The organism is Hyphomonas polymorpha PS728 (assembly GCF_000685315.1).
GTDB classification, from domain to species: Bacteria; Pseudomonadota; Alphaproteobacteria; order Caulobacterales; family Hyphomonadaceae; genus Hyphomonas; species Hyphomonas polymorpha.
Map to the genome: position 1 here is coordinate 1 of NZ_ARYM01000011.1, position 55,409 is coordinate 55,409.

The window sequence follows — 55,409 nt, forward strand, 5'->3', positions numbered from 1 at the left end:
TTAATTTCTGGGAGGATTACCGACGCAGATCGCGACCGTCTCGAACGGCCATGTTTTGCTTACAGCCTGATAGGCCGTCCGGAGTTTTCCGATTTCGTCCGTGAGAAGAGTGGACTTTCGGTTGGCGAGATTGACGGTGAAGAAATACGTTCCACCCGGCACGTAGAGACGGCGATAGTCCGGCATGGCTGCTCCCCCATGCCTGCTATTGTAGGGTGCATTAAGCGGAGCGCAATGCACCATTTTGGAGGGGGTGTTTGGTGCATTGCGCTCCGCTTAATGCACCCTACGGGGTTACCCCGCCAAAACCCGCGGCAGTTTGAACGTCACCGTTTCGTCTGCCGTCTTGATCGTCTCCACGGTCACGTCGAAGCGTTCGCGGCAGGCGTCGATGACGCCTTGCACCAGGTCTTCCGGGGCGCTGGCGCCGGCGGTTAAGCCGAGCACTGAAACGCCTTCGAACCAGGACCAGTCTATGTTTTCGGCTGAGGCGATGAGCTCTGCTCTTGCCGCGCCGGCGCGGAGGGCGACTTCGACGAGGCGGACGGAGTTTGAACTCGTCCGGGCACCGATCACCAGAACGAGGCCTGCGCCCGGCGCGAGGACTTTGACCGCGTCCTGACGGTTTGTGGTGGCGTAGCAGATGTCTTCCTTGTGGGGCACAGCGATGCCGGGGAAGCGGGCCTGCAGGGCGCCGACGATTTCGGCGGTGTCGTCCACGCTGAGCGTCGTCTGGGTGAGGAAGGCGAGGTTGGCGGGGTTTTTGGGCTGGTAGGCGCGTGCGTCTTCCACCGTTTCGATCAGGGTGACGGCGCCCTCGGGAAGCTGGCCCATCGTGCCGATGACTTCGGGGTGGCCGGCATGGCCGATGAGGAGGATCTCGCGGGCCTGGTCATGATGGCGGGCGGCCTCGACATGCACCTTGGAGACCAGCGGGCAGGTTGCGTCCACATAGATCATGTTGCGCTGGCGCGCCTCGGCGGGGACGGATTTGGGCACGCCATGGGCGGAGAAGATGACCGGGCGGTCATCCGGGCATTCTTCCAGCTCCTCCACGAAAATGGCGCCCAGGGCCTCCAGCCGCTCCACCACATGCCGGTTGTGCACGATTTCGTGGCGCACATAGACCGGGGCGCCCCACTTTTTCAGGGCTTCCTCGACGATCTGGATGGCACGGTCCACGCCGGCGCAGAAGCCGCGCGGGGCGGCCAGGCGCAGGGTGAGGGGCGGTTTCGTCGTCATCTGGGCACGTCTCCTGCGCCGAATGCGTTGCGTGGGCGCCGCAAGGCCTTTAACACGGGGCGGGTTATCACATGGACAGGCCTTTGCCCAAGGCCAAGATGGACACGCCGACGCATGCGCAGAACTGCCCTGATCCTCGCCGCTACGTTCCTGGCCGCCACGGCGGTGACCGGCTGCCGCAGCAGCCGCCTGGCGCAGAGCCTCGACAATACGCCCAACGCCGGCCCCTGCCCGGTTGTCGGCTCTGTCTATGACGCGGCCCGGTATGTGAAATTTGCCGATGGTTCGGGCGAGCTTTACTCCGACATCGCCTTTACCGGCGAGATCACCGATGTGCGCATCTATTGCCGCTATACCGACGACATTCCGCTGGCCGCCGAGATCGAGATCGACTTTGCCTATGGCAAGGGCCCGAAGGCAGGCGCCGACAGCCACACCTACCCGTATTTCGTGGCCGTGACACGCCGCAATGGCAAGGTTCTGGCCAAGGAGACCTTCGCCAGTGAGGCCGAGTTCCGCGGCAAACCGGTGACGGGCAAGTCTGAACTGGTGAACCGCATCTCCATCCCGCGCGCCGATGGCTCAATCTCGGGGGTGAACTTCGAGGTGGTGGTGGGCTTTGACCTGACGCCCGAGCAGCTGGAATTCAACCGCGCCGGCAAGCGTTTCCGCCTCGATGCGGGCGCGAAGCTGGCGGAGTAAGCCATGGCCAGCCTCGCAAAGGAATTATCGGCAGCCGCTGGCGCCGCCTTCGACGCCATGGGATTGGAGGCGCGTTTCGGCGAGGTGCGCCGCAGCGACAAGCCGGAGCTGGCAGACTTCCAGTGCAACGGCGCGATGGCGGCGGCGAAGGCGGCGGGCCGTAACCCGCGCGAGATTGCCGGGGAGATTGCCGCGAAGCTGAAAGAACATCCCAGCGTGCTGTCTGCCGAAGTGGCGGGGCCGGGGTTTATCAACCTGCGGGTATCGGATGCGGCGCTGTCTGCGCGGGCAGAAGGCGTGCGCGGGGACGCGATGGCGGGGGCGGAGAAAGCTGCTGACGCCCAAGTGACCGTGATCGACTTTGGCGGGGCGAATGTGGCCAAGCCGATGCATGTGGGCCATCTGCGCTCTGCCGTGATCGGCGATACGCTGCAGCGGCTGCTCCGCTTCCTGGGCGATGAGGTGACCTCTGACGTGCACCTTGGCGATTGGGGCCTGCAGATGGGGCATCTCGTCACCGAGCTGCAGGATGAGCAGCCGGATCTGATTTATTTCGATGCGAGCTATACCGGCCCCTACCCGGCCGAGCCGCCGGTGACGATTGACGATCTCGGCCGGCTTTATCCGCAGGCGAGCAACAAGGCGAAGGCGGATGAGGCGCGCAATGAGCGCAGCCAGAAGGCCGTTGCCGAGATGCAAGCGGGCCGCGCTGGCTATCGCGCGCTGCTGCGCCATTTCATCGATGTGTCGGTGGAAGCGCTGAAGAAGGACTATGGCTTCCTGAACGTGTCGTTCGACCTCTGGAAGGGCGAGAGCGATGTGGATGGCCTCATCCCAGGCCTGGTCGAGCGCTTCAAGGCAGCCGGCCTTGCCGAGCTGAGCGATGGGGCGTGGATTGTGCCCGTGGCGCGCGAGAGCGACAAGAAAGAGATGCCCCCCGTAATGCTGGTCAACAGCCGCGGCGGCACGGGCTATCACACGACCGACCTTGCCACGATCCTTGACCGGATGGACACGCTGAAGCCCACGCCCGAGCGGATGCTCTATGTGGTGGACCAGCGCCAGGCGCTGCACTTCGAGCAGGTGTTCCGCGCGGCAGACAAGCTGGGCCTCATCGCCGAGGACAGGCTGGAGCATATCGGCTTCGGCACCGTGAACGGGCCGGACGGCAAGCCCTTCAAGACGCGCGAAGGCGGTGTGCTGCGGCTTGCTGACCTGCAGGCGATGGCGATGGAGGAAGCGGAGAAGAAACTCTCTGCCGCCAACCTGCCCGCCGATATGGGCGCCGAAGAACGCTTCGGCGTGGCGAAGAAGGTGGCCGTGGCGGCCCTGCGCTTCTCGGACCTGATGAACACGCGGACCACGAACTATGTGTTCGACCTCGACCGCTTCACCAGCTTCGAAGGCAAGACCGGGCCTTACCTGATGTATGCCGCCGTGCGGGTGAAATCGGTGCTGCGCAAGGCCGCCGAAAACGGCCATTCGGCGGGCGAGGTGATGGTTTCCGAGGACGCAGAACGCGCCCTGGTCCTGCAGCTCGACGGCTTCGGCGCCGCGCTGCTCGGCGCGCGTGAAAAGCGTATGCCGCATATTCTGTGTGAGCACCTTTACAGCCTCGCTCAGGCGTTCAGCAGCTTTTATGCGGCGCTGCCGATTGCCTCGGAAACAGACAGCGAGAAACGCGCTAGCCGGCTCGCGCTAGCGGATGCGGTGCGGCACCAGCTTGAGACTGGGCTGGGGCTGCTTGGGATTGATGTGCCGGAGCGGATGTAGGGGTCATGCCGAGGCCGCGATACTGGCACGCGAGGCCTGCAGTTCTTGACCATTACGGCGTATTTCACGTTCCAGCCTTACAACCTGAAGCCTACGTCTCGATTGCCAGCAGAGGCCAACAATACCCGTTTCGATTTAAGCGTGTGCGGGGCGAAGGAAAGGTAAGGAGCATACTGCCTGATCTTCCCTGCGGAACGAATGGCTTGCTTATGAACTTTCCGGCCGCCGAAGCGCTGCTTCCGCTCATCAAACCATGGGTCAACATTCAGAGTGACGTTCTGGTGGAAGGAGAGCCCACCCATCTCCTCGCCATCGTGACCGAAGTCTATGATGCGATGAGCCAGCAATCCACGATTGGTCGGTATCATGAGTCAGGAATCTGGCTTGAAGTGAATGAGATGCATCTGGTCGGAGACCGGATTGGGGCCTCACCGATCTTCCGGCTCGCCACTGCCGGGGTGCAGTGGGACTTCATCCTTTCGGAAGAGGTCGTAGAGGCCATTCGCGCCAACGGCCTCACGCTTGATGAAGTGGTGGTTGAGTAGAGGCGAATAGCAGGCGTCTGCGCCGCTCCCCCTCCGTCCGCTTCGCGTCCACCTCCCCCGTTAACGGGGGAGGAAAAAGCGTTGCGGCTGAGATGGCGCGGTAAAATCCTCCCCTGCTTGCGGGGGAGGTGCCCCGCAGGGGCGGAGGGGGGAGCTGCAGAGCGCTCGCTGAGCAGTGTGTATTGGCGCGATGCGACCTTGGGGCCTTAATGCCCCCTCGCATTCTGGAGGACACTGCTCATGGCCAACGCGCCCGTTCCGGCCCAGCCGCCCGTGGAAAAGCCCGCCCAGCAATGGGAGCTTGCCGCGCAATGGGCGCAGGGGTGGCGGGTTTTGAAGGTGGCTGCGTCCGTGGCCGTGGTGATCGCGTTTCTGATGGTGATTGGGCAGGCGTACCTCTTCTACAGGCTGTTTGATGATCTCCATCCGGTGGCGGGGTTTGTTTACATTGTGGCGCTGACCGCGGCGCTGGCCTGGCTGGTGGCGCGGCCCGTTGCGGCGTTTCTTTCCATGCCGGTGGCGGCCCGGCCGCCGGACATTTTGATTGATCCCAAGGCGCCGGACCCGAAGGCGATTGCGGCGCGCCTCGGCTATGACGTCCGCTATCTGAAGATGCTGGCGGCCAATCCCGAAGTGCAGGCCGAGCGCGCCGCCATCGAAGACGCCATCGCCAAGGGGAAAGCCCTCGCCGCGCGCGCTGGCCGCGCCAAGCCGGAAGAGGCTCTCGCCCTGTCTCTGGAACTCCAGACATTTGAGCGGGCGCATATCGAGGCGCTGCTCGTCCCGCTCGACCGCCGCGTGAACCAGATCATCCATGCCGAAGCGGTTGGCGTTGGCGTGGCCACCGCCATTTCCATGAATGGCACGGTCGATGCCTTCATCGTGCTGTGGCGCAATGCCAATCTGGTGGCGCGCGTTTCGCGCATCTATTTCGGCCGGCCGCACCTGATGGGCAGCCTGCGCATCCTGCGCGATGTGGCCGCCATCGTGGTGGCCGCCCGCGCGCTGGAGGATGTGACCGACCTTACCGGCGAGGTTGTCGGCAGCCTGCTCGGCCGGATGGGCGGGCTGATCGCCGGGCCGGTGATGGATGGCGGCATCAATGCGATGATGACGCTGAAGCTCGGCTATCTCGCCAAGCGCCGCTGCCGCAGTTTCAAGGGCTGGACGGCGGTGCAGGCTGCGGCGATTTCCGAAGGCGCGCTGCAGGAGGTGAAGGCCGAATCGGGCTCGGTGATTACCGATCTTCTGAAACGGGTTGGCGGCCTCACCACCCACGCTTCCCGCGCCACAGAGCGCGTGATGGCCGGCTCGCGCAGCACCTGGGAACTGATCCGCAGCTGGTTTGGCGGCGGCAGAATGGCCGGCGGCGCATAAAGTGAACGCTGCGTCAGCTGCGCGGCTGGACACAGGCGCCCTGCCCCGTTCTAGATAGGCGCGGGTGGATGATGGCTGACCGGGTGGGCACATGTGGCTGCGCAGGATACTCGTCTACGTTTCCCTGCTGGTGATGCTGGCGGCGCTCTATGCGGGCGCAGCGATCTTCGTGACGCTGACCGATGAGGGCATTCCGGAGCGGCGCGAGGCAGCGCCCTCTGCCCTGCCCGCTGCGCAGGCGCCAATGAAGCTGATGATCTGGAACATCGGCTATTCGGGGCTAGGCGAGGAATCCGATTTCCAGATGGATGGCGGAGAGATGCTGCGCCCGCCAGGCCGCAAGGCGGTGGAGAAAAACCTGGCCGGCATTCAGACTGTGCTGCAGGAAGAGGCGCCGGACATCCTCCTGATGCAGGAACTCGCCGCGCCGGGCTTTCTCAATCACACTGTCGATGTGCTGGGGGGCGTGAAGGCGGCCCTGCCCGGCTATGGCATGGTGTTTTCCTCAGACATCCGTACACGGCTTTTCCCCGGCCCGCTTTCGATGCGCCATGGCCTTGGCACATTCCTGAAGGTGGCGGCGGAGGAGACAGAGCTGGTGCGCCTTTCCGAGGAGCCTGAACCGATCATGGGCTTCATCCAGCGGCGCTATCATCTGCAGGTCACCGAACTGGAGGTCAGCGGGCAGCCCTGGGTGATCATCAATGTGCATCTGTCCGCCTTTGATGAGGGCGCCAATACACGGATGCGGCAGCTGCGCGAGGTGCTGGATCTGGCGCAATCCTATTACCAGCGGGGCGCGGCGGTGGTGATTGGCGGGGACTGGAACATGCGCCTGGCGCAGACAGACTTTGCCTATCAGAGCGCGGAGGAAGCCCTTTTCTGGGTGCATGATTTTCCGCAGGAGACCCTGCGCCGGGGCTGGCAGATCCTGATCGATCCGGCCGTGCCCACCACGCGCACCAATGAGCAGCCCTACACGGCGGGCGTGAACTATACGACGATCATTGACGGCTTTGTCGCCTCCCCCAATGTGGCGGTGGATGAGGTGCGCGGCATTGATCTTGGTTTCCGGTTTACCGATCACCAGCCCGTGGTGGCCCTGCTGCGGCGAACCGATGGGCCCGTGCCTGAAGACAGCAGCCCTCCGATGGATTGAACCTTTCGGCGGCCCCGCGCGACTACCCCTATGAAAGACAAGGGCGCGGCATGGCACTGAGCGACACAGACCGGATCTATGACGAATTGCTCGTTACGCTGGTGCGCGCGGGCGACGTGCGGGCGGGCGAACGCCTGGCGGCGCGCTGGCATCCCCGGCTGCTGCGCGCGGCTAGGCGGATGCTGGGCGACAGGGAAGAAGCGCGCGAGGCGGCGCAGGAAGCGTGGGGCGGTATCTGCCGGGGCTGGCTGCGCCTGTCTGATCCGGCAATGTTTCCGGGCTGGGCATACAGCATTCTCACCCGCAAATGCGCGGACCGTATCCGGCGGCGAAGCGGCGAGCGGCAGTATTTCGCCCCGGCCCTGGAGGCGGAGGCTGCCGAGCCTGCCATCGCTGCGGCCGCGCCGCTGCGCCATGCGATCCTGGAGGCGCTGGGCCAGCTCAGCCCCGAGCATCGCATCGCCGCCATTCTCTATTTCAGCGAGGGTCTCACCCTTGCCGAAACAGCCGCCGCCACCGGCGTTCCGGTCGGCACGGCCAAATCGCGCATCTTTCATGCGCGCCAACACCTGAAAGTGCTTCTTGAAGGAGACCTGACATGACGAGCTTTGAAACACGCCTGAAAGAAAGCCTCAGCGCCGAGGACGAGGCGTTCCTGAAAAACCTGGAGGAAGGCGAAAGCCTGTTCGGCCAGTTGGGCGCAACCTTTACCGGCCCGATGAAATTCTGGACCGGCTTTGCCTTCATGCTGGGCTTTGTATTCTTCCTGGGCATGATCTGGTGCGCGGTGGAAATCAGCCGGGCAGCCAGCGTTCAGCAGGTTGGCCTGTGGCTGGCGGGCTTTGTCTTCGCCATGGTGGCGACCGGCATGATCAAGACCTGGTTCTGGCTGCGGATGAACCATCTGGCCACCTTGCGTGAACTCAAACGCCTCGAGCTGCGCCTGATGCACCGCGCGGCCTGAGCAAATCTCAATTGCCGGGTCGCCGCCTTCTGCTGACACTCAAACCCGCAAGAAACGGGTCGCTGCGGAACGCAGGCGCTGGCAAGCCGTTGCTTTGCCACGCGCCACATAAGGAGCCACCCCATGCCCACACAGACTGAAAAGCTTGCTCTGTTCCGCCAGCTGCATAGCGGGGACGCGCCGCTGGTGCTGGTGAACATCTGGGATGCCGGCTCTGCCCGCACGGTGGCCGCCGCCGGCGCCGCCGCGCTGGCTACGGGCAGTGCCTCGGTGGGCGGGGCGCTCGGCTTTGGCGATGGGGAGACGGTGCCGCTGGACGCCGTGCTGGAGAACGCCGCGCGGATTACCGGCGCGGTGGACCTGCCCGTCTCACTGGACTTTGAAGCTGGCTATGCGGCGGGCGAGGCAGGGCTCAGCGAGAATATTGGCCGCGTCATCGATGCCGGCGCGGTGGGCATCAATCTGGAGGATGGCTACCCGGCCGGGGATGGCGAAGGCGTGCGCCCGCTGGAGGAGGCCGCCGCCCGCCTCCGCGCCGCGCGCCAGGCGGCAGAGGCAAAGCTGCCCGGCTTCTGGATCAATGCGCGCACCGATATCTGCCTCAACGCCAAACCCGAAGCGCATGACGCGTTGATCGCCAGCGTGATCGCGCGTGGGAAGGCCTATGCGGAGGCGGGCGCCAGCAGCTTCTTCGTGCCGGGCCTGCGGGACATGTCGCTCATCCGCCAGGTGTGCGCGGGCTCTCCCCTGCCGGTGAATGTGATGGCCGGGCCGGAGGCAGTTTCCTTCCGGGCGCTGGCCGAGGCGGGCGTGCGCCGCATCAGCTATGGCCCGTTCCCGTGGCGGGCGGCGATGGCAACGCTCGCTTCCTATGCAAAGCGCGCAGGCGAGGCCGGCTGACACGCCCAGCCCTTGCCGCGCCCGAGAATCCGGGCTAGCTGACCCTCACATCATCCTCTTCCGGGAGAGAGCGGCATTCGGTAGCCGCCGCCGAAGGCGCAACCGCCCCGGAAACGCTCAGGCAAAAGGGCCGGAAGAGGGTCAACACGCTGGAAAGAGGCTGCAACACGCCTCGCCGAAGGAGCAAGCTGGCCTTCGACTTCGCTCAGGATGAGCAGGTCGGGAAAGCGGAATCTCTCAGGCGCCCGGACAGCGGGGGCGACGGATCAGGCAGCGCTGCCGCGCTGTGTCCGTCACTCTATGGAAGGGCGCCATGGCCGAGGCCTCAACAGAAAACCTGAAGCGCACGCCGCTTTACGCTTCCCACGTCAAGATGGGCGGCAAGCTGGTGCCGTTTGCCGGCTATGAAATGCCCGTCCAGTTTGAAGGGGTGATGGCCGAGCATCTGTGGACGCGCAGCGAGGCCGGCCTGTTCGATGTGTCGCATATGGGCCCCTGCTTCCTGACGCTGGAAGCGGGCATTGGCGGAGGTGACGCGGCCCATGCCGAGATTGCCGCGCTGATCGAAACACTGGTGCCGTCCGACATAGCGAGCCTCAAACCCGGCCAGGCACGCCTGACTGTTCTGCTGAATGAAGACGGCGGCATCCTGGACGACCTGATCATCACCCGCCCGATCGGCGACGAGGCCCAAGGCACGCTTTACATCGTCGTCAATGGCGCGATGAAGGAGCAGGACTGGGGCATCTTCGAGAAGGCGCTGGCCGGCAAGGCCGTGCTGACGCGCGCTGACGACCGCATCCTCTTCGCGCTGCAGGGCCCGAAGGCGGTGGATGTGATGGCCGATTTCTTCCCCGGCTGCGAAGAGCTGAAATTCATGCACCACATGCCGTTTGAAATGAACGGCCAGCGCTGCATCGTCTCGCGCTGCGGCTATACCGGTGAGGACGGCTTTGAAGTTCTGATCCCGGCAGAGGCCGGCCTGCCGCTGATTGAAGAGATGTATACGGACGAGCGGGTAAAACCTATCGGCCTGGGCGCGCGCGACTCACTGCGCCTGGAATCCGGGCTCTGCCTCTATGGCCACGACCTATCCCCGGACATTTCCCCCATCGAGGCAGACCTTGCCTGGGTGATCCAGAAGCGCCGCCGCGAGGCGGGGGATTTCCCCGGCGCCGCGCTCATTCTCCGTGAGCTGAAGGAAGGCCCCGCCCGCAAGCGCGTTGGCATCCGCCCGCTGGAGCGCGCCCCGGCGCGGGAAGGCACTGAAATTCAGGTGGGTGGCGAGACCGTTGGCACCATTACCTCCGGCGGCTTCGGCCCCAGCGTCGATGGCCCCGTCGCCATGGGCTATATCGCCGCCGCGCATGCCGCGCCCGGCACAAAGATCGATCTCATCGTTCGCGGAAAGGCACGCCCCGCCGAAGTGGCCGCCCTTCCATTCGTTCCGCAAAATTACAAACGCTAGACCAGAAGGGGCACGCACATGACCACCTATTACACCAAGGACCATGAATGGATCCGCGTCGAGGGCGACACCGGCACCGTGGGCATCACCGCCTATGCCGCCGGCCAGCTGGGCGATGTTGTCTATGTCGAGCTTCCTGAGAGCGGCGCCAAGATTGCCAAAGGCGACGGCTTTGCCGTAGTTGAGAGCGTCAAGGCCGCGTCCGATGTCTACGCGCCGATTTCCGGCTCCGTGGTTGAGGCCAATACCGGGCTTGCTGACGCGCCGGAAAAGGTCAACGAAGCCGCCGAGGGCGATGCATGGTTCGTCCGCATCAAGATTGCCGACGCCGGCGAGCTTGACGGGCTGATGGATGAAGCTGCCTACACCGCCTATTGCGAAGGTCTCTGATACATGCGCTACCTGCCGCTCACGCCTGAGGACCGCGCCAGCATGCTGGCCACCATCGGCGCAAAGTCTGTCGATGATTTTTACACGGATGTTCCCGAAGCCGCCCGCCTGAAGGGCAAGGTTGCCGGCTTGCCTGACCATCAGGGCGAACTCGCCGTCGAGCGGCACCTGACCAAGCTCGCCGCGAAGAACCGGTCGGCCTCTTCCGGACCATTCTTCGTCGGCGCGGGCGCCTACAAGCATCATGTGCCTGCTTCGGTGGACATGATCATCCAGCGTTCGGAATTCCTGACGACCTACACGCCCTACCAGCCGGAAATCGCGCAGGGCACGCTGCAAACCTTGTTCGAGTTCCAGACCCAGGTGGCCGCGCTGACCGCCATGGATGTGGCCAACGCCTCGATGTATGATGGCTCGACCGCCTGCGCCGAAGCCGCCGTGATGGCCGCCCGCGTCACCCGCCGCAAGAAGGTGATCCTGTCGGGCGGCCTGCACCCGCATTACGCTGCCGCCACCCGCCTTCTCTGCGAAGCGCAGGGACTGGAGGTGGTGCAGCTGCCCGTGGCCATTGATGGCGAAGGCGAGCTGGCAAAGGCCGTGGACGGAGAAACCGCCTGCGTCATCGGCCAGAGCCCGAACGTGTTCGGCACGGTGACGGATCTCTCTTCTGTGGCGGACGCCGCCCATGGCAAGGGCGCGCTGCTCGTCTCGGTGTTCACCGAAGCGGTCAGCCTCGGCCTCGTCACCCCGCCCGGCGAAATGGGGGCCGACATTGCGGCTGGCGAAGGCCAGTCGATCGGCAATGGCCTGAACTTTGGCGGGCCCTATGTCGGCCTCTTCTCGGTGCGCGACAAGCTGGTGCGCCAGATGCCGGGCCGCCTCTGCGGCGAAACGGTGGATGCGGACGGAAATCGCGGCTTCGTGCTGACCCTCTCCACGCGCGAGCAGCATATCCGCCGCGACAAGGCGACCTCGAACATCTGCACAAACTCCGGTCTCTGCGCGCTGGCCTTCACGTCTCACATGACGCTGCTTGGCGGCAAGGGCCTGAAGCAACTGGCAGAGCTGAACCATGAAGCAGCCATCGAACTGGCCGACGCGCTCTCTTCGGTGAAGGGCGTCGAGGTGCTCACCCCGCGCTTCTTCAACGAGTTTGCCATCCGCACACCGATGGATGCCGAAGCCGTGCTCGCCATGCTGGACGAAGCCGGCATCGTGGGCGGCGTGCGCGCCTCCCGCCTCTTCCCCGGCGACCATCTGGGTGACGTTATCCTCGTCGCCGCCACTGAATGCACGACAGCGGACGATATCGCCGCCTATGCCGACGCTCTGAAGGAGATCATCTGATGTCCATGAACTCCACGGGCCGCCCCACGGCGCCCACTTCTGTCTCCGCCACCGCCATCGAGACCGTTTCGGGTTCGCGCGGGCTTCTTCAGCGTGAGGATCTTCTCTTCGAGATCGGCACGCCCGAAACCACCGGCGTCGACCTGCCCAAACCCAAGGGCCTGAAATCCCGTCTCGGCGGGGTTGCCCGCAAGGTGGATACCGGCCTGCCGGGCCTTTCCGAGCCCCAGGCCGTGCGCCACTACATGCGCCTCTCCCAGAAGAATTATGCCATCGATCTTGGCCTCTTCCCGCTGGGCAGCTGCACGATGAAGCACAATCCGCGCCTTAACGAGAAGATGGCCCGCCTGCCCGGCTTTGGCGACATTCACCCGCTGCAGCCACAGGCGACCGTTCAGGGCGCGCTGGAACTGATCGACGAGCTTTCCACCTGGCTGAAGACGCTGACCAACATGCCCGCCGTGGCCATGAGCCCGAAAGCCGGCGCGCATGGCGAGCTGTGCGGCCTGCTGGCCATCCGCCAGGCGCTGATCGCGCGCGGCGAAGGCGAGGTGCGCAAGCGCATGCTGGTACCTGAGTCCGCCCACGGAACAAACCCGGCGACGGCGGCCCAATGCGGTTTCATCGTGGACGAGATCAAGGCCAACAAGCGTGGCCGGGTCGATATGGCAGACCTCAAGTCGAAGCTGGAAAAGTCCGATGATGTCGCCGGCATCATGCTGACCAACCCGAACACTTGCGGCCTGTTTGAAACCGACATCCGCGAGATTGCCGATCTGATCCACAAGGCCGGCGGCTATTTCTATTGCGACGGGGCAAACTTCAACGCCATCGTTGGGCGTGTGCGCCCCGGCGACCTTGGCGTCGATGCGATGCACATCAACCTGCACAAGACCTTCTCCACGCCCCATGGCGGCGGCGGGCCGGGCTCTGGCCCGACCGTGCTGTCCGAGGCGCTGGCACCCTACGCGCCTGTGCCCTTCGTGACGAAGGATGAAGACGGCATCTACCGCCTCGTCGAGCAGACCGAGGGCGAAGCCTCCGAAAGCTTTGGGCGCATGGTGGCTTTCCATGGCCAGATGGGCATGTTCGTGCGGGCGCTCGCCTATATGCTGAGCCATGGCGCAGATGGGCTGAAACAGGCGGCGGAAGATGCTGTGCTCAACGCCAACTACATCCAGGCGCGCCTGAAACATGTGATGAGCCCGGCCTTTGACGGCTATTGCATGCATGAGGCCCTCTTCTCCGACACCTTCACCGCAGACGGTATCGAGACCATCGACATCGCCAAGGCGCTGATCGATGAGGGCTATCATCCGATGACGATGTATTTCCCGCTGGTGGTTCATGGCGCGATGCTGATCGAGCCGACGGAGACAGAGTCCAAGGCTGAGCTCGACCGGTTCTGCGACGCGCTGGAATCCATCGCCCGCCGCGCCGCGCAGGGTGACGACACGCTGAAAGGCGCGCCTTACCTTGCCCCCGCCAAACGCCTCGACGAGACGCGTGCGGCCCGCAAGCCGGTGCTGAAATGGGCTGCGCCGGACGCCAGCAAGGTGGCGGCCGAATAAGCCGCGCCTGACTTAGGGCAATTGATCTTCACGGGCACGGCGGCTGTAGGGAAACAGCCGCCGTCTCACCATCCGGAACAGGGAGAGCGCCGGGCGCTCCACCAGCATGTAGCCGAACCAGCCGGCCAGCAGCGCGCCGGCAAAGGCGCCCGCGATATAGAGTAGATCATCCAGCACGCCCGGCGCGCCCAGCACGAAGGGCGCAGCCCAATCGCCCGCCGTCGCCAGCCAGCGCTGCAGGAATACGAGGCCGCCGATGGCAAAGATGTGCCCCAGATAGATGGAATAGGACCAGTCGCCGATATGCCGGCCGGCGGCATAGAGCATCTCCAGCGGGCGGCCGAGGGCGTAGAGCAGCCCCGGCGTATACCGCCCGCCCAGCCAGCCAAGGCCGAGCACCAGTCCCGCCGCCACCGCCCCGGCAGGTACGGCGACCAGGGTGGCACTCTGGCGCAGGGCAAGGTCTGCAGCCGGGGAAACGCCCTGCATCTGGTAAACCGCTGCACACACGATCACCGCGCCGGCCACCGGCACCAGCCACACCAGCCGCCCATGCTGTTCCAGCGCGGCAAAACCATAAACCAGCAGCGCGCCGGGAATGCCGAAGGCCAGCACCCGGCCCCATTGGTGGGTATAGGGCGTAAACTCTCCCTGCAGGCAGAGGCTCGCGGTGAACCAAAGGGCCGCCACAAGCGTTAGGATACCTGAGCGGGCAACAAAGCCCGAGCTCACCATCAGCCCGATCATTGCGCCGAAGATGAATTCCATCGTCAGCGGGTGAATGGCGAGGGTGAGGAAATTGATCGCCACCGGCTCTGACAGCCCCAGCAGGGAAGCGGCCACCACCAAACCGCCCCAGCCAAGAAGTGCGAGCGGGATAACCGCGCGCGGAACCAGCAGCAGGCAGGCAAAGACCGCGTAGAAGTACATCTCGTGCATCAGCGTCCAGCCAAGGCTGAGCACCGGCAGGTCCGGCTGGGGGATCAGAAGAAAAGACTTCACCAGGAAGCCTATCCCCTCACCATTCTGAACAGCGGCGCGCCAGGCAGGGTCGTCCGCTTCCGGAACATGAAGGAAAATATAGTATGTCGCCGCCAGCGCCGCCGCGGCCCACCAGAGCGGATAGATCCGCGTGATGCGCGCGAAAAGGAACTCCCCCACCCCCGGCAGACCCGGCTCACCGCGCCGCGTAACCCACACCATGATGAAGCCGGAGATCACGAAGAACAGGTCCACGCCCGCAAAGCCGCTGGCGAAAACGCCGCCCAGCATGGCATTGTCCGCTTTTTCCGGGCCGATCGTGAGGAGCTGTAAACCAACCGCGTGGTAGAACACTACAAGCAGGGCCGCGATGCCGCGAAGAAGCTGGATGGAGTAAAGCTTCATGTCTGGCGGTGCCAACTTCCGGTTCGTTATGTGGATTTTTTTGAAAGTGTAGCAATGGGGTCACGCCCTTGCCAGAGTTTCGACACATCTCGCGCGTTACTCTGGTAAGTATCAACAGCAAACCCATATTGATCGCCATGTCGCACGAAAACACCACCCTGATGAACGAACCGGTCTACGCGCCGCCCAAACCTATTCACGTCCTGCGTAACGGCGTGAATGTCGTTGCTCGCCAGACACTGGCGGTGACGGGGCTCGGCATGATCGTGCTGGCCATCCCGGTGGGCATCGCGACCCCCTTCCTCCCGATCGGTCTGCCGATGGCAATCGTCGGCGCCGTGCTGCTCGGCCGCAATGCGGTCTGGGGCCGCCGCTGGATGGAAAGCGTCATGACCCGTCATCCGCAGGTCGAGCGATTCGCGCCGGGCTGGCTGATGCGCAGCGTTTTCGGCCGCGAAAAACGGATCATCTCCAAATAAATCCCTCCGGGGGTCAAACCTGCCCTCAGCCCCTTGCAAGCTGCAGCAAACTTTGCCCTGATACCGGGCAAGGATTAGCTGACTTACGGGGCAATAATGAAGAAGCTGCTTTTGAGCGCGGGCCTGGGCGTATGCTTGGCCCTTGGCGCCTGCGGAGGCTCGGGCGATGGGAAAAAGAAGGATGACGTTCCGCGCGTCTTCGATCCCTTCCCGTCCACCTACGCCGCCTACCCTTCGGCCCCCACACTGATCACCAATGCCACTGTGCTGGATGGCAAGGGCGGGCTGATCGAGGGCGGCAGCGTTCTGATCGAGGGCGGCAAGATCATGGCCGTCGGCACAGACCTGACCGCGCCCGAAGGCGCCGTTACGGTCAACGCGGCAGGCAAATGGGTCACCCCCGGCATCATCGACAATCACAGCCATCTGGGCGCCTACCCCTCTCCGGGCGTGGACGCGCATGGCGATGGCAATGAGGTTTCCGGCCCGGTCACGGCGGAAGTCTGGGTGGAACATTCGGTCTGGCCGCAGGATCCCGGCTTCACCCGCGCGCTGGCCGGGGGCATCACGTCCCTGCAGATCCTGCCGGGCAGCGCAAACCTCTTCGGCGGGCGCGGCGTGGTGCTGAAAAACGTTCCTGCACGGAGCGTTCAGGAGATGAAGTTCCCCGGCGCCCCGCACACGCTGAAGATGGCCTGCGGCGAAAACCCCAAGCGCGTCTATGGCTATGGCCGCGGCGCGTTCCCTGGCGGCGCACCCTATTCGCGCATGGGCAATGTCGCCGGCTACCGCACTGCCTGGATCGAGGCCACCGACTACAAGAAGAAATGGGACAAGTTCCTGGACGGGGAAGGCGAACAGCCTGCCCGTAATCTGGAACTGGAAACCCTGGCCGGCGCCCTGAATGGCGACATTCTCGTCCACATGCACTGCTACCGCGCCGACGAAATGGCCGTGATCCTCGATCTCTCCAAGGAGTTTGGCTACAAGGTCGCCTCCTTCCACCATGCCGTCGAAGCCTACAAGATCGCCGACAAGCTGGCCGAATACGGCACCTGCTCATCGATGTGGGCAGACTGGTGGGGCTTCAAGATGGAAGCCTATGACGGCATCCGCGAGAACATCCCGATGGTCCACAATGCGGGCGCCTGCGCCATCGTGCATTCCGACAGCGATATCGGCATCCAGCGCCTCAACCAGGAAGCCGCCAAGGCCTGGTCGGATGGCAAACGGGCCGGGATCGACATTCCCATCGAGGTGGCCTGGCAATGGCTCTCGCTCAACCCGGCCAAATCCCTGGGCATCGAAGACAAGACCGGCAGTCTCGAGCCCGGCAAGATGGCCGACGTGGTTGTCTGGTCGGCCAACCCCTTCAGCGTCTACGCCCAGGCCGAGCAGGTCTATATCGACGGCGCCCTGATGTATGACCGTAACGACCCGGCCATTCAGCCGGTGATGGACTTTGAACTTGGCCAGCCCGGCGAAGGAGACAAGAAATGATCCGTTCCCTGATCTCCTCCCTCGCCGTTGGCCTTGCCGCCTTCTCCGCGGCCCCCGCGGCTGCCGCTGAGCCTGTCGCCATCCTCGGCGAAAAGGTGTGGACGGGCACCGCGCAGGGCACGCTCACCAATGGCGTCGTCGTGATCGATAATGGCAGGATCGTCTCGGTCGGCACCGGAGCGGCCCCTGCCGGCATGCCGCAGGTGAAGGCAGAATGGGTCACCCCCGGCCTCATCTCCGCTTTCTCGCGCACCGGCATAGCCGAAGTGCCCGGCGAGAAGTCTGCCAATGACACCGGCGCGGGCGGCTCGCCCTTCTCTGCCGCGCTGAACGCCGCCGATGGGTTCAACCCCGACGCCACCCCGATCGCCGTCACCCGGCTTGAAGGCTTCACGCGCATTGCCGTGGCGCCGGATGCGCGCGCCAAACTCTTCGCCGGTCAGGGCTTCCTGGCTGATACCAGCGGCCTGCCCGGCTCGGTCTTCAAGGACCGCGCCTTTGCCTTCATCGTGCTGGGCGAGCGTGGCGCCTCGCTCTCGGGCGGCTCGCGGCCTGCGGCCTGGGCGGCGCTGCGCGGCGCGTTTGACGATGTGCGCTTCTTCACTGCGCGCTACATGACGCATAATGATGGCAACGTGCTGACACGCATGGACGCGCAGGCTTTCATGCCGGCGGTGAAAGGCGATCAGCTGATCCTGATCGAGGCCCGCCGGACGAGCGACCTGGAAGCCATCATGGACTTCAAGCAGGAAAATCCGATGCTGAAGATCGCCATTGTCGGCGCCGATGAAGGCTGGCGGGTGGCAGACCGGCTGGCCGCAATGAAGATCCCGGTGATCGTGGATGCCTTCTCGAACCTGCCGGCGAGCTTTTCCCAGCTTGCCGCCACCAGTGAGAACGCCGGGCGTCTGGCCAAGGCCGGGGTTCCGGTCGCCATCGTGAACCTGGATGACAGCAGCCATCAGGCGCGCCTTGCTACGCAGATCGCGGGCAACGCCGTGGCCAATGGCCTGCCCTTCGACACCGCGATGAAAGCGCTGACCACGGTGCCGGCGGAAATCTTCGGCATGAGCGGCCTCGGCGTCCTCACCCCCGGCGCCCGCGCCGATGTGGTGGCCTGGGACGGCGACCCGCTGGAGATCACCTCGGCGCCAACGGCTGTGTTTATCGACGGCGTCAGCGAACCGATGGAATCCCGCCAGACTAAGCTGCGTGACCGGTATCTCAGCCTCGACCACACGGATCGCCCGCTGGCCTACAAACATTAAAACTCGGGCATTGTTGCCTTCTGTTCAACTCCCGTAAATGTTCGGCGGGCAAGGTTGGCGCTTCCGGACGCTGATCATTGACGCAATCGCGCGGCAGGGTTTTCCTGCCGTGATGTTGCCGCAATCAGCCGGGATGAGTTGGCGCCGAATGCGACGGGTGGACGGATGATCCTGCAGGTAATCCTTGCGTCTCTGACGATGACAACGGGCACAGGCCCGATGCACGCCGCCCTGGCCGCCACCGAAGCGCCGGAAACCTTCCGCGCGGCGTTTACGGTGGAGCTGCGCTCGCAGGCTGCCCGGCATGTCTATACCTTTGACCCCCGCCTGCCGAAGGCAGAGCGCTGGCAGCTCGTCTCCCGCCAGGGGCAGGATCAGGAGCTCGATGCGGTCGCCGCCAATTGGGCGAGCGAGCCAGCCCCCGATGGGCGCCTCTTTCCGGACGATCTGCGGGCGTGTCTCGGCCAGACCGTACAGGTGGAGACCACCGGCCATGCCTGGCGCGTCGGCTTTCGCCACCACCCCAACTATAATGACAACGAGTTTGACCGCTGGGCCGCCGAGCGGCTGCAGGCCATCGCCCTGCTCGATCCGGTCGGCGAGCGTTTCCTGCAGATCGACTATACGCTGCCCAAGGCCGTCAACGGCCCGTCGGGCGGCAAGCTGACAAGATACAACCAATCCTACATCCTCAGCACCGAGCCGCGCTGGGGTTTCTCCTATGTTTCCGGTTTCAGCATCGACCTGGAAGCGCGCGCCGCCTTCAAGCGCATCACCCGCCGCTATGAAGCCAACGTCACCGACGTGCAGTTCTTCTTCGCCAGCCCGGAAGCCGAGCAGACCTATCTGGCGACCACCGGCGCCGGGCTCTGACAGCACACACCACATTGCGCTCGTCCCGCCGCGCCCTACGATAGGGCACATGACGATTCACATGGTGAAACTCTGTGTCGGTGCCGATGACGTCGACGACCTGGCCGATTGGCAGGCAAGGCTGCTGAAGAAGCTGCCCGCCCCGGTTCACCACACCCGCATGTATCCCAAGCGCGCCGAAGAGATGCTGAAGGGCGGATCGATCTATTGGGTGATCAAGCGCGCCATCCGCGTGCGCCAGCGCATCATCGATATTCGCACGATCAAGGATGAGGAAGGCAAGGACATGTGCGAACTTGTCTTCGATCCTGAACTCGTGCGCACCTATGCCCAGCCCAAGCGGCCCTTCCAGGGCTGGCGTTATCTGAAACCGGAAGAGGCCCCGCGTGATCTGAAGTCTGGCGCCGAGGCGGTGGACCTGCCCGCCGATCTCGACGCGGCCCTCAAGAATGCAGGTGTCTGGTAGGCTTCTGCCTGTCCCGGAACTGTCCGGATTTGTCCGAAAATGTCCGGCGCTGACCCGTTTTGCTGTTCTTCTGCGCATATTCTGATGTGGAAGAAGGGGACGTTCGCCATGAAATTCTGGACTGCTCTGGCGCTCGCCGCCGCCCTTGCGCCGATGCTGGGGGCCTGCGCGACGCCGCGCACCACCGCGCCGGTTTCGCAGGATATGCTCGCCTATTCCAACGAGATCGCCACCGCCCAGCAGCGCCAGCTGCTGCTCAACATCGTCAAGCTGCGCTACAATGATCCGGTCAGCTTCGTTGAAGTGCAGACGCTGACCACCGAAGATTTCTCCGGCCGGTCCGGCGGGATTGCCACGGCCCTGGGCCTCGATGACGGGCCCTTCAATGAGGTGCTCGCCGGCGACTTCGGGATGCAGCGCTCGCAGACCCCCACAGCGGTCTATAATGTGCTCAGAGGCGGGGCCTATGCGCAGCAGTTGCTGCAGCCGGTATCACCGGAGTCCATCTTCCTGCTCAGCCAGTCAGGCTGGAGCGTGGAGCGGCTGATGCTCTGCTGCGTCGCGCGCATCGGGGACGTGGACAATGCCCGCTCGGCGGCCGGGCCGACGCCGGAAATCCTGCCCGACAACTCCGCATTCCGGGAACTCGCCCGCCTCATGCGGCGGCTTCAGCTGTCCGGCGATCTGCTGGTGCAGGTGATGAATGATGACGAGGACAAGGCTGCCCGTGTCGTCGTCACCTGGCACACGGGCTCTGAAGATGGCGAAGCCCTCGCCCGGCTCTTCAAGGACCACAGCGCCGCCGCGGAATTCACCGTGGAGGACGGCCTCTACTCTGCTGAACTCGCCACCCGCTCCACCCGCAAGGGGGACTCTCCGCTTCGGGGCCGCAGCGTTCTGGGCATGATGGCGACCCTCTCCCATGCGGTGGACATTCCGCCAGAGCACAGCGATCTGGTCATTCCGCTGAACGGGCCTGCGCGCGCGCCCACGCCTTGCACGCCCGTTGGAGTTTGGACGCATGTGATTGGAGATTATTTTGGAGTTTCCTGGAGCCGCGAAATGCCTGCGACCGCGTCCGTCGCCGTACCCTATCGCGGTGTCTGGTTCTATATTGACGACACCTGCAAATCCGCCAAATCGACCCTCGATCTGATCGGCCATCTCTACGCCCTGCAGGCCGGGCTCAGCGATACCGGCAAGCGCGACACGCTTCTGCTGATTGGCGGCTGAGGATTGAAAAAGCCGCCGGGCTGGTGAAGAGGAAAGGCGGGAAATCCTCTTCCGGCTTCAGAAAGGCCCTGCCATGCCCCAGTTCGACATGATCCTCCTTACCCCGCAACAGGCAGAAGGCGCCGAGATCCTGGAGCATACCGCCGGCAAGCCGGTGCGCGAAGGCGGCGGCGACGAGACCCATCGCTGCGGCGCCTGCAAGACCAAGCTGATGATCAATGTCGCCCATCGCGATGTCCACGGCGTTGTGATCCAGTGCGGCAAGTGCGGCCGCCTCAATACCGAAGCCCACCATCACCACCATCATTGACGCTGCCCGCGCCGCTTCAGCGGCCGGCGAGATAAGCTCAATCGACAGCCGGGGCGGCCCCGGCTAAGGGCTGGAAGATGATGGATTTTCTCAGCACCTACGGGACCATGCTGCTTGCCCTGGCGGCGGCGGGCCTATTTGCCGGCCTCGTCGCGGGCCTCTTCGGCATTGGTGGCGGCGTGGTGATTGTGCCCACGCTGTTCTTCCTCCTCTCCAATATGGGTTATGAGGAGACAGCCATGCATGTGGCCGTTTCCACATCGCTCGCCACCATCATCCTCACCTCGCTGCGCAGCGTGGCCGCCCATAACAAGCGCGGCGCGGTTGACTGGTATATCATCCGCAGCTGGTCTCCCTGGATCGTGCTGGGCGCGGTGATCGGCATGCTGCTGGCAGGGTATTTCTCCAAACAGGTGATGCTGGGCATCTTCGGCACGATCCTGATCCTCTTTGCCGCGCAGTTCTATTTCGGCCGGCCGAGCTGGAAGCTGGCGCCCGAGATGCCAAAGGGCATCGCCCGGGCCGTCATCGGCTCGGTCAACGGTGCGCTCTCATCCATCATGGGCATTGGCGGGGGCACGCTGGGCGTAACCCTGATGACGCTGTGCGCCATGCCGATGCACCGTGCCGTAGCCACCGCTGCCGGCTGGGGTGTCGCCATCGGCCTGCCCGGCGCCATCGCCGCGATCATTGTCGGCTGGGGACGGGACGGGCTGCCGCCGTTTTCGGCAGGCTTCGTCAACCTGCCTGCCTTTGCGCTGATCTCGGTGTTTACCGTGCTGATGGCGCCGGTGGGCGCGGCCCTCGCCCACAAGCTCAATGCAGACCGGCTGCGGCGCCTGTTCGGTATTCTGCTGGCGGTCGTCTCCGCCAGGATGCTGTGGCAGGCCGCCGGCCTCTAGCCGCGCCAGAAGCGGCCGGTCAGCACCACAAACACCGCCACAAATTCCAGCCGGCCGAGCAGCATGGCCGCCGAGCAGACCCATTTGGCGAAATCTGTGACGCCGGCAAAGTTGGACGAGGGCCCGACAATCGGCCCGAGCCCCGGCCCCACATTCGAGACCATCGTGGCAGAGGCCGAAATGGCGCTCAGCGCGTCCAGCCCCGTGAAGGACAGGAGCGCGGCCGCCACCATGAAGGTGGTGAGGTAGAGAAACATGAACACCATCACCGATTGCAGCGTCTCTTCATCCACCGGCTTGCCGGCATAGCGCACCGGCGTGCGCCGGTGGGGCTGCACCATACGCTGCGACCAGGCAACGAGCGCCTTGGCGGTAATCTCCAGCCGGAACATCTTCATGCCGCAGGAAGCAGACCCCGCGCAGCCGCCCATGAACGTGGCCAGCAGGAATACGATCACTGCGGGCTGCCCCCAGGTGTCGTAGGCGGTGGAGGCATAGCCTGTGCCGGTCATCACCGAGACAATGTTGAAGGTGGTTTCAGTGATCCCGTGAAAGATGTGATCGAAGACCGGAGGCTCCACCACCGCCTCGTGCCAGACGACGATGATGGCGCTGAAGGTCAGCAGCAATGCGAAATAGAGCCGGGGCTGGGGATCGCGCAGCATCGGCTTGATCCGGCCCTGCAGGACCAGCATCGTCAGCAGAGAAAAGGGCAATCCGGCGAGCGCCATGAAGAAGATGGCCGGCCCCATCGCCGGGCGCAGGGTCTCGTGGCCGAAGGAGGCGTCATAATTGGCGAAGCCGCCGGCTGAGACCGTCGACATGGCATGTACGATGGCATCGAACCAGTTCATGCCGGCGAGGCTGTAGGAAAAGGCGCAAGCGCAGGAAATGATCAGATAGGTGAGGCCCATATAGGCCGCGATGTCGGTGATCCTTGGCAGGAATTTGCCGGTAATGTCAGAGCTCTCGATCTGGAAAAGCTGCATGCCGCCGACCCGCAGCTGGGGCAGGATGGCGACGGCGGTGACGACGATGCCGATACCGCCGATCCATTGCAGGATCCCGCGCCAGAGCAGCAGGCCACGCGGCATGTCATCCAGACCCGACAGCGCCGTCGCGCCTGTGGTGGTGAGGCCCGAGACAGCCTCGAAGATGGCGTCGGTGAAAGAAATACCGGACACCACAAACGGCACCGCGGCAACCGCGGGCACCAGCACCCAGACCGCCACCGTCAGCAGGAAGGTTTCCCGCTGGCCGATGCGCGTATCCCCGCCCCGTGCCAGCACCCAGAGCAGAGCGCCCACCAGACCCGACGCAAAGGACGAAAACCAGAAGACATGCGCGTCGTCATTCCGGTCTGCGAGATCGAGCAGCGCGCACGGGACCATCGCCCCGGCAAGGAGGACGGTCATGATGCCGAGAGCAAGGAGGACCGGGCGCAGCTGCATTCGGCGGGCACCTTACGCCTTATTCCCTGAAAAGGTGTCAATATGGGACGGGCCGCCCGCTGCGGGCTGGGCCCGCCAGTTGACCTAGCGGCGCCCTCCCGGCTAGAGCGCTGGCAACCCGTTTCAGTTGCAACCAATCCGGCCCGTCATGTTCGATCATCCCTCATTCGACGCCCATGAGGGCGCTCATGCTTTTCACGATGCCGAGAGCGGGCTGAAATGCATCATTGCCGTTCATTCCACCGCTCTGGGCCCCGCGGCCGGGGGCTGCCGGATGTGGAACTATGCCAGCGGCGACGCGATGCTGACCGACGCGCTGCGCCTCTCCCAGGGCATGAGCTTCAAGAATGCCATGGCGGACCTGCCGCTGGGCGGTGGCAAATCGGTAATCTGGGGCGACCCGCGCCAGGACAAGTCCGAAGCCCTGTTCCGCGCCTTCGGCCGGGCGGTCGAAAGCCTGAACGGATCGTACTATACAGCCGAAGATGTCGGCATCGACACCTCTGACATGGCGCTTGTGCGCAAGGAAACCCGCTATGTGGCCGGACTGGACGAAGGCGCCGCTGCCAGCGGTGATCCCTCGCCGGTCACTGCCATGGGCGTCTATCTCGGCATCAAGGAGGTCGCCAAACGCCTTTACGGGTCCGATGACCTTTCAGACCGCATCATCGCGGTGCAGGGCGTTGGCTCGGTGGGCGGGCATGTCTGCGAGCATCTCGCCAGGGACGGCGCCAAGCTCGTCATTTCCGACATCGACGAAGAGGCCCTGAAGGCTGTTTCGGCGGTGACCGGGGCCACCATCGTGCCGCCTGACGATATCTATGATGTGGACGCCGACATCTTCTCCCCCTGCGCGCTGGGCGCCGTGATCAATGAGAAAACCCTCGGCCGCCTGCGCGTTAAAGGCGTGGCGGGCGCCGCCAACAATCAGCTGATCGTCCCGGAAATGGGCGAGTTCCTGCGCCGCCAGGGCATTCTTTACGCCCCGGATTACGTCATCAATGGCGGCGGCATCATCAATGTGGCGGCTGAAATCTCCGGCAATTATTCGCGCGAATGGGTCGACGGGAAGCTCAACCGCCTGATCGAGACACTCGGGCAGGTGCTTGATGAAGCCCTCTCCACCGATCAGCCGGCAAACGCCGTGGCCGACCGGATTGCCCGCACGCGTATCGCCGAGGCGAAAACCGGCGCGCCTAAGTAGAGTTCCTTACTCAGGAACCATGCCTCTGCTGCTACGTTCATGTTATCATCTCTTGCAGGGAGATGCAGGCAGAGCAGGAGAGAACCCATGTCAGTCGTCGCAATGCTTCAGGGCACACCGGAAACGGATGTCGAGACCACCCAATCTGCCTTGGTCATGGCCAAAAAGATCGGCACCGGCCTGACGGGTCTGTGCGCTCTGCCCGACCCGCAGGCCGCCGTAATGCTCGTTACCACCCCGGAATCGACCGGCCTGACGGCGGCCGCGGCGACCAACATCATAGAGCTGCAGAAAGAAATGCTGGAAAAGGCCGAGGCCGCCTTCCGGCAGGGGGTCGGCTCTGCGCCCGGCATTGACTGCGTGTTCCTCCACCAGGTCGCCAATGCCGAAGCGGCGGCGGCGAGTGCGGCGACCCTGGCCGATGCCATTGTCTTTCCCCGCAGCGCCGCGCGCAGTGGCGAGCCGCTTTCCATCGCTTTTGACTATGTGATGATGGATGCGCGCCTGCCGCTGGTTCTGGCCGGCACGACCCCCTACACCCCCGGCCCAGTCATCATCGGCTGGGATGGATCGAACGGCGCAGCCCGCGCCCTGCGGTTCCATACGCCCCTGCTCAAAGCCGCCGGCGAGGTGATCATCGCGCAGAACCGCAAGGATGCCGAACGTGACGGCGCCCGGCCGGGCATTGAACCCGGTTCCCTGGAAGACTGGCTGAAACGGAAAGGCATCAAGACCAGCGTTTCTCCAATCGAAGGCGAGGTTTCCGCCGCCCTGCTGGCGCTGGCCAAGGGCAGCGGCGCCACCATGATCGTGGCCGGCGCCTATGGCCATTCGCGCATTGGCGAGCGGCTGTTCGGCGGCACAAGCAAACGCCTGCTATCAGCCGACGAAGCCCCGGCGCTCGCCCTCGCCCGCTGATTTCCGTTTCACATTCAGGAGACTGCCATGTCGCTCAAGCGCATATCGCTGCAACTTGCCCTCAATCCCGGCGCCGAGGCGACGCCCGGCCAAGGCTATACGATCATCGCCCCGCTGACGGCGGAGGGACGCCTTGATGTGGACGCCTGGCGCGAAAACCGCAAAGACGCCCGCGTTTATCGCCTGCATCCCGACCCGGCCGAGCGCGCAGACGGCTGGCTGACACATCGGGGCAATCGCTGGTTCTTCCGCTATGACGAGGAAGAAGAGGGCGAGGATGAACCGGTTCACCGCCTCGGCGACCATATTTTCCGCGAAGGCGAGTACATTACCGTCGAATTCCACGGCGAAACGCCCCTGACTTACAAGGTCATCGACATCGCGGACATCTAAATTCGTGCCAGCGGAGAGGTTCGCGCCGAATGCGCCCAATCTACCGCTTTTGCCCCTTGAAAAATCCCCGGCCCGGCGTAAACACGCGGGCTTCGGGCAGCCCAAGGGCCGCCCGGCGATGGACGGCGGAGTGTAGCTCAGCCTGGTAGAGCACTAGCTTCGGGAGCTAGGGGCCGGAGGTTCGAATCCTCTCACTCCGACCATCGATCCCTGCTGCGGGTCCCGGCCGCCGCTTCTCCCGCCTTCAGAAGACCAGAGACCTGTGAGCCATGATGCCCGTCAAGGCGCCATCGCCCACGGCAATCGATACCGAATGAGGAATGTGCGCGGCGTCTCCGCAGGCAAACACGCCGGGCACGCTTGTTTCGTGCATCTCGTTCCGGCGGATCTGCGTGCCGCTTACCGTTGCCTCCAATTCGCAGCCGAGCTGCTGCGCAATCGGCGTGGCCGGGGCATTGCGCGGCGCGGTAAACAGGCCGGCAAAGCGCAGCCGCCGCCCGTCGGCCAGCCTGACATCGGCGCCTCCCTCGATGCCAAGAATGGGCACCTCTTCGATCCGTACACGGCGCGCCGCGAGTTTCGCGCGCGCTGCCTCGTCCAGCGCCATGGCCCCATTGACGAGCAGCGTCACCTCGCCCCACTCCGTCAGCAGCTCTGCCTGATGGAGCGACATCGGGCCGGTGGCAATCACGCCGATCGCTCCCTGGTCAAGTTCATAGCCATGGCAATAAGGGCAGTGGAACACATGCTGGCCCCAGCGCTCGGTGAGGCCGTTGATTTCCGGCAGGGTATCGCTGACGCCGGTGGCCAGGATCAGACGCGCGCCCTGATGACGTGCGCCATTCCAGCTGCGCACCGTGAAGCTGGCGTCCTCCTCGTTGCGCGCCGCTTCCAGCGCCAGATCATCCAGCCATTGCAGGGTGGGATACGCCTCAAGCTGGCTGCGCGCCTTGCTGGCGATGAGGGCGGGGTCTGCCCCGTCCTGCCCCAGGAAGCCGTGCGACGCTTCTGCCGCGCGGTTCCGCCTCTGGCCCGCATCAATGATCAGAACCTTGCGGCGCGCACGCAGCAGCTGGAGGGCAGCAGCCATACCGGCATAGCTGCCCCCGATGACGATCACGTCATGACCCATGGGTCTATCCCTTTCGGAGTTTGATTTCCTTGAAACGCTGCGTGAATTCCGCCGACAGATCAGCCAGCGTCACGGACGCAAACCGCTCCAGCAGCAGCGCCTCGGCCTGCGCAAAGGCCTCGTCCAGCACCGCATTGACCGACTGCTCGACCAGGCATTCGGGCGTCTCATGCCGGTTGCCGATGGCAAATACGGTGGGCTCGCCCAAGGCCTCATGAAGTTGGCGAAGCGTGACGCTCGCAAGGTCTGCCTCGATCCGCCAGCCGCCGGAATGTCCGCGTTCGGAGCTGACAAGGCCCGCCTCGCGCAGAAGGCCCATCGTGCGGCGCACCACGACCGGATTTGTCCGCATACAGGCAGCAAGCTCGTCCGATGTCATCGGGCGGTCCTGCTCGGCCATATGCAGCAGGGCATGGAGCACGGAAGAAAGGCGGCTATCTCTTTTCATGTAACTTCATTTATTACGTTATTGGCGTCGTTCAAGGGATAGCACATAAAAAAGAGCGGCAGGGAAATTACCCCCTGCCGCTCCTGGTCCTGGATCTGCCTTGCGGCGTGAAGGATCAGCCCTTCAGCGCAGCGCGAACTGCTTCAAGCGCGTCATTGGCCTTGTCGGCATCCGGGCCACCGGCCTGCGCCATATCCGGACGTCCGCCACCGCCCTGGCCACCGATGGCGCCAGCGGCGGCCTTCACCAGTTCGACGGCAGAGAATCTGTCCGTCAGATCTTTTGTAACGCCGATCGCGACGCCGGCCTTGCCGCCATCGGTGCCGACAAACACCACGACACCCGAGCCGATTTTCGACTTGGCTTCATCCACCAGCGCGCGCAGCTCCTTGCCGCCAACGCCTTCTGCGACGCGGGCGATCAGGTTCACGCCATTGATGACTTCCGGCCCGGCCGGCGCGCCGCCGCCCCCGCCCATCGCCAGCTTGCGCTTGGCCTCGCTGAGCTCCCGCTCGAGCGTGCGGCGCTCCTCGGTGAGGGCGGCCACACGGCGCGGAAGATCCTTGAGCGGAACTTTGAGGCTCTCGGCAATGTCCGCAGCAATCTGCGCGCGGCCCTTCAGATAGGCCAGCGCCTCGGCGCCGGTTGTCGCCTCGATCCGCCGGATACCGGCAGACACGCCGCTTTCGGAAATGATCGTGAAGACAGCGATATCGCCGGAGCGGGACACATGCGTGCCCCCGCACAGCTCGACCGAATAGGGCCGGTCTCCGTCACCGGGCTCGCCCATCGACAGCACACGGACTTCATCGCCATACTTCTCACCGAAAAGTGCCAGCGCGCCCGCCTCGATCGCCTTTTCCGGCGTCATCACCTTCATGCCCGTTTCGATATTGGCGCGGATCTGCGCGTTGACCTGATCCTCGATCGCCTCCAGCTGGGCCGGGGTGACGGGCGCGCCATGCGAGAAGTCAAACCGGAAACGGTCTGCCTCCACCAGCGAGCCTTTCTGCGTGACATGCTCGCCCAGCACGCGGCGCAGCGCGGCATGCATCAGGTGGGTGGCCGAATGGTTGGCCATGATGGCCTTGCGGCGCGCAGCATTGACCATCATCTGGGCCTTGGCGCCGGTTTTGACCGAGCCGGACACCAGTTCGCCGATATGCACATGCAGGTCGCCCGCACGTTTCTGAACGTCGCGCACGATGAAACGGGCGCCGCCCTCGAAGACGATTTCGCCATGGTCGCCCGCCTGCCCGCCGGATTCGGCATAGAAGGGCGTCGTGTCGAACACGAGTTCGGCAGGGCCTGCGGCGAGCGTCTCTGTCAGTGCGCCGCCGGTGGCGATGGCCACGAGCTTGCCCTCACCCGACGTGCCGGCATAGCCGGTAAACTTCGTGGCGCCCTTCTCGTCGCGTACGGAGAACCAGATTTCATCCGTTGCCTGATCGCCCGAGGAAAAGCCCCCGGCGCGGCTGGTCTCGCGCTGGGCGTCCAGCGCCGTTTCAAAGCCGGCGACATCGACCTCAAGACCGCGGCCGCGCAGGATGTCCTGCGTCAGGTCGAGCGGGAAGCCGTAGGTATCCGACAGGCGGAAGGCCACATCGCCGGGCAATGCCGCGCCGGGAGCGAGTTCCGAAACCGCCTTGTCCAGCAGGCTGAGGCCGTTGCCCAGCGTGCGCTGGAAGCGGGCTTCTTCCTGCTCGATGGCCGCTTCAATGGCCACCTTGGCGCGGCCAAGCTCGGGATAGGCCTTGCCCATTTCGGCAATCAGCGCCGGCACCAGCCTGTGCATCAGCGGCTCGCGCGCGCCCAGCATGTGGCCATGGCGCATGGCGCGGCGCATGATCCGGCGCAGCACATAGCCGCGGCCCTCATTCGACGGCAGCACACCATCAGCCACAAGGAAAGCAGAGGTGCGCAGATGGTCGGCGATGACGCGGAAGGACGCGGTCTTGTCGCCAGCGGCCTTCTGGCCATAGACCTCTTCCTCGGCCGCGATCAGCGCCTTGAAGAGATCAATGTCGTAATTGTTGTGAACGCCCTGCAGCACGGCGGCCACCCGCTCGAGCCCCATGCCGGTATCGATGGAGGGCTTGGGCAGGTTGGTGCGCGCGCCGCCTTCATGCTGCTCGAACTGCATGAAAACGAGGTTCCAGATCTCGATGAACCGGTCGCCATCCTGCTCGGCGCTGCCGGGGGGGCCGCCCCAGACCTTGTCGCCATGATCGAAAAAGATTTCCGAACAGGGACCGCAGGGGCCCGTATCGCCCATCGACCAGAAATTGTCGCTGGTGGCGATGCGGATGATCTTGGAATCGTCAAAGCCTGCCACTTTCTTCCAGATGGCAGCGGCCTCGTCATCTTCGGCATAGACGGTGACCAGCAGACGCTTGGCGTCAAGGCCGTATTCCTTTGTCACCAGCTCCCAGGCCAGCGCGATGGCGTCATCCTTGAAATAGTCGCCAAAGGAGAAGTTCCCCAGCATTTCAAAGAAGGTGTGGTGGCGGGCGGTGTAGCCGACATTGTCGAGGTCGTTATGCTTGCCGCCGGCGCGAACGCATTTCTGCGAGGTGGTCGCGCGGGGCGCGAACGGCTTCTCGGCGCCTGTGAAGATATTCTTGAAGGGCACCATGCCCGCATTCACGAACAGGAGCGTGGGATCATTCTGCGGCACCAGCGGCGCGGAGGGGCGCCGGGCATGCCCGTTTTTCTCGAAAAAGCCGAGGAAAGTTTCCCGGATATCATTGACGCCGTTCATGTGTCGTTTCTGGCCCTTACCGGTTCAACAAGAGGATATGCCGGAATCAGACAGGAAACCGGCACATGAGTACACCGGCGATATAAAGGCCCCTTTGCGGCCCGCCAAGCTCGGCGTACCGCAAAGGGGGGAATCTTCCGGTCAGGAGATCAGATAGAGGACCGGAAGCCTTGTCATGTCAGCCTTCGGCGGCTTCGTCCTCGTCGCCATCCTCAGCTGCCATGCCGGCCGAGAGAAGTTCCTCGGCCAGAAGCCCTGCATTCCGGCGGACGGCATCTTCGATCTCGTTGGCCATCGCCGGATTATCCTTGAGGAATTGCCGCGCCTTTTCACGGCCCTGGCCAATACGCTCCCCATTATAGGAGAACCAGGAGCCGGATTTTTCCACGACATTCGCCTTGACGCCGAGATCGATCAGCTCGCCCGTCTTGGAGATGCCTTCCCCATAAATGATATCAAACTCGACCTGGCGGAAAGGCGGCGCCACCTTGTTCTTGACGACTTTGACGCGCGTCTGGTTGCCGATGACTTCCTCGCGGTCCTTGATCTGGCCGATACGGCGGATGTCGAGGCGCACAGAAGCGTAGAATTTCAAGGCGTTACCGCCTGTCGTCGTTTCCGGGTTGCCGAACATGACGCCAATCTTCATCCGGATCTGGTTGATGAAGATGACCATGCATTTCGATTTGGAGATCGAGCCGGTCAGCTTGCGCAGCGCCTGGCTCATCAGACGGGCCTGCAGACCCGGCAGCTGGTCGCCCATCTCGCCTTCAATCTCGGCGCGCGGGGTCAGGGCCGCCACCGAGTCGATGACCAGAAGGTCCACCGCGCCCGAACGCACCAGCGTATCGGCAATCTCCAGCGCCTGCTCGCCCGTATCGGGCTGCGACACCAGCAGATCGTCCAGATCCACGCCGAGCTTGGAGGCGTAGACCGGATCCAAGGCGTGTTCCGCGTCGATGAAGGCGCAGACGCCGCCATTCTTCTGGGCTTCGGCCACACAATGCAGCGACAGCGTCGTTTTGCCCGAGCTTTCCGGCCCGAAAATCTCGATGATACGGCCTTTGGGCAGGCCGCCGATGCCAAGGGCGATATCCAGCCCGAGCGAGCCGGTCGAAACCGCCTCGATATCGAGAGCTTTCTTGTCGCCCAGGCGCATGACCGAGCCCTTGCCAAAGGACCGCTCAATATTGCTGAGCGCAGTTTCAAGGGCCTTCTGCTTATCCACGCCGGATTCCTTGTCCACGAGAGTGAGAGCGGGTTTGGTCACGAGTCGTCTCCTTAGGTCTACCATGAGGGCCCGTTTGGCAAGGCCCCCGATTGCCATCTCAATCGTAGATGTACCATGTTTGTTCTCTAGAACAAAGCGGAAACTTGTGAACAGCCTGACTTTCCATACCCCCCTTTTTCAGGCAAGGTGACCTCATGCTTACACGACCCGGTTCCGATGGCGGCGAAGCCCGCGTGATCTTTGGAGACAACGACTTCGAGCAGCTATCTGCTGGAAGTTACGTCACATGCGCGGTCACTGGCCGCAAAATCCCGCTCGGCGCCCTGCGCTACTGGAGCGTCGATCTTCAGGAAGCATACTGGGACGCTGAAGCCGCTTCCCAGAGGCTGGCGCCCAAGCGTTGATGCGGGCCGCAGCCGGCTGCTTTTCCACACCACTAATTGCCGCGCTGCTGCTTGCAGGATGCTCGGTAGCGGCAACCCCGTCCGAACTGCCCGCCATGGCGCCCCCGGAAACGGAAGCGGCCATCCCGGCGGCAGACGCGGCCACCTGTTTTGGCATTCTGAGGCAGGGCGGCCTGATCATCTGCCCGGCTGAGACAGGTAGTCTCGTCGAGTTCGGCGAGATGCGCCTGAGCGTGGGCGAAACGGGAACCGCGCAATATGGCCTGCCCCGCACCCTGCCGGCGGAAATCGAAGTCCGCCGGGACGGGATCGCCACGCGCCTGCCCATCGCGCCGCGCGAGGATGAACTCCGCGTCGTGCCTGGCTTTGACTGCGACAAGATCGATGCGCGCACGCCGGCCCAGAAGGCCCATGCCGCCGATAGCTGGACCAAGAAACAGGCGGGCTTTGCCAGCCTCAATCCGGGCCGGGGCGCGCTGGACGGGTTCATCCTGCCGGCGGACGCCCCGCCCTCTTCACCCTTCGGGCCGACGCGGAAATATGTTGGTGTTTCAAAGAGCAGCGGCAAACCCTGCGAGTCGCTATCGGTGCATCAAGGGTTTGACCTTGCTGCGCCGGTTGGCACGCCCGTGGTCGCCCCGGCCGCCGGGATTGTGACGCTGGCAGACCCCGACCTCTATTATGAAGGCGGCACGATTTTCCTCGATCACGGCCACGGCCTGCTTTCGGTGTTCATGCACCTGTCGGAAGTCACGGTCGCCGCTGGCGACGAAGTGAGACGCGGCGACCTCATCGCGAAGACGGGAAACACCGGGCGCAGCACAGGCCCGCATCTTCACTGGGCGGTAAAATGGCGTAATCCGGATACGGAGAACCGGGGCGGGGACTATTATATCGACCCCGCGCTGCTGCTTGAACTGCCCGTAATCGACTGACGCCATGCCCGGCGCCGCCACCCACGCCCGCGAGCCGCAGAGCGAAATTGCCCTGCATGTCGCCGTCTGGATCCACCGCGCGATCGATGCGGCCCCCGCCGGACATATCCCGTTGCTGTTTCTCTCCGGCGCGCAAGGCTCGGGCAAGTCAACGGCATTGCGCCAGGCTGTTTCGATGCTGCCCGAGCCGGTAGCCGGGGCGAGCCTTGACGATTTTTACCTGACGAAAGCCGAGCGGGCAGGCCTTGCCCGCCGCGTCAGTCCGCTTTTTGCAACGCGCGGTCCTCCGGGCACGCATGATCTTGCGCTTCTGCGCGAAACCGTTGCCCTTCTGCGCGGCGCCACCGGCACTTCCGGCACATTGATCCCCGCCTTCGACAAGCTCGCCGACGACCGGTCCGAGCGCGAGACCTGGTACAGCTTCTCGGGGCGCCCGGCGGCCATTGTGATCGAAGGCTGGATGATGGGCGCGCTGCCCGAGGCGGGCGCCGCCGATGCCCCGCCCCTCAATGCGGTGGAGGAGGAAGATGCTTCCGGCGTGTGGCGCCGCTATCAGGAAGACGCCCTTGCCGGGGACTATGCTGCGCTATGGGACAGCGCCGATGGCTTCTGCCACATCCTCGCCCCTGGCTTTGACACGGTGCTGGGCTGGCGGCTGGAACAGGAAGAGGCCTTGTGGCGCGCGCGGGGCGAGGCGATGCCGCATGAGCGGCGCGCCTGGGCGGCCCGTTTCATCCAGCATTATGAGCGGATCACCCGCCGAATGCTTTCCGGCGGGCGCCGTCCGGGGGCGGATATTCTGATTGATGCCCAGCGGCGCGTGCGCCCGCCTCAGTCTTCATAGAGTTCTCGGGCAGCAAGGCTGGCTTCCGTTTCATACCGGCTGATCAGCGTTTCGCCCGCTTCCACCTGGCGCAGCCAATTGCGGTTGGCGCTGGGGGAAACGAAATAAAGACCAGAAAACTCGCCCGACAGCATGCCCTGAACAACGCTGAGAAACGGGGTTATGGTGATTGAAATCTCCTCAGCTTCGCCAGATTGCGGTAGGCTTGCCTGCGCCCGCCGGGCCAGCGCTTCGGCATCCTCATAGCGCACGAAAAGCGGTATACGGAATACCCCGCCGGCATCAATATTCACCGCCTCTCCGGAAGCAAACTGCACCAGAAACAGCGCCGGGGCCTCCGGGGTTGTGCCTGCCCGTTCGGCCTGGCGCTGGGATGTCAGCCAAATATGGTCGCCGCCGGAGAGGATCAGATCTGCTGCGCTGACAATCCTTGCTTCGGTCATGTCGGCAAGCCCCGCGCCCAGCATGTCGATATAGGCCGCGTCCATGTCGAGATAGGCGAAGGGGCGGGTAACCGTCACGCCGCCCCCCTCATTCTGGGCCAGGCGCGGCTCGCCGGTGGCCGTATCCACGGGCACGATGGCCGAGAAAGACGCCATCGCGGCCTGTATCTCCGCAACGATGGGGTTGATCTGCGGCGCTGCTTCTTCAGCCTGCACGGCGCCTGCGCCGAAGATCAACAGAAGGCTCAGGATCAGCCCAGAAAGAACGCGCGGAGGCGCCGCGCTCTCAGAGCGGCCAACCCTGCGGATAAGATCAGCATACATCATTCTCGCAATGCTCCCGTGATGAGGCTCAGCGCAGGCCAGACCTGCATCCGGAGTTGATCCGGCCGCACGCTGGCGTCAACACCCCTGAGCCGGGGGGGCTACCGCGCCTCTGGCGGCGCCACCGGCGCGAGATGGCTGTCGATTTCGGAAGCCACCGGCCCCGGCCAGTCATCGGCCGTGCCCACGCAATCTCGCCGGAAGGCCGCATCCGTCCAGTCCACACTGTCTGGGCGGGCCGGGTCGCTGGTCAGGCTCAATTCCCAGTCCATCTGGCAGGCGCGTGTGGCAAAGCTGTAGGTGCAGACGGCAGCAGGCTCGGGATAGTCCTCATGGCCTTCGCCATAAGTGCATTCATAGCCCGCCGCCTGAATCTGGGCCAGCGTTGCGGCGCGGCCCGCTTCCTGCGCGATGCGGGAAAAGTCATTCGCCAGCGCCGCCTGCAGCCGCGCGCCCTCTCCATGCTGCCAGTCATTGGCCTGATGAATTTCGGCAACTGTCTGAGGCTTGCCCGCCCCATGGGCGCACGCGGCCACCAGCACGGCCAGCCCTGCAATTCCCACCCTCATGAACCTGCGTCCTCCTCCGTTCACACCGCAATCAGTGCGCGCCGATTGCGGCGGAATGGAGGTGATGGGTCAGGGCTGAAGGATCGTCGCGCCGGTTGTCTTGCCGCTTTCGAGCGCCTTGTGCGCCTCGGCGGCATCTTTCAGGGTAAAGCGCTGGCCGATGTCTGCCTTGAACACGCCTGCCTTCAGGGCATCAAAGACGAGCCCCGCCCCGCGCGCCAGCGCGCCGGGCGCCTGGATGAAATTGAACACGCCGGGGCGCGTCATCACAAGGCTGCCCCCCTGGGCAAGGCGGGAGGGCGGGATCGGATCGACCGGGCCCGACGCGTTGCCATAAGTAATGAACCAGCCGCGTGGCTTGAGACTGCCGAGCGAGCCTTCGGCCGAAATCCTGCCGACGCTGTCGAAAGCAATATCGACGCCCTTGCCGCCATTCAGTTCACGCACTTTCGCGGCCACGCCGTCATAGCCGACCGCCACTTCCGCCGCGCCGAGCGCCTTTGCCTTCTCTGCCTTCTCCTGGCTGGAGGTCACGCCGATCACGCGGGCGCCCAGATGCGCTGCCCAGGGCGTGAGGATAGAGCCGACGCCGCCGACCGGTGCCCAGATCAGCGCCGTATCTCCCGGCTGGACCGGGCGGATCTCGAACAGCAGCATCCAGGCCGTCAGCCCCTTCAGCATGATCGCCGCGCCCTCTTCATCGCTGACGAACTCAGGCAGCTTCACCATGCTCGCCGCCGGGCCGGTATAGTGGGTCGCGTAGGTACCTCCGGCCAGATAGGCCACCCGGTCGCCGGGTTTCACATCGCTCACGCCTTCGCCCACCGCCTCGACCACACCGGCCGCTTCCGAGCCGAGCGTCACCGGAAGCTTCAGCGGATAGAGGCCGGAGCGGTGATAGGTGTCTATGAAGTTGAGGCCCACGGCGGTCTGGCGCACCAGCGCCTCGCCCGCGCCGGGCGCGCGCGGCTCCATGGCCTGAACCTCGAGCACCTCCGGCCCGCCTGTTTTCTGTATACGGATGGCATAGGGGGCGGTCTGCGTCATGGGGTATCTCCTCTTGCGCCCGCTATGAAGCGCATATGCCCCCTAACGTCAATTTTCGATCAAGCCGCTCGACAGGCAAATTTGTTCCTGTTATGTTCGATTCATGGCTGAAGGAGGCAAACATGATCGGCTATGTAACACTCGGAACAACGGACCTCGACCGGGCCGCCAAATTCTATGACGCAATTGCGGAGGAGCTTGGCACGCCTCGTATGTTTACGACCGACACTTTCATTGCCTGGGGCACGCCCGATGGCCCGGCCGGCATTGGCCTCTGCTATCCCCATGACGGGAACAAGATGAGCGTTGGCAACGGCGTGATGGTTGCCCTTCAGGCGAAGGACAAGGCGCAGGTAGACCGGCTGCACGCCATCGCGCTCGCCCAGGGCGGCACCTGCGAAGGCCCGCCCGGCCCGCGCGGCGACACCTTCTATGCCGGCTATTTCCGCGATCTCGACGGCAACAAGCTCAACGCCTTCGTGATGGGTTGAGGCGCTATTTGCCTGTGAACTTTGCCGGCCGTTTTTCGAGGAAGGAAGCAACGCCTTCCTTGTGATCGGCAGATTTGAAACAGGCTGACAGCGCCGTGACATGCGCCTGCATGTGATCGGCCACGTCGCGCTCAAGACCCTTCCACACCAGCTCCTTCATTCGCCGGATGGAAAAGGGGGAGGACGCCAGATAGCGGCGGGCTTCGGCGCGGGCCGCATCCAGCAGGGTCCCGGGCTCGGCGATGGCATTGGCATAGCCGATGGCGAGCGCTTCTTCGGCTTCGAGGAAGGCGCCGGAATAGAGCAGCCGCAGCGCCCGGCTTGGCCCGATGATGCGGGGCAGCAGCCAGCTGCCGGCGCCGGTATCGGGCACAAGGCCGCGATGGGCGAAGTTCCAGGCAAAGCGCGTGCGCGGGGTGATGATGCGTACATCGCACTGGCTGGAAAATTCCGCGCCCATTCCGACCGCATTGCCGTCAATCGCCCCAATCACCGGCTTCGGGCAGGAAACGAGCGGCCACCACACATCGCCCTCATGCGCCTCGCCGCGTACGCCGCGCGTTTCGCCCGGCTTGGTGGAAAGATCGGCCAGGTCCGTGCCGGCGCAGAAGCTGCCACCCGATCCCGTGACGATCAGGACACGGACGGCGTCATCGGCGGAGACCTCCCGCACCTTTTCGATGAAGGCGTAAAGCATGGCAAAGGTCATCGCGCCGCGCTTTTCCGGCCGGTCTATGGTCAGGATGGCAATGCCATCATCCTCTTTTGCAAGCTTGATATGATGCGCTGTCATATCCATTCCTCCCAAGGTGTTGTTCTTGTTTTGGGAAAAGCTTGCGTCTGGCGAGGCCGGGGCGCAATCCCCGCCCCGGCGTAAACTCTTCCCCGCCCGCGCGGCTTTACGTGGCGGCCCTGCTTGCCAGCGGCCCTGCCCTGTCGCAGCTTTGCGGGGAGAGATTGGGAGGATAAGCCATGCCGGAATTCCGGACGATTGATGCGGGCGAGGCGCAGATCCGCGTGGCGCTGGAGGGTTCAGGCCCGCTGGCCTTGATGGTGCATGGCTTTCCGGAGAGCTGGTATTCCTGGCGCCATCAGATCGGGCCGGTGGCCGGGGCGGGGTTCACGGCGGCGGCGATGGATGTGCGCGGCTATGGCGGCTCGTCAAAACCTGGCGCGGTGCCGGACTACCGGATGGAAGCGCTGATCGGGGATATTCTCGGCGTCGGCAAGGCGCTGTCGCCGGACGCCCCTTTCATTCTGATCGGCCATGACTGGGGCGCGCCGCAGGTGTGGAACACGTCCCTGATCCATCCTGATCGCATCGCGGCGGTGGCTGCAATGTCGGTGCCCTATTTCGGGGTGCCGCAGGTGTCCTTCGATCTCGTCATCAAGCAGGTATGGGACGACAAGAACAAGTTCTTTTACCAGTCCTATTTCCGCGATCCGGGCCGCGCGGAGGCAGCCTTCGAGGCGGAGCCGCGCCGGTTCCTCAAGGGGTTTTACCATGCGATTTCCGGCGAGGCGAAGCGCGGGGATTTCCCAGTGGACCAGCCATCGGACTTCCCGTTGCTCGACGGCCTCCATCCCCCCGAAACCATCGGCGCCTGGATGAGCGAAGCCGATCTTGATTACTATACGCGCGAATTTGAAGGCTCGGGCTTTTTCGGCCCCCTCTCGCGCTATCGCAATCATACGCGCGATTGGGAATTCCTGCAGGCCTACAAGGACCGGAAGATCGAGCAGCCCGCCCTTTTCATCGCAGGGGATAAAGACCCCGCCTATTCCGGTTTCGGCATGATCGACGATCCAATCGGCCGTATGCGGAATTTTGTGCCGGGCCTGGAAGTGGCGGAAGTGTTGCCTGGCTGCGGGCACTGGACGCAGCAGGAGCGCCCGGCGGAGGTCAATGCCGCGCTGGTGCCCTGGCTGGCCTCGCTGAAGGGCCGGGTTGTCTGACAGCGCTTGCATCCGCGCAAAAGATATACCAAAGTCTGCAAAGGTTATACCAAAGCCTGCCCCGGCGCATGCCGGGCTAGCAGGCCCAGCTTATGCAGAAAGGCTCCTCCCCCATGGCATCTGGCCCCAAGCACCGCGAGATTTCCGGCACCATCAGCTATCAGATCGACGGGCATCCGGACTTTCCGGACCGGAACTGGGGCATCGAGCGGTTTCACATGACCCATCATGGCGATGGGCACCGGGTAATGCGCGCCTATTGCGAGCTGCATGACGTTGCCCTGACCCGCGATGTGGTAGCCACCGTGGACGCCGATTTCCACCCGCATGACACCTTCGTGCGCCTGACCAAGGACAACAAATTCTATGGCAGCACCTGGTATCGCTGGACGGATACGCAGGCCGAATATCAGGGCTTCAATATCGAGCGCGGCCGCATCAGCGAGACGGTGGAGATTGACCGCAATATCCGCGGTTTCGGCACACACAATCTGACCGGTGATGCCTGGCTGGCCGCGCGGTTTGACCGCTCGACAGGTGAAGGCATCCAGACCTTCAAGAACAACCTGCTGAGCTCCATCGACCATCGCGGCGCCACCGGGCCGGACTTTCAGCGCACGACCACCAGCAGCCTGCAATATTCCGGCGTCGAGACTGTGACCGTGCCGGCAGGCACGTTTGAATGCTACAAATTCGCCTTCGTGATGACCAGCAATGATCATCCGCCCTATGAATTCTGGGTGACGACGGATGGCGATTTCCTGTTCGTCAAAGGCGCTGTGGCCGCGCCTTACAACTGGACGTTCGAGCTGGAAGAACTCAACATCATCCGCTGACGCCAGCAGCCCGGTCAGCCGCGCTTCAGCGCGTCTGACCGCCGTCTACCGCGACCACGGCGCCGTTGATGAAGCTTGCCCGGTCAGACAGGAGGAAGGCGGCGGTATCGCCGATTTCCTGCGGGGTGCCGAAGCGATTGAGCGGCACTTCACGCTTGATCCATTTGGCCCAGGCCTCGGCGCGCGGGCCGGTGGCGTTCCGCACCCAGTCCCCGCCGGGGAAGATGATGTTGCCCGGCGCAATCGTATTTACACGCACATTCGTCTTGCCCGAGAAACGCGCGATGGAGGTGGAGAGGTGATTTACCGCCGCCTTGGTGGCGCCATAGATCAGCGGCGAGCCGAGTGAGGCCAGGCCGGCAATGGAAGAGATGAAGAGGAAGCTGCCCCCGCCATTGGCCGAGATGCGCGGGATCCCGGCGCGGGCGAGGCGGAAGGCGGAGTTCAGGTTCTGATCAAGCCCGCCCTGCCATTCCTCATCGCTGACATCGAGCCCCAGCGGCGAAGGCGAAAGGCCGACATTGGCGACCGCGCCGCGAATGGGGCCGAACGCTTTCTCACACGCCTCGACAGCGGCATTGATGCCTTCCGATTGCGTCAGATCGCCGGCAAAGGACCACACCTTGCCCTCGCCATAGGCGGCGGCGAACTCTTTCCGCGTGGCCTCCAGCGCTTCGGCGCCGCGCGCGGTGAGCGCGACTTTTGCCCCCTCTTCCAGCAGGCTTTTGGCGATGCCGTGGCCAATGCCCCGGCTGGCGCCGGCGATGAAGACGACTTTATCGGTGAGGCCGAGATCCATGTGTTCCTCCAGTTTTTCAGCGATCATGCTGGCCAAGGCCGGTGGGGATGGCCAGCCCTTCCCCCACGCGAGGCCCCAACGCGAGCCCGCACCAGGAAGCGGCCTCAGGCGGGCAGCGGTTGAAGGTCTGGCGGGGTCCATTCACGGCGGGCTTCCACAGACAAGAGACGCTCTTTGGACCAATGGGCGAAGATCCAGTCGGACCGGCCGCAGGGGCCGGCCAGCAGAGCCGCCAGAAGCGCGGCGTTGCTGGCCCCCGGATGGGCCGCAACATGCGCCGCAACGACCGCGAGCGAGGCAGCCGTGATCGTCTCGTGATACCCGGCTCTGTCGGTGTTCTCGACGCCCACCGCGACATTATAAGCGCAGATTGCCGCGCGGACGGCCGGGAGAATATCCCCGCCCCGCTCTGCCTGCATCCAGATGGCGAAGGCGAAATGGGCCGTATGGGTCCACGCTTCCCTGGGCAGCGTGCAGGCCAGAACGCCGCGCGCGATATGCTCTATCTCTTCATCCGTGATCTCAGACATTGCTTGTAATTCCTTGTTCCATAATTGAAAAACCCGCCTCGGGAGAACCGGGCGGGCGCGACATTCAGCGGAGGATCGGATGGGCCTTAACCGGCCCTGTGTTTCCCCATGCGGCCGCGCGCCGCCAGCAATTGCAGGCGGGTCTGTTGCTGGAGCGGGCGTTTTGCGCGGCACATGGGCACCGGGGTAAGCCCGTGCCGCGCAGGCGTCAACAGCCGCTATCTTGGCAGGGCACGGCGACTCCTGCTGTGATGGCGGGATGAGCAGTTTCTCCTTGATCATCGGCGTGGACGAGGCAGGCCGGGGCCCCTGGGCGGGGCCGGTGACGGCGGCAGCGGTGGTGCTCGATCCCACCCGGCCGGTGGAGGGGCTGACCGATTCCAAGAAATTGTCGGAGAAGGCCCGCGACCGGCTGGCCCCGCTGATCCGGGAGCGGGCGCTGGCCTGGAGCGTCGCCGAAGCGAGCGTGGAAGAGATCGACACGCTGAACATCCGGCAGGCCACATTCCTGGCCATGCAAAGGGCGGTGGCGGATCTTTTCAGGACCGTTTCGGACAAATCCGGACAAAACAGGACAAGGCCCGGCACCGCCGCGGTCATTCTGATCGATGGCAACGCCCTGCCGGCAGACCTGCCCGCCCCGGCGCGCGCGATCATCAAGGGTGACTTGACCGAGCCCTGCATTTCAGCCGCTTCGATCCTGGCCAAGACGCACCGGGACGCGCAGATGGCCTCACTCTGCATTTCGTATCCAGGCTATGGCTTTTCCGGGCACAAAGGCTATGGCACCGCCGCCCATGCCGAGGCGCTGGCCCGGCTTGGTCCGTGCGCGGTGCATCGCCAAAGCTTTGCCCCGGTCCGGGCCCTTTTAAGACACTGTTAACCGGCACCGAAGAGTTTCCCGGCAGGCTCTCATGGGGACGCGCCGCAGATGTTTCTTCTCAACTGGTTTCTTTTCGGCTGGCACACCTGGTATGGCGAAAGCGGCCAGGCTTACCGGTTCAAGATCACGCTGACGCGCAAGGGCATTCCCGAGGGCGGCGGGGTTTACATCTTCGTGGTGCGCCGCTTCGCCTTCTTCCTGTTCCCACTCTATATCGGCAAGGCGACGAACTTTAAGTCGCGCCTCTACGGGCATGAGCGCTGGTGGGAGGCCTGGTGGAAGCGCGGGGCTACCGAGCGGCATGTACTGGTCATCCGCGGGGGGATGGACCGGGCACGCATCGAGGAAGACCTGATCCGCCGCTATCAGCCCAAGATGAACGATATCCTCATTCCCCGCGGGGATCTGGACGCGCCGCGCAATGCCAAGTTGCGCCGTGCCTGGCGCTGGCGCAGGTGGTGGGCGGAGTTCTTTGCCGGGCTGATCGGCTTTGGCAAGCGCAAGGCGGGCTGAGGCCGGCTGGCCTTACGGCAACAGCAGGCATGCATCGCCATAGGAATAGAAGCGATACTTTTCCGCGATGGCATGGGCGTAGGCCGCGCGCATGATGTCTGTTCCCATCAGGGCACAGACGAGCATGAAGAGGCTGGATCCCGGCAGGTGGAAGTTCGTCATCAGCGCGTCTGTGGCACGGACGGGGTCGCCGGGCTTGAGGAAAATGTCGGTTGGCCCTGACGCGGCGTGGATGTGGCCGTCTTCCCCTGCGCAGCTTTCCAGCGTCCGCATGGCCGTTGTGCCCACCGGAACAAGGCGCGCACCAGCCGCGCGCGCGGCGTTGAGGCGGTCTGCCACTTCCGGCGTCACGCGGCGCCATTCCTCATGCAGACGGTTTTCGGCGAGGTGTCTTTCTTCCAGCGGCTTGAATGTGCCGAGCCCGACATGCAGGCGGACGGTTTCGCGTTTCAGGCCTGCCGCCTCCACCTCCCCCAAAAGGCGAGGCGTGAAATGCAGACCGGCGGTGGGCGCAGCCACGCTGGCGGCCTCCTCCCCGGCAAAGCGCGTCTGGTAGGTTTCCCGGTCCTTCGCATCCGCCGGGCGGCGGCGGGCGATATAGGGCGGCAGCGGCATGGCGCCGTGCGCGTCCAGCGCGGCGATCATCGCCTCGCCCTCGCAGTTGAAGTTCAGGAGGATTTCCCCGCCTTCGCGGCGCGCGCCGATCATGGCGGTAAAGCCTTCGGCGAAATGGATCTCGTCGCCCTCCTTCAGGCGGCGGCCGGGCCGGGCGAGCGCCAGCCAGACGCAATCGCCCTGCCGCTCGACGAGGTTTACATCCACCTCGACATCGCGGCTCGCCCCGTCGCGCGCCGGGCGGATGCCCTTCAGAGCGGCGGGCAGAACGCGCGTATCGTTGAAGACGAGCACATCGCCAGCGTTCAGGTATTTCGGCAGATCACGGACGGTTGCATCTTCCAGCCGGCCATCGCCATGCACAACGAGCAGGCGCGCGCTGTCCTGCGGCTCAGCCGGGCGGAGCGCGATGAGATCTTCGGGAAGATCGAACTGGAAGACGGAGAGGTCCATGATGCCTTTACCGGAGCAGCCGGCGCGCGGCCTCTCTATTCCAGGATGACGGCCGGAACCGGGGAAAGCTCACAGATGTTGACTTCGCCCTTTGCCTCAAGCGCCGCGCGGAAGGTATCCGTATCGGTGCGCAGGACATAGGCCTTCGGACGCTCCGCCTCCGGAAGATCAGCCGCAATCCTTGCCGATTCCAGAATATCCGGATCTCTGACCGAGCCGTTATTCTGCTCCGAGCCTGTCTTGATGGACATCACCACATCCTGGCCCTCGATCACGCGGCCCCAGGAGGAATAGAGGCGGTCAAGATGCGGGGAGTAGCCGCGCATCAGGAAGAACTGGCCATTGGCCGAGTCCGGATCGCTGGTGCGCGCGGTGGAGACGATGCTGGCGCAGTGGGGAATGGAGCTTTCGACCAGTCCGTCCACCGACATTTCAGCAAAGAAGGAAGGCTGGGTCTGGATCGGGACACCGTGATAATAGCCATGCTTGGCGCTGTCTTCCGGGCCGATGGTGGCCTCCAGCGGCATCTTCTCCACATCGCGGCGGAAGGTGAACTCGCCCTTTACGCTCGGCTGGCCGGACTCCCTGCCCTTCAGCGCGAAGATATCTCCGCCCTGCGCCATGAAATCATCGATCACGCGGTGGAAGCTCGTGCCGTCATAGTCGCCCGAACGGGTGATGGCCGCGAAATGCGCCACATGGTTGGGCGCCACTTCGGGAAAAGCCTCGATCAGGATGCGGCCTTTATTGGTGTCGAAGATGAACAGCCGCTCCGGATCAACCGGGCGCCAATCGGGGCTGGCAGCGACATCTTCCGGCGTTTCGAACGACCAGGTGCCATCGACCGGTTCGGCGCAGGCCGGCAGGAGAAGTCCCGCCAGAGCCACCGCCGCTGCAAAGCCACGTATCTTCATTGCTTGTACTTCTCCAGCAGAGCCTTTTTCACCGACGGGGTTACGAACGGCGTGATATCGCCGCCGAGGCTCGCGATTTCCTTGACCAGCCGCGAAGCCACCGCCTGATGACGAACATCGGCCATCAGGAAGACGGTTTCAATGTTCGGATTCAGTTGCTCGTTCATTGCCGTCATCTGGAACTCGTATTCGAAGTCCTGAACGGCGCGCAGACCGCGTACGATGATATTGGCGTTGCACTTTTCGGCAAAATGCATCAGCAGGCCGTGCATGGGCTGGACCTTGATCTCTGCCAGACCCGGCCCTTTCAGCTTGTCGCACTCATATTCGACCATGGCGACACGCTCTTCCAGGGTGAAGAGCGGCTTTTTCGCCTCGTTGATGGCCACACCGATGATCAGCGTGTCCACAAGCTTCATGGCACGGCTGAAAATGTCGATGTGGCCGGCTGTCGGCGGATCGAAAGTGCCAGGGTAAAGGCCGATACGATGCACGGGGCGCCTCCTCTCGTTAATTATACCGAGAGCCTTCCGCCGCGCTGCAACATCAACCCTCCGCCTTATCCATACCGCCTTCGCCGTCATCGACAAGCCGCGCCGCAGAGACAACCCGCTCGCCCTCGCCCGTGCGCAGCACCCAGACCCCGGCCGTGGAGCGGCCCGCGATGCGGATCTGATCCACCGGCGTGCGGATCAGCTGGCCGCCATCGGTGACCAGCATGACCTCATCGCCATCGCCCACGGGGAAGGACTGAGCGACCTTCTTGACCGGCCCGCCTTTCTTGTCGCGGCCCCAGATATTCTGGGCAACGAGGCCTTTCCCGCCCCTGCCGGTGACCCGGTAATCATAGGCGGAGGAGCGCTTGCCCATGCCGTCATCGGCAACGGTGAAGATGAACTCTTCGGCGGCGCCCAGCTCGGCAATGCGCTCGGCCGAGAGCGCAGCCTCGGCGACGGCTTCTTCCTCGTCGTCGGAGATTTCCTCTTCCTCGCCGGTGGCTGCGCGTCGCATGGCCGCAGCGTGCTTGAGATAGGCGCGCGCCTCCTCAGAGGTGACATCCATATGGCGCAGGATGCCCATGGAGATAACTTCATCCCCTCCGGCCAGGCGGATGCCGCGCACACCGGTGGAATCCCGGCCCGCGAAGACGCGCACATCCGTCACTTCAAACCGGATGGCCTGGCCGAGCGCTGTGGTCAGCAGGACATCATCCTTCTCCGAACAGAGCTGGACCGAGACGATGCCATCGCCCTCATCCAGCTTCATCGCGATCTTGCCGGCGCGGTTGACGCGCGTGAAATCAGCCAGCCGGTTGCGGCGGACATTGCCCGAGCGCGTGGCGAACATCACATCGAGATGCTCGGCGGCCTCTTCGCTGTCGGGCAGCGGCATCACGCTTTCGATGCGTTCATCCGTGGCCAGCGGGAAGATGTTGACCAGCGCCTTGCCGCGCGAGGTGGGCCCGCCGACAGGCAGGCGCCACACCTTCTCCTTGTAGACCATGCCGGCCGAGGAGAAGAACAGGATTTCCGTATGCGTCGTTGCCGAGAAGACGCGGACAATGAAATCCTCATCCTTCATCGACATGCCGGAGCGGCCCTTCCCGCCCCTGTTCTGTGTACGGTAGGTCGACAGCGGCGTGCGCTTGACATAGCCGCCATGGGTCACCGTGACGACCATATCCTCGACCTCGATGAGGTCTTCGTCATCCATATCGACGCCGCCATCGACAAATTGCGAGCGGCGCGGCACGGCAAACTTTTCCTTCACCTCAGCAAGCTCGGCCTTGATGATGCCGAGGATGCGCGGACGGGAGCGGAGGATGTCGAGATATTCGGCGATCTTGTCAGCCAGACCCCGGGCTTCATTCCCGATCTCGTCGCGGCCAAGGCCGGTGAGCCGGTGGAGCGGCAAGTTCAGGATGGAGCGGGCCTGCTCGTCGGAGAGATAGATCGTGCCGTCTTCGGTGCCGCGGCGGGTGCGCCGGTCGGCGATCAGGTCGATCAGCGGGCCCATATCCTGCTGCGGCCAGGCCTTGTCGAGCAGGCGCTGGCGCGCTGTTGCCGGATCAGGCGACGTGCGGATAAGACGGATCACCTCGTCAATGTTGGCAACGGCCAGCGCAAGGCCGACGAGGACGTGGGCGCGGTCGCGCGCCTTGCCCAGCTCATGTTTCGTACGCCGGACGATCACTTCCTCGCGGAAGGCAATGAAGCATTCGAGAACCTTGCGCAGGTTCATCAGCTCCGGCCGGCCGCCATTCAGCGCCAGCATGTTGACGGCGAAGGAGCTTTGCAGCTGGCTGAACCGGTAAAGCTGGTTGAGCACAACGTCCGCGCTGGCATCGCGCTTGATCTCGATGACGACGCGGATGCCGTTGCGGTCAGACTCGTCGCGGAGATCCGAAATGCCTTCGATCTTCTTCTCACGAACGAGTTCGGCGATCTTGGTGATCATCGCCGCCTTGTTCACCTGATAGGGGATCTCGCTGACGATGATCGCTTCGCGGCCATTCTTGGCCTGCTCGATGTCTGTCTTTGAACGGATGATGACGCTGCCGCGCCCGGTGAGCAGCGCCTTGCGGCTGCCCGAGCGGCCCATGATCAGCGCGCCGGTGGGGAAGTCCGGCCCCGGAACGATGTCGCACAGGGCTTCTTCGGAAATCTGCGGGTCATCGATCAGCGCGAGCGTGGCGTCGATCACCTCGCCCAGATTGTGGGGCGGGATGTTGGTGGCCATGCCGACCGCGATGCCGCCGCCGCCATTGACCAGCAGGTTCGGGAACTGCGCCGGCAGGACGACAGGCTCTTTTTCCTTTCCGTCATAGTTGTCCTGGAAGTCGACCGTGTCCTTGTCGAGATCGGCAAGTAGATAGGTCGCCTCCTTCGTCATGCGGCTCTCGGTGTAGCGCATGGCGGCGGGCGGATCGTTGTCGATCGAGCCGAAATTGCCCTGGCCATCGACCAGCGGCACGCCCATCGAGAAGGGCTGCGCCATCCGCACGAGCGCGTCATAGACCGCCGAGTCGCCATGGGGGTGATACTTACCGATCACATCGCCGACGATACGGGCCGATTTCGAATAGGGCTTGTCGGGCGTGTTGCCGCCTTCGTTCATCGCAAAGAGGATGCGGCGGTGAACCGGCTTCAGGCCGTCGCGCACATCCGGCAGCGCGCGGCTGACGATCACGCTCATCGCATAATCGAGATAGGAGGATTTCAGCTCTGTCTCGATGGAGATCGCTTCGATGCCGTCCTCGGGCGGGGGCTTGCCCGCGCCATTTTCCGGGGTTCCCGGCTCGTCCGGAGGGGTGGTCGGATCGCTCATGGAAAGGCCTTCTGCATTGGACCGGCAAAGTTCTGAACGGGACGTTCGAATCGCCATTTTTGCTGGATTCCAGACTAGCAGCCGCGCCCGCCTGGGGCTACCGTCCAGATGCCTTTATTTGCAGTGAAATCCGGGCTTTCGGGCAAGTTTTCGCCCCCGGCCGCAAGGAGCCTAACATGCCAGAATCATTGAAGTTTCGCCTCTCGCGGCGTGAGGCCTGCCTGGGTCTGGGCGCCGCCCTTGCGGCAACCGCCTGCACCGGCCCCGGTGATCCGGCGGCCCGCCCCCTTCAGCCGCTGCCCGAAGGCTGGTCCATGGGCGAGGCACTACCCTTCCCGGTGCAGGAGATTTACCCCTGCCGGCACGAGGGCGCGATCCATCTGGCAGGCGGCTTCATCGCGGAAGATGGCCAGATCACCGGCCCCACGGCGGCGCATCACTCCTGGCGGCCAGACGGGCGGGGATGGCGCGCAGAGACGCCCCTGCCGGTGGCCCGGCATCACCCCCACCTCGTCAGCTATGCCGGAGCGCTTTACGCCATCGGCGGGTTCCAGTCGTCCTCGCCTGCCGCCATGTGGGAGATGCAGGGCACCGTCTGGCGCCTGAATGCGGCCACCGGGCGCTGGGAGACGGCGCCTGCCCTGCCCCGGCCCTGCGCCGAAGCGGTGGTTCTGGCCGATACGGCCGGCGCGCTGCACCTGATGGGGGGGCGGTCACCGACCGGACAATCGAACGCCGCCTGGACCGATCAGGCCGACCAGACGCACCATTTCGTTCTGACCAGCCCGGACGGGCGGTGGGAGGAAGCCGCGCCCTGCCTGACGGCACGCAACAGCGCGGCGGGCGCGGAAATTGGCGGAACCCTGCATGTGGTGGGCGGGCGCAGCGTGAAAGGCGGCAATTCTGCCGAGCATGAAGTCTATGATCCGCGCGAAGACCGCTGGCGCCGCGCCGCGCCGATGCCCCAGGCGCAAGGCGGGCTGGCTGCCGCCGCAGCTGGCGGCAAGCTTTACGCCTTCGGCGGGGAATTTTTCGACAATGGCGGGGGGGTCTATCCGGAAGCCTGGGCGTATAATCCGGCCCGCGACGCCTGGGAGGCCATTGCCCCAATGCCCCATCCCCGTCATGGCTTGGGCGCAGTGACGCTGGACGGGGCGATTTATGTGATCGGCGGAGCGCTGAAAGCGAGTGGCGTGGAGACAAGCGCCCTGGTTGAAATCTATCGTCCCTGACCCCGGACCCGATTGCCTGAAGGAACCCGCAATGTCACTCGCGCTATATGGCCATCCCTTCTCCTCCTACACCCAGAAGGTGCTGATCGCCCTTTATGAGAATGCCACGCCGTTTGAATTCCGGGCGGTGAGCCCGGAAACGCCGGAACACTCGGCAAGCTGGCTGGCGCGCTGGCCGATCGGCAAGTTTCCGCTGCTGGTGGATGGCGGCCGGAACATTGCGGAGACCAGCATCATCATCGAACATCTTCACCTTCACCACCCCGGCCCGGTGCGCCTGTTGCCGGATGATCCGGCAGCGGCGCTGGACGTGCGCTTCCTTGACCGGTTTTTCGACCTGCATGTGATGGACGCGGCCCAGCACGCCGTGAACGGCGCGCTCACCGGGGATCCGGTCAAGCGGGCAGACGGCGCGGCGCTGTCGAAGGAGAAGCTGGAGCGGGCCTATGCCTGGCTGGAGGGCGCGCTGCAGGGGCGCAACTGGGCGGCGGGTGAAGCCTTCACGATGGCAGATTGCGCCGCTTCCCCCTCCCTCTTCTATGCCGATTGGGTGCATGAGATTTCAGGCGATTACCCCGCCCTGCGTGCCTATCGCTCCCGGCTGCTGGCACGGCCAGCCTTCGCGCGGGCGGTAGATGAAGCGCGGTATTTCCGGCCCTATTTCCCGCTCGGCGCGCCGGATCGGGATTAGCGCTCTGCCGGCAGGGCGCCCAGTGAGCGCAACGCGCGCTCGACGGCAGCGCGCCGCCGCGGAGCTTCTTCCATGCCGCCGGGCATGTCCATGTTGAGGGCGAAGACATAGGTGCCGGGCGCGTCTCCGGCGGACTGCTCAAGCCAGCCGACAATCCAGCCAATGTCCATCTGCCCCTCGACGCTTTTCCAGCCGGTCTTGCCATAAAGCGTCCAGCCCTCGCCGCGCTCCAGCACCATCACCGGCACGGCAAGATCATAAGTGCTGGCCGAAAGCGGCAGCGTGCGGCGCGCGAGACGGGCGAGAAACTCCACCTGCTCGGTCGCCGAAATGGCAAGCGGGCCTTCGAGCCAGTAGCGCGTGCTCTGCTCCGGCCCGCCAATATCGGCATTGCCATAGCCAAAGCCCTTGAGACCCTCTGTCAGGCGCGCGGCGCCGATGCGCGGCACGACGATCTGGTAGATCCAGACAGTGGAGCGCTGGAAGGCCTGGCTGAACGTCTGGTCCTCGTTCCAGCTGTCCACAAAGCGCTTCTGGCCATCCCACTCGAAGCGCTCGTCCGGCCCCGTGACCGCGCCGAACTCATAGGCGAGCAGGGTGTGGGGGATCTTGGAGGTGGAGGCAGGCGTAAACCGCTCGCGGATACGCGCGCCGCCGCTGGCCCAGACCTTTTCATCCTCCAGCCGGTAGATCACCAGTGCGGATTTTGCCGGGCTCACGCCTTCCAGCATCAGCGCCTGTTCGAGCGGGTTTTCTTCCGGCGCCGGCAAGTTCCAGCCGGAACTGGCGCAAGCGGCCAGCAAAGCCGCCGCAAGCATCAGCAGGCCAGCCCGAAGGCGCATTCCTGCAGAAGACGCAGCAGCCAGCATCACGCCACCCTCAGAACGGGATCTCGTCGTCGAGATCCTGGCTGAAGCTTTCCTTCGGGCCGCTCATCTGCTGGCGCCCGCCACCGCCGGAATAGCCCATGTCACGGTCGCGGCCACCGCCGCCCGCGCCCATGCCGCCGCCTTCGCCGCGGCCATCAAGCATTACAAGCGTGGCATCAAAGCCCTGCAGCACGATCTCGGTCGAGTAACGGTCATTGCCGTCCTTGTCCTGCCATTTGCGGGTCTGCAGCTTGCCTTCCAGATAAACCTTCGAGCCTTTTTTCAGATAATTCTGGGCCACCTTGATGAGGCCTTCGGAGAAGATGGCGACGGTGTGCCATTCAGTCTTTTCCTTGCGCTCGCCGCTGGCCTTGTCGCGCCAGGTTTCCGAGGTGGCGATGCGCAGGTTGCACACCTGCCCGCCATTCTGGAACTGACGCACTTCCGGGTCTGCCCCGAGATTGCCGACCAGGATCACCTTGTTGACTGAACCCGCCATGATGGGGCCTCCGCGCTGAAATTCTGTTTCGAGTCCGATTCGAGTTGTTCTACTCTGCTATGCGCGCCCTGTCGCCTGACAGCGATGAAATTCCACCGCCCCGCCCGCGTCCAAAAGCAGCTTGCATATGAAGTTCACATTTTGTTCTTGTCGTCAAGCCAGACTCGGACCAACATATACCCATCTGATCCTCCATCCCTCCTGACCTGTTGAGCGACCCTCCCTCATGGCCGAATCCCCCTTCATCCGCGTGCGCGGCGCCAAGGAACACAATCTCAAGAACATCGACGTGGACATCCCGCGCGGCGAGCTTGTGGTGATGACCGGCCTGTCGGGCTCGGGCAAATCCTCCCTCGCCTTCGACACGATCTATGCCGAGGGCCAGCGCCGCTATGTGGAGTCGCTCTCAGCCTATGCGCGCCAGTTCCTGGAGCTGATGCAGAAGCCGGATGTGGAGAGCATTGAGGGCCTCTCACCGGCGATTTCCATCGAGCAGAAGACGACGAGCCGGAACCCGCGCTCAACCGTCGGCACGGTGACCGAAATCTATGACTATATGCGCCTCCTCTGGGCGCGCGCGGGCATTCCCTATTCGCCCGCGACCGGGCTGCCGATCGAGAGCCAGACCGTCAGCCAGATGGTCGACCGGACGATGGAACTGGAAGACGGCACGCGGCTTTACCTGCTCGCCCCGATGGTGCGCGGGCGCAAGGGCGAGTTCCGCAAGGAATTTGCCGAGCTGCTGAAGAACGGCTTCCAGCGCGTCAAGGTGAATGGTGAATTCCATGAGCTGGAAGACCCGCCAAAGCTCGACAAGAAATTCAAGCATGACATCGATGTTGTGGTCGACCGGGTGGTCGTCCGTGCCGGTATGGAACAGCGCCTGGCCGAGAGTTTCGAGACTGCGCTCGGGCTCGCTCAGGGCATTGCGGTGGCCGAATATGCCGACATCGCGCCGGGAGAGACTGAACCGAAACGCATTACCTTCAGCGCCAATTTCGCCTGTCCGGTTTCCGGCTTTTCCATTCCGGAGATCGAGCCGCGCCTCTTCTCCTTCAACAACCCCTTCGGCGCCTGCCCGACCTGCGATGGTCTCGGCGAGCAGCTGAAGATCGACCCAGCCCTGATTGTTCCGGACAAGGATCTTGATCTCCTGAACGGCGCGATTGCGCCCTGGGCGAAATCCTCCTCCCCCTATCAGACGCAGACCCTGCAGGCCCTCTCGGCGCATTACCGGTTTGACCTCGGCAAGCCCTGGAACAAGCTGCCGGAAAAGGTCCAGGACATCATCCTCTACGGCACCGGCGACGAGGAAATCCAGTTCGTCTATGATGACGGCATGCGCAGCTACAAGGTGAAGAAAACCTTCGAAGGCGTGATCCCCAATCTCGACCGGCGCTACCGCGAAACGGACTCCGCCTGGGTGCGCGAGGAAATCAGCCGCTTCCAGTCTGCCGCGCCCTGCCCCGATTGCGGCGGCAAACGCCTGAAGCCGCAGGCCCTGGCGGTGAAGATTGCCGGGCTCGATATCTCCGAGGCCGGAGAATTTTCGATCCGCAAGGCAGGCGAGTGGTTCGGCAAGGTCCACAAATCGCTGACGAAACAGCAGAACGAGATTGCCGGCCGCATCCTGAAGGAGATCAACGACCGGCTGATCTTCCTCAATGATGTGGGCCTTGATTATCTCACGCTCAATCGCGGCTCCGGCACGCTGTCTGGGGGCGAAAGCCAGCGCATCCGTCTTGCCAGCCAGATCGGCTCGGGCCTCACCGGCGTGCTCTATGTGCTCGACGAGCCTTCCATCGGCCTGCACCAGCGGGACAATGAGCGCCTCTTGGAAACGCTGAAACGCCTGCGCGACCTTGGCAATTCCGTGATCGTGGTGGAGCATGACGAGGACGCGATCCTGCTGGCCGACCATGTGATCGATATGGGGCCTGCGGCCGGTGTGCATGGCGGGCAGATCATTGCCTCAGGCACCCCTGATGAGGTGATGCAGAACCCCAAAAGTCTGACGGCGGATTATCTCAACGGCACGCGCGAGATCGCAATCCCGAAACGCCGCCCGGTGGTCAAGGGCTCGCGCCGCATCACGCTGAAAGGCGCGAGTGGCAACAACCTCAAGAACGTTACCGCCTCAATCCCGCTCGGCACGTTCACGGCCATCACGGGCGTTTCGGGCGGGGGCAAGTCCACGCTGATCATCGAGACGCTCTACAAGGCGCTTGCCCGCAAGCTCAACGGCGCGTCGGATTCCCCGTCTCCCTATGAAAGCCTCGAAGGGCTGCAGCATCTCGACAAGGTGATCGATATCGACCAGTCGCCCATCGGGCGCACGCCGCGGTCCAACCCGGCGACCTATACCGGCGCCTTCGGGCCGATCCGCGACTGGTATGCCGGCCTGCCGGAAGCCAAGGCCCGCGGCTACGCGCCCGGCCGCTTCAGCTTCAACGTCAAGGGCGGGCGCTGCGAGGCGTGCCAGGGCGACGGCGTCATCAAGATCGAGATGCACTTCCTGCCGGATGTCTATGTCACCTGCGAAACCTGCAAGGGCAAACGGTATAATCGCGAAACGCTGGAAGTCCTGTTCAAGGGCAAGTCGATTGCCGATGTGCTGGACATGACGGTGGAAGACGCAGCGAAATTCTTCGCGGCGATGCCCGCGATCTTCTCAAAGCTCGATACGCTCAATCAGGTGGGCCTTGGCTATATCAAGGTGGGCCAGCAGGCCACCACGCTTTCGGGCGGGGAGGCGCAGCGGGTGAAGCTCGCCAAGGAACTCTCCAAGCGGGCAACCGGCCGTACCCTGTATATCCTCGACGAGCCGACGACCGGCCTGCATTTCGAGGATGTGAAAAAGCTGCTCGAAGTGCTGCATGAGCTGGTGGATGCGGGCAACACGGTGGTGGTGATCGAGCATAACTTGGATGTGGTGAAGACTGCGGACTGGGTGCTCGACCTTGGCCCTGAAGGCGGCGATGGCGGGGGCCGGCTGGTGGCCGAAGGCACGCCGGAAGACATCATCGCGGTGGAAGAAAGCTGGACCGGCAGGTTCCTCGCTGAAACCTTCCGCCGCCAGGACGAACGCCGCGCCGCCCGCAACAAGCGGGAGAAAGCGGCCACAAAGTCCAAAGCGGCCGCCCCGGAAGAAAAGCCAAAGGCAAAAAAGCCCGTGAAGAAAACCAAGGCAGGTGCGGGCGCGAAATAAGCGCCCCGCCTGCCCTGCTTCTTCAGCTGAAGATATCGACCCGCTCGGCGTCGCCCAGATCATTGCGCGGGTCATGCCGGGCCGCGAGCGCGGCCGGGGCGCCGACGAAATGCTGCATCAGGCCCTGCACAAAGAGAAGGCCAAAATAGAGCAGCGCCATCGGCGCGATAAAGGCCGGCGACAGAAAGATCGCTGCCATTTCCTCTGTGGGCGAACCGCCGTCCACGGGCAGGCTCATCAGGAAGGGCATCATCAGCATCTGCGCGATGGCCGAGATGATCTGCGACAGCACCGAAACGACCACGACGATGATCACATAGGCGCCGAGGATCGGCCAGAAGCGGCCGCGCGACACGTTCCAGGCATCGAAGAACCGTATCTCCTTGTCCTTCACCGTCAGCCCGAAGCAGGGCGCAAGCCGCGTCGCCACAAAGATGTAGAGCAGCGAGAAAAGAAACATCAGACCGAAACCGGCGAAGAAGGTGCCCAGGAAGCGGGCGGCGGCCTGATCGTCCATCGGCCCGTTGAGGTCCATTGCTGCCAGCGTGCCGAAGGCGCCAAACATCACAACCATCGGAATGGCAAAGATCACCAGGCTCATCAGCGCCCAGAGCAGTCCCACGACCATCATCCGCACTTCGTCTCCGCCAAAACCGAGGGAGAATTTCGCGCCGAAGATATAGCGCCGCTGGGACGCAGTCTCGAACATCGCCCAAACCACCCAGCCGGCCACCGAGCCCATAAGGATCAGCGGAACAAGATCGCCCAAGCCGCCAAAGAAGAGGCCAAAGACATCCGCCGGCATGGGGTTGGGATCGTTCTCCAGCTGCTGCAAAGCCAGGAACCATTCGGCCAGCGCCTGCCAGCCCAGAAGCCCGATCACCAGGAAAAGCGCCACATAGATCGCGGCATAAGCCAGCCCAAACAGCCAGGGGAAACTCTTGAAATGCGGCGCCTTGAACGGATAGGTCAGCGCACGATCGAATGAAAATCCGGTGTTCATCTCGGTCTCCCCTTCAGCCGGTACCCGCGCACCTAAACCTGAATGGGCCGCCGCATCAATCGCCCGAAGAGGGGGGCCTTGGCGCCGGCTCTGCCGGTTTCAGCCTCTCCCAGGCGGCCGCCGCCATGGCGTGGCCAGCCAGCAGGAAGGGCGCGAAGACGAGGACGCCCGCTGCCCCGCCGATGAAATGGCCAAGCCCCGTATCCGGCAGGGCACGGTGGAGCGCGCCATTGACCGCCACGCCGAGCGCAAAGGGCAGGATATGTGTGGCAAGGCTCGCCAGGCCCAGCGTTTTGAGATGCCCTTTGGTGCGCCCCCAGGTGCGGAACACCTGCGCCTTGCCAAGCGCGCTGGTCGCCGCGCCATAGAGCGTCAGGCGCAGGGCGATCCAGCCGAGCAGCCCCGCCCCCACCGCGCAGCAGGCGATGAACACCGCGCCATAGGGCGTGCCCAGCAGCGCAATAAACGCCTCGCGCACCAAAGCGGGATCGGACTCGTCATTCAGCTGATACTGCCCGGCCTCATTGATCAGGATGCCCGGCAGCATCATCAGGAAGAATACAACAAAGAAGCCGATGAACAGAAACGCCGCATAGGCCGCCAGATTGGCATGGGCCAGAGGCAGGAATTT

The 55,409-nt window shown here is 64.0% G+C and carries 55 protein-coding genes, 1 tRNA gene, 1 pseudogene and 1 riboswitch (1 of these 58 running past the window's edge); of the genes and pseudogenes, 35 read left to right on the plus strand and 22 right to left on the minus strand.

The features are described from left to right. Nucleotides 1–21 precede the first annotated feature (21 nt). Nucleotides 22–186: pseudogene (locus tag HPO_RS10295) on the minus strand (transposase); the annotation flags it as partial. A gap of 108 nt (nt 187–294) precedes the next feature. Continuing rightward, the gene (ispH, locus tag HPO_RS10300; RefSeq protein WP_035598094.1) at nt 295–1,242 is read right to left on the minus strand and encodes a 4-hydroxy-3-methylbut-2-enyl diphosphate reductase; all 948 of its coding nucleotides are present in this window, start codon (nt 1,240–1,242) and stop codon (nt 295–297) included. A 114-nt stretch (nt 1,243–1,356) separates the two neighbouring features. On the opposite strand from ispH, the gene HPO_RS10305 reads away from it, so the two are divergent. The 12 genes from HPO_RS10305 (at nt 1,357) to gcvPB (ending at nt 13,438) form a co-directional block, all read left to right on the plus strand. Further along, the gene (locus HPO_RS10305) at nt 1,357–1,944 is read left to right on the plus strand and encodes a hypothetical protein (protein ID WP_035598097.1); all 588 of its coding nucleotides are present in this window, start codon (nt 1,357–1,359) and stop codon (nt 1,942–1,944) included. A gap of 3 nt (nt 1,945–1,947) precedes the next feature. Further along, nucleotides 1,948–3,717, plus strand: a complete 1,770-nt coding sequence (argS, locus tag HPO_RS10310) for an arginine--tRNA ligase (protein ID WP_035598100.1) — start codon at nt 1,948–1,950, stop codon at nt 3,715–3,717. Between the two features lie 209 nt (nt 3,718–3,926). Further along, nucleotides 3,927–4,262 (plus strand): hypothetical protein, encoded by a 336-nt coding sequence (locus HPO_RS10315; protein ID WP_035598103.1) that lies wholly within the window; start codon nt 3,927–3,929, stop codon nt 4,260–4,262. A 240-nt stretch (nt 4,263–4,502) separates the two neighbouring features. Continuing rightward, nucleotides 4,503–5,639, plus strand: coding sequence for a YcjF family protein (locus tag HPO_RS10320; RefSeq protein WP_035598105.1), 1,137 nt, complete (start codon nt 4,503–4,505; stop codon nt 5,637–5,639). A gap of 91 nt (nt 5,640–5,730) precedes the next feature. Further along, nucleotides 5,731–6,798, plus strand: coding sequence for an endonuclease/exonuclease/phosphatase family protein (locus tag HPO_RS10325; RefSeq protein ID WP_035598108.1), 1,068 nt, complete (start codon nt 5,731–5,733; stop codon nt 6,796–6,798). Nucleotides 6,799–6,848: 50 nt separating this feature from the next. Continuing rightward, complete coding sequence (locus HPO_RS10330) at nt 6,849–7,400, plus strand: RNA polymerase sigma factor (RefSeq protein WP_035598110.1); 552 nt, start codon at nt 6,849–6,851, stop codon at nt 7,398–7,400. After that, nucleotides 7,397–7,762, plus strand: coding sequence for a DUF6768 family protein (locus HPO_RS10335; protein ID WP_035598112.1), 366 nt, complete (start codon nt 7,397–7,399; stop codon nt 7,760–7,762). Before HPO_RS10330 ends, HPO_RS10335 begins: the two co-directional genes overlap by 4 nt. A gap of 123 nt (nt 7,763–7,885) precedes the next feature. Then, nucleotides 7,886–8,662 (plus strand): isocitrate lyase/PEP mutase family protein, encoded by a 777-nt coding sequence (locus HPO_RS10340; protein ID WP_035598113.1) that lies wholly within the window; start codon nt 7,886–7,888, stop codon nt 8,660–8,662. 51 nt (nt 8,663–8,713) lie between these two features. Next, nucleotides 8,714–8,805, plus strand: a riboswitch (glycine riboswitch). Nucleotides 8,806–8,975: 170 nt separating this feature from the next. After that, nucleotides 8,976–10,130, plus strand: coding sequence for a glycine cleavage system aminomethyltransferase GcvT (gene gcvT / locus HPO_RS10345; protein WP_035598116.1), 1,155 nt, complete (start codon nt 8,976–8,978; stop codon nt 10,128–10,130). Nucleotides 10,131–10,148: 18 nt separating this feature from the next. Next, nucleotides 10,149–10,520 carry a glycine cleavage system protein GcvH gene (gcvH, locus tag HPO_RS10350; RefSeq protein ID WP_035598119.1) on the plus strand — a complete coding sequence of 124 codons (372 nt, stop codon included), beginning with the start codon at nt 10,149–10,151 and terminating at the stop codon, nt 10,518–10,520. 3 nt (nt 10,521–10,523) lie between these two features. Then, entirely contained in the window at nt 10,524–11,867 is a 1,344-nt protein-coding gene (gcvPA, locus tag HPO_RS10355) for an aminomethyl-transferring glycine dehydrogenase subunit GcvPA (protein ID WP_035598121.1), read from the plus strand. Next, entirely contained in the window at nt 11,867–13,438 is a 1,572-nt protein-coding gene (gene gcvPB, locus HPO_RS10360; protein WP_199285917.1) for an aminomethyl-transferring glycine dehydrogenase subunit GcvPB, read from the plus strand. The genes gcvPA and gcvPB overlap by 1 nt, the downstream gene beginning before the upstream one ends. Nucleotides 13,439–13,450: 12 nt before the next feature. Here gcvPB and HPO_RS10365 read toward each other — a convergent pair whose 3' ends face one another. Continuing rightward, the gene (locus HPO_RS10365; protein ID WP_035598123.1) at nt 13,451–14,824 is read right to left on the minus strand and encodes an acyltransferase family protein; all 1,374 of its coding nucleotides are present in this window, start codon (nt 14,822–14,824) and stop codon (nt 13,451–13,453) included. A 137-nt stretch (nt 14,825–14,961) separates the two neighbouring features. Here HPO_RS10365 and HPO_RS10370 point away from each other — a divergent pair, with 137 nt between their 5' ends. The 8 genes from HPO_RS10370 to HPO_RS10405 all read left to right on the plus strand — a co-directional run bounded on the left by HPO_RS10370 (nt 14,962) and on the right by HPO_RS10405 (nt 21,855). Continuing rightward, nucleotides 14,962–15,303: a hypothetical protein gene (locus HPO_RS10370; protein ID WP_241767901.1), complete on the plus strand. Its 342-nt coding sequence runs from the start codon at nt 14,962–14,964 to the stop codon at nt 15,301–15,303. Between the two features lie 96 nt (nt 15,304–15,399). Beyond that, on the plus strand, nt 15,400–16,803 hold the full coding sequence (locus HPO_RS10375) for an amidohydrolase (RefSeq protein ID WP_051612513.1): 1,404 nt from the start codon (nt 15,400–15,402) through the stop codon (nt 16,801–16,803). After that, entirely contained in the window at nt 16,800–18,071 is a 1,272-nt protein-coding gene (locus HPO_RS10380; RefSeq protein ID WP_051612514.1) for an amidohydrolase family protein, read from the plus strand. The genes HPO_RS10375 and HPO_RS10380 overlap by 4 nt, the downstream gene beginning before the upstream one ends. Before the next feature lie 165 nt (nt 18,072–18,236). Then, a complete protein-coding gene (locus HPO_RS10385; protein WP_035598125.1) occupies nt 18,237–18,944 on the plus strand; it encodes a hypothetical protein in 708 nt (235 codons plus the stop codon). Between the two features lie 49 nt (nt 18,945–18,993). Further along, on the plus strand, nt 18,994–19,410 hold the full coding sequence (locus HPO_RS10390) for a DUF1489 family protein (RefSeq protein WP_035598128.1): 417 nt from the start codon (nt 18,994–18,996) through the stop codon (nt 19,408–19,410). A 108-nt stretch (nt 19,411–19,518) separates the two neighbouring features. Then, nucleotides 19,519–20,643, plus strand: coding sequence for a hypothetical protein (locus HPO_RS10395; protein ID WP_157532772.1), 1,125 nt, complete (start codon nt 19,519–19,521; stop codon nt 20,641–20,643). Between the two features lie 73 nt (nt 20,644–20,716). Further along, nucleotides 20,717–20,953: a hypothetical protein gene (locus tag HPO_RS10400; RefSeq protein WP_035598134.1), complete on the plus strand. Its 237-nt coding sequence runs from the start codon at nt 20,717–20,719 to the stop codon at nt 20,951–20,953. Nucleotides 20,954–21,030: 77 nt separating this feature from the next. Continuing rightward, nucleotides 21,031–21,855 carry a sulfite exporter TauE/SafE family protein gene (locus HPO_RS10405; RefSeq protein ID WP_035598137.1) on the plus strand — a complete coding sequence of 275 codons (825 nt, stop codon included), beginning with the start codon at nt 21,031–21,033 and terminating at the stop codon, nt 21,853–21,855. Here the strand turns inward: HPO_RS10405 and HPO_RS10410 are convergent. After that, a complete protein-coding gene (locus tag HPO_RS10410; RefSeq protein WP_035598139.1) occupies nt 21,852–23,306 on the minus strand; it encodes a TrkH family potassium uptake protein in 1,455 nt (484 codons plus the stop codon). The two genes, HPO_RS10405 and HPO_RS10410, sit on opposite strands and share 4 nt — an antisense overlap. 148 nt (nt 23,307–23,454) lie before the next feature. Between HPO_RS10410 and HPO_RS10415 the strand changes: the two genes are divergently transcribed. From HPO_RS10415 to HPO_RS10430, 4 genes are all read left to right on the plus strand, one after another. Further along, entirely contained in the window at nt 23,455–24,510 is a 1,056-nt protein-coding gene (locus HPO_RS10415; protein ID WP_035598142.1) for a Glu/Leu/Phe/Val family dehydrogenase, read from the plus strand. A gap of 87 nt (nt 24,511–24,597) precedes the next feature. Next, complete coding sequence (locus HPO_RS19750; protein ID WP_051612515.1) at nt 24,598–25,428, plus strand: universal stress protein; 831 nt, start codon at nt 24,598–24,600, stop codon at nt 25,426–25,428. A gap of 27 nt (nt 25,429–25,455) precedes the next feature. Beyond that, a complete protein-coding gene (locus tag HPO_RS10425; protein WP_035598144.1) occupies nt 25,456–25,821 on the plus strand; it encodes a hypothetical protein in 366 nt (121 codons plus the stop codon). A gap of 126 nt (nt 25,822–25,947) precedes the next feature. After that, nucleotides 25,948–26,024: transfer RNA gene (locus HPO_RS10430), tRNA-Pro, on the plus strand. Nucleotides 26,025–26,065: 41 nt separating this feature from the next. Here HPO_RS10430 and HPO_RS10435 read toward each other — a convergent pair. The 4 genes from HPO_RS10435 to recA all read right to left on the minus strand — a co-directional run bounded on the left by HPO_RS10435 (nt 26,066) and on the right by recA (nt 31,432). Further along, nucleotides 26,066–26,953, minus strand: coding sequence for an NAD(P)/FAD-dependent oxidoreductase (locus HPO_RS10435; RefSeq protein ID WP_035598147.1), 888 nt, complete (start codon nt 26,951–26,953; stop codon nt 26,066–26,068). A gap of 4 nt (nt 26,954–26,957) precedes the next feature. Further along, nucleotides 26,958–27,401 (minus strand): Rrf2 family transcriptional regulator, encoded by a 444-nt coding sequence (locus tag HPO_RS10440; RefSeq protein ID WP_035598150.1) that lies wholly within the window; start codon nt 27,399–27,401, stop codon nt 26,958–26,960. 115 nt (nt 27,402–27,516) lie between these two features. Continuing rightward, the gene (gene alaS / locus HPO_RS10445) at nt 27,517–30,162 is read right to left on the minus strand and encodes an alanine--tRNA ligase (RefSeq protein WP_035598153.1); all 2,646 of its coding nucleotides are present in this window, start codon (nt 30,160–30,162) and stop codon (nt 27,517–27,519) included. 178 nt (nt 30,163–30,340) lie between these two features. Next, a complete protein-coding gene (gene recA, locus HPO_RS10450) occupies nt 30,341–31,432 on the minus strand; it encodes a recombinase RecA (protein WP_035598156.1) in 1,092 nt (363 codons plus the stop codon). A 155-nt stretch (nt 31,433–31,587) separates the two neighbouring features. Here recA and HPO_RS10455 point away from each other — a divergent pair, with 155 nt between their 5' ends. Genes HPO_RS10455 through HPO_RS10465 form a run of 3 tightly spaced genes read left to right on the plus strand, consistent with a single transcriptional unit; the run spans nt 31,588 to nt 33,576 of the window. Next, entirely contained in the window at nt 31,588–31,797 is a 210-nt protein-coding gene (locus HPO_RS10455; protein ID WP_035598164.1) for a DUF2093 domain-containing protein, read from the plus strand. Next, entirely contained in the window at nt 31,797–32,732 is a 936-nt protein-coding gene (locus HPO_RS10460; protein WP_051612516.1) for a M23 family metallopeptidase, read from the plus strand. The genes HPO_RS10455 and HPO_RS10460 overlap by 1 nt, the downstream gene beginning before the upstream one ends. A gap of 4 nt (nt 32,733–32,736) precedes the next feature. After that, the gene (locus tag HPO_RS10465) at nt 32,737–33,576 is read left to right on the plus strand and encodes a hypothetical protein (protein WP_206742149.1); all 840 of its coding nucleotides are present in this window, start codon (nt 32,737–32,739) and stop codon (nt 33,574–33,576) included. Here HPO_RS10465 and HPO_RS10470 read toward each other — a convergent pair. The 3 genes from HPO_RS10470 to HPO_RS10480 all read right to left on the minus strand — a co-directional run bounded on the left by HPO_RS10470 (nt 33,564) and on the right by HPO_RS10480 (nt 35,959). Next, entirely contained in the window at nt 33,564–34,346 is a 783-nt protein-coding gene (locus HPO_RS10470; protein WP_035598168.1) for a hypothetical protein, read from the minus strand. The genes HPO_RS10465 and HPO_RS10470 overlap by 13 nt on opposite strands. A 98-nt stretch (nt 34,347–34,444) precedes the next feature. Then, nucleotides 34,445–34,912, minus strand: coding sequence for a hypothetical protein (locus tag HPO_RS10475; protein ID WP_035598170.1), 468 nt, complete (start codon nt 34,910–34,912; stop codon nt 34,445–34,447). A 69-nt stretch (nt 34,913–34,981) separates the two neighbouring features. Then, nucleotides 34,982–35,959, minus strand: coding sequence for a quinone oxidoreductase family protein (locus tag HPO_RS10480; protein WP_035598174.1), 978 nt, complete (start codon nt 35,957–35,959; stop codon nt 34,982–34,984). 122 nt (nt 35,960–36,081) lie between these two features. Between HPO_RS10480 and HPO_RS10485 the strand changes: the two genes are divergently transcribed. Beyond that, the gene (locus HPO_RS10485; RefSeq protein ID WP_035598433.1) at nt 36,082–36,450 is read left to right on the plus strand and encodes a VOC family protein; all 369 of its coding nucleotides are present in this window, start codon (nt 36,082–36,084) and stop codon (nt 36,448–36,450) included. Nucleotides 36,451–36,454: 4 nt separating this feature from the next. On the opposite strand, the gene HPO_RS10490 is transcribed toward HPO_RS10485, so the two are convergent. Then, nucleotides 36,455–37,243, minus strand: a complete 789-nt coding sequence (locus HPO_RS10490; protein WP_035598435.1) for an enoyl-CoA hydratase/isomerase family protein — start codon at nt 37,241–37,243, stop codon at nt 36,455–36,457. A gap of 179 nt (nt 37,244–37,422) precedes the next feature. Here HPO_RS10490 and HPO_RS10495 point away from each other — a divergent pair, with 179 nt between their 5' ends. Continuing rightward, nucleotides 37,423–38,406, plus strand: a complete 984-nt coding sequence (locus HPO_RS10495) for an alpha/beta fold hydrolase (protein WP_035598176.1) — start codon at nt 37,423–37,425, stop codon at nt 38,404–38,406. Between the two features lie 113 nt (nt 38,407–38,519). Beyond that, nucleotides 38,520–39,242, plus strand: coding sequence for a DUF3108 domain-containing protein (locus tag HPO_RS10500; protein WP_157532774.1), 723 nt, complete (start codon nt 38,520–38,522; stop codon nt 39,240–39,242). A 25-nt stretch (nt 39,243–39,267) separates the two neighbouring features. Here the strand turns inward: HPO_RS10500 and HPO_RS10505 are convergent, their stop codons facing one another. Together HPO_RS10505 and HPO_RS10510 are read right to left on the minus strand one after the other, a co-directional pair. Then, nucleotides 39,268–40,041: an SDR family NAD(P)-dependent oxidoreductase gene (locus tag HPO_RS10505; protein ID WP_035598441.1), complete on the minus strand. Its 774-nt coding sequence runs from the start codon at nt 40,039–40,041 to the stop codon at nt 39,268–39,270. 104 nt (nt 40,042–40,145) lie between these two features. Further along, nucleotides 40,146–40,571 carry a hypothetical protein gene (locus HPO_RS10510; protein ID WP_206742150.1) on the minus strand — a complete coding sequence of 142 codons (426 nt, stop codon included), beginning with the start codon at nt 40,569–40,571 and terminating at the stop codon, nt 40,146–40,148. A gap of 259 nt (nt 40,572–40,830) precedes the next feature. Here HPO_RS10510 and HPO_RS10515 point away from each other — a divergent pair, with 259 nt between their 5' ends. Then, complete coding sequence (locus HPO_RS10515) at nt 40,831–41,454, plus strand: ribonuclease HII (protein WP_035598178.1); 624 nt, start codon at nt 40,831–40,833, stop codon at nt 41,452–41,454. 48 nt (nt 41,455–41,502) lie between these two features. After that, entirely contained in the window at nt 41,503–41,967 is a 465-nt protein-coding gene (locus tag HPO_RS10520) for a GIY-YIG nuclease family protein (RefSeq protein WP_035598180.1), read from the plus strand. A gap of 12 nt (nt 41,968–41,979) precedes the next feature. Here the strand turns inward: HPO_RS10520 and queA are convergent, their stop codons facing one another. From queA to gyrA, 4 genes are read right to left on the minus strand one after another with little or no spacing between them, the layout of a single operon-like run. Further along, the gene (queA, locus tag HPO_RS10525) at nt 41,980–43,035 is read right to left on the minus strand and encodes a tRNA preQ1(34) S-adenosylmethionine ribosyltransferase-isomerase QueA (protein ID WP_035598183.1); all 1,056 of its coding nucleotides are present in this window, start codon (nt 43,033–43,035) and stop codon (nt 41,980–41,982) included. 35 nt (nt 43,036–43,070) lie between these two features. Further along, nucleotides 43,071–43,949, minus strand: a complete 879-nt coding sequence (locus HPO_RS10530; protein ID WP_051612518.1) for a peptidylprolyl isomerase — start codon at nt 43,947–43,949, stop codon at nt 43,071–43,073. Further along, a complete protein-coding gene (coaD, locus tag HPO_RS10535; protein ID WP_035598184.1) occupies nt 43,946–44,443 on the minus strand; it encodes a pantetheine-phosphate adenylyltransferase in 498 nt (165 codons plus the stop codon). The genes HPO_RS10530 and coaD overlap by 4 nt, the downstream gene beginning before the upstream one ends. 52 nt (nt 44,444–44,495) lie before the next feature. Continuing rightward, the gene (gene gyrA / locus HPO_RS10540) at nt 44,496–47,276 is read right to left on the minus strand and encodes a DNA gyrase subunit A (protein ID WP_035598186.1); all 2,781 of its coding nucleotides are present in this window, start codon (nt 47,274–47,276) and stop codon (nt 44,496–44,498) included. Between the two features lie 176 nt (nt 47,277–47,452). Here gyrA and HPO_RS10545 point away from each other — a divergent pair, with 176 nt between their 5' ends. Both HPO_RS10545 and HPO_RS10550 read left to right on the plus strand, forming a co-directional pair. Continuing rightward, complete coding sequence (locus HPO_RS10545; RefSeq protein WP_035598188.1) at nt 47,453–48,508, plus strand: Kelch repeat-containing protein; 1,056 nt, start codon at nt 47,453–47,455, stop codon at nt 48,506–48,508. A gap of 31 nt (nt 48,509–48,539) precedes the next feature. After that, nucleotides 48,540–49,199, plus strand: coding sequence for a glutathione S-transferase family protein (locus tag HPO_RS10550; RefSeq protein ID WP_035598191.1), 660 nt, complete (start codon nt 48,540–48,542; stop codon nt 49,197–49,199). Here the strand turns inward: HPO_RS10550 and blaOXA are convergent. Both blaOXA and ssb read right to left on the minus strand, forming a co-directional pair. Beyond that, entirely contained in the window at nt 49,196–50,041 is an 846-nt protein-coding gene (blaOXA, locus tag HPO_RS10555) for an OXA-1090 family carbapenem-hydrolyzing class D beta-lactamase (protein ID WP_162174035.1), read from the minus strand. The genes HPO_RS10550 and blaOXA overlap by 4 nt on opposite strands. A 37-nt stretch (nt 50,042–50,078) precedes the next feature. Then, on the minus strand, nt 50,079–50,567 hold the full coding sequence (ssb, locus tag HPO_RS10560; RefSeq protein WP_035598195.1) for a single-stranded DNA-binding protein: 489 nt from the start codon (nt 50,565–50,567) through the stop codon (nt 50,079–50,081). A 226-nt stretch (nt 50,568–50,793) separates the two neighbouring features. Here ssb and uvrA point away from each other — a divergent pair, with 226 nt between their 5' ends. Further along, nucleotides 50,794–53,775, plus strand: coding sequence for an excinuclease ABC subunit UvrA (uvrA, locus tag HPO_RS10565; protein WP_035598198.1), 2,982 nt, complete (start codon nt 50,794–50,796; stop codon nt 53,773–53,775). 22 nt (nt 53,776–53,797) lie between these two features. On the opposite strand, the gene HPO_RS10570 is transcribed toward uvrA, so the two are convergent. Together HPO_RS10570 and HPO_RS10575 are read right to left on the minus strand one after the other, a co-directional pair. Next, the gene (locus HPO_RS10570) at nt 53,798–54,778 is read right to left on the minus strand and encodes a hypothetical protein (protein ID WP_035598202.1); all 981 of its coding nucleotides are present in this window, start codon (nt 54,776–54,778) and stop codon (nt 53,798–53,800) included. Between the two features lie 55 nt (nt 54,779–54,833). After that, a protein-coding gene (locus HPO_RS10575; RefSeq protein WP_035598205.1) for a hypothetical protein crosses the window boundary here: on the minus strand, nt 54,834–55,409 show its 3' portion. 240 nt of this gene lie beyond the right edge of the window; 576 of the gene's 816 nt are visible here — the last part of the coding sequence; its start codon lies beyond the right edge, outside the window; it ends in the stop codon at nt 54,834–54,836.

Coding starts and splice junctions, on each gene's coding strand:
- ispH (WP_035598094.1), bottom strand. CDS start 1,242: ATGACGACGAAACCGCCCCTCACCCTGCGCCTGGCCGCCCCGCGCGGC.
- HPO_RS10305 (WP_035598097.1), top strand. CDS start 1,357: ATGCGCAGAACTGCCCTGATCCTCGCCGCTACGTTCCTGGCCGCCACG.
- argS (WP_035598100.1), top strand. CDS start 1,948: ATGGCCAGCCTCGCAAAGGAATTATCGGCAGCCGCTGGCGCCGCCTTC.
- HPO_RS10315 (WP_035598103.1), top strand. CDS start 3,927: ATGAACTTTCCGGCCGCCGAAGCGCTGCTTCCGCTCATCAAACCATGG.
- HPO_RS10320 (WP_035598105.1), top strand. CDS start 4,503: ATGGCCAACGCGCCCGTTCCGGCCCAGCCGCCCGTGGAAAAGCCCGCC.
- HPO_RS10325 (WP_035598108.1), top strand. CDS start 5,731: ATGTGGCTGCGCAGGATACTCGTCTACGTTTCCCTGCTGGTGATGCTG.
- HPO_RS10330 (WP_035598110.1), top strand. CDS start 6,849: ATGGCACTGAGCGACACAGACCGGATCTATGACGAATTGCTCGTTACG.
- HPO_RS10335 (WP_035598112.1), top strand. CDS start 7,397: ATGACGAGCTTTGAAACACGCCTGAAAGAAAGCCTCAGCGCCGAGGAC.
- HPO_RS10340 (WP_035598113.1), top strand. CDS start 7,886: ATGCCCACACAGACTGAAAAGCTTGCTCTGTTCCGCCAGCTGCATAGC.
- gcvT (WP_035598116.1), top strand. CDS start 8,976: ATGGCCGAGGCCTCAACAGAAAACCTGAAGCGCACGCCGCTTTACGCT.
- gcvH (WP_035598119.1), top strand. CDS start 10,149: ATGACCACCTATTACACCAAGGACCATGAATGGATCCGCGTCGAGGGC.
- gcvPA (WP_035598121.1), top strand. CDS start 10,524: ATGCGCTACCTGCCGCTCACGCCTGAGGACCGCGCCAGCATGCTGGCC.
- gcvPB (WP_199285917.1), top strand. CDS start 11,867: ATGTCCATGAACTCCACGGGCCGCCCCACGGCGCCCACTTCTGTCTCC.
- HPO_RS10365 (WP_035598123.1), bottom strand. CDS start 14,824: ATGAAGCTTTACTCCATCCAGCTTCTTCGCGGCATCGCGGCCCTGCTT.
- HPO_RS10370 (WP_241767901.1), top strand. CDS start 14,962: ATGTCGCACGAAAACACCACCCTGATGAACGAACCGGTCTACGCGCCG.
- HPO_RS10375 (WP_051612513.1), top strand. CDS start 15,400: ATGAAGAAGCTGCTTTTGAGCGCGGGCCTGGGCGTATGCTTGGCCCTT.
- HPO_RS10380 (WP_051612514.1), top strand. CDS start 16,800: ATGATCCGTTCCCTGATCTCCTCCCTCGCCGTTGGCCTTGCCGCCTTC.
- HPO_RS10385 (WP_035598125.1), top strand. CDS start 18,237: ATGATCCTGCAGGTAATCCTTGCGTCTCTGACGATGACAACGGGCACA.
- HPO_RS10390 (WP_035598128.1), top strand. CDS start 18,994: ATGACGATTCACATGGTGAAACTCTGTGTCGGTGCCGATGACGTCGAC.
- HPO_RS10395 (WP_157532772.1), top strand. CDS start 19,519: ATGAAATTCTGGACTGCTCTGGCGCTCGCCGCCGCCCTTGCGCCGATG.
- HPO_RS10400 (WP_035598134.1), top strand. CDS start 20,717: ATGCCCCAGTTCGACATGATCCTCCTTACCCCGCAACAGGCAGAAGGC.
- HPO_RS10405 (WP_035598137.1), top strand. CDS start 21,031: ATGATGGATTTTCTCAGCACCTACGGGACCATGCTGCTTGCCCTGGCG.
- HPO_RS10410 (WP_035598139.1), bottom strand. CDS start 23,306: ATGCAGCTGCGCCCGGTCCTCCTTGCTCTCGGCATCATGACCGTCCTC.
- HPO_RS10415 (WP_035598142.1), top strand. CDS start 23,455: ATGTTCGATCATCCCTCATTCGACGCCCATGAGGGCGCTCATGCTTTT.
- HPO_RS19750 (WP_051612515.1), top strand. CDS start 24,598: ATGTCAGTCGTCGCAATGCTTCAGGGCACACCGGAAACGGATGTCGAG.
- HPO_RS10425 (WP_035598144.1), top strand. CDS start 25,456: ATGTCGCTCAAGCGCATATCGCTGCAACTTGCCCTCAATCCCGGCGCC.
- HPO_RS10435 (WP_035598147.1), bottom strand. CDS start 26,953: ATGGGTCATGACGTGATCGTCATCGGGGGCAGCTATGCCGGTATGGCT.
- HPO_RS10440 (WP_035598150.1), bottom strand. CDS start 27,401: ATGAAAAGAGATAGCCGCCTTTCTTCCGTGCTCCATGCCCTGCTGCAT.
- alaS (WP_035598153.1), bottom strand. CDS start 30,162: ATGAACGGCGTCAATGATATCCGGGAAACTTTCCTCGGCTTTTTCGAG.
- HPO_RS10455 (WP_035598164.1), top strand. CDS start 31,588: ATGCTTACACGACCCGGTTCCGATGGCGGCGAAGCCCGCGTGATCTTT.
- HPO_RS10460 (WP_051612516.1), top strand. CDS start 31,797: ATGCGGGCCGCAGCCGGCTGCTTTTCCACACCACTAATTGCCGCGCTG.
- HPO_RS10465 (WP_206742149.1), top strand. CDS start 32,737: ATGCCCGGCGCCGCCACCCACGCCCGCGAGCCGCAGAGCGAAATTGCC.
- HPO_RS10470 (WP_035598168.1), bottom strand. CDS start 34,346: ATGATGTATGCTGATCTTATCCGCAGGGTTGGCCGCTCTGAGAGCGCG.
- HPO_RS10475 (WP_035598170.1), bottom strand. CDS start 34,912: ATGAGGGTGGGAATTGCAGGGCTGGCCGTGCTGGTGGCCGCGTGCGCC.
- HPO_RS10480 (WP_035598174.1), bottom strand. CDS start 35,959: ATGACGCAGACCGCCCCCTATGCCATCCGTATACAGAAAACAGGCGGG.
- HPO_RS10485 (WP_035598433.1), top strand. CDS start 36,082: ATGATCGGCTATGTAACACTCGGAACAACGGACCTCGACCGGGCCGCC.
- HPO_RS10490 (WP_035598435.1), bottom strand. CDS start 37,243: ATGACAGCGCATCATATCAAGCTTGCAAAAGAGGATGATGGCATTGCC.
- HPO_RS10495 (WP_035598176.1), top strand. CDS start 37,423: ATGCCGGAATTCCGGACGATTGATGCGGGCGAGGCGCAGATCCGCGTG.
- HPO_RS10500 (WP_157532774.1), top strand. CDS start 38,520: ATGGCATCTGGCCCCAAGCACCGCGAGATTTCCGGCACCATCAGCTAT.
- HPO_RS10505 (WP_035598441.1), bottom strand. CDS start 40,041: ATGGATCTCGGCCTCACCGATAAAGTCGTCTTCATCGCCGGCGCCAGC.
- HPO_RS10510 (WP_206742150.1), bottom strand. CDS start 40,571: ATGTCTGAGATCACGGATGAAGAGATAGAGCATATCGCGCGCGGCGTT.
- HPO_RS10515 (WP_035598178.1), top strand. CDS start 40,831: ATGAGCAGTTTCTCCTTGATCATCGGCGTGGACGAGGCAGGCCGGGGC.
- HPO_RS10520 (WP_035598180.1), top strand. CDS start 41,503: ATGTTTCTTCTCAACTGGTTTCTTTTCGGCTGGCACACCTGGTATGGC.
- queA (WP_035598183.1), bottom strand. CDS start 43,035: ATGGACCTCTCCGTCTTCCAGTTCGATCTTCCCGAAGATCTCATCGCG.
- HPO_RS10530 (WP_051612518.1), bottom strand. CDS start 43,949: ATGAAGATACGTGGCTTTGCAGCGGCGGTGGCTCTGGCGGGACTTCTC.
- gyrA (WP_035598186.1), bottom strand. CDS start 47,276: ATGAGCGATCCGACCACCCCTCCGGACGAGCCGGGAACCCCGGAAAAT.
- HPO_RS10545 (WP_035598188.1), top strand. CDS start 47,453: ATGCCAGAATCATTGAAGTTTCGCCTCTCGCGGCGTGAGGCCTGCCTG.
- HPO_RS10550 (WP_035598191.1), top strand. CDS start 48,540: ATGTCACTCGCGCTATATGGCCATCCCTTCTCCTCCTACACCCAGAAG.
- blaOXA (WP_162174035.1), bottom strand. CDS start 50,041: ATGCGCCTTCGGGCTGGCCTGCTGATGCTTGCGGCGGCTTTGCTGGCC.
- ssb (WP_035598195.1), bottom strand. CDS start 50,567: ATGGCGGGTTCAGTCAACAAGGTGATCCTGGTCGGCAATCTCGGGGCA.
- uvrA (WP_035598198.1), top strand. CDS start 50,794: ATGGCCGAATCCCCCTTCATCCGCGTGCGCGGCGCCAAGGAACACAAT.
- HPO_RS10570 (WP_035598202.1), bottom strand. CDS start 54,778: ATGAACACCGGATTTTCATTCGATCGTGCGCTGACCTATCCGTTCAAG.